At 45.7% G+C, this 57,671-nt stretch carries 65 protein-coding genes (2 of these 65 only partly in view); 12 read left to right on the plus strand and 53 right to left on the minus strand.

Features of this window, described 5'->3' with window-relative positions; all coding sequences use genetic code 11:
* Positions 1–700, plus strand: the 3' portion of a protein-coding gene (locus tag A8708_RS06545) for an ornithine--oxo-acid transaminase (RefSeq protein WP_068662700.1). The gene continues 500 nt to the left of window position 1, outside the view; the window shows 700 of its 1,200 coding nt (coding positions 501–1,200); the start codon falls outside the window, past its left edge; its stop codon occupies positions 698–700.
* A gap of 792 nt (positions 701–1,492) precedes the next feature.
* Here A8708_RS06545 and A8708_RS06550 read toward each other — a convergent pair.
* From A8708_RS06550 to A8708_RS06565, 4 genes are all read right to left on the minus strand, one after another.
* Positions 1,493–2,098, minus strand: a complete 606-nt coding sequence (locus A8708_RS06550; RefSeq protein WP_204787478.1) for a carbohydrate-binding family 9-like protein — start codon at positions 2,096–2,098, stop codon at positions 1,493–1,495.
* Between the two features lie 292 nt (positions 2,099–2,390).
* Complete coding sequence (locus A8708_RS06555) at positions 2,391–2,756, minus strand: hypothetical protein (RefSeq protein WP_068662701.1); 366 nt, start codon at positions 2,754–2,756, stop codon at positions 2,391–2,393.
* A gap of 141 nt (positions 2,757–2,897) precedes the next feature.
* Complete coding sequence (locus A8708_RS06560; protein ID WP_068662702.1) at positions 2,898–3,632, minus strand: DUF1906 domain-containing protein; 735 nt, start codon at positions 3,630–3,632, stop codon at positions 2,898–2,900.
* Positions 3,629–4,027, minus strand: a complete 399-nt coding sequence (locus A8708_RS06565) for a phage holin family protein (RefSeq protein WP_068662703.1) — start codon at positions 4,025–4,027, stop codon at positions 3,629–3,631. The genes A8708_RS06560 and A8708_RS06565 overlap by 4 nt, the downstream gene beginning before the upstream one ends.
* An 86-nt stretch (positions 4,028–4,113) precedes the next feature.
* Between A8708_RS06565 and A8708_RS06570 the strand changes: the two genes are divergently transcribed.
* Positions 4,114–4,653 carry a stalk domain-containing protein gene (locus A8708_RS06570; RefSeq protein WP_068662704.1) on the plus strand — a complete coding sequence of 180 codons (540 nt, stop codon included), beginning with the start codon at positions 4,114–4,116 and terminating at the stop codon, positions 4,651–4,653.
* Here the strand turns inward: A8708_RS06570 and A8708_RS06575 are convergent, their stop codons facing one another.
* The 47 genes from A8708_RS06575 to A8708_RS06785 form a co-directional block, all read right to left on the minus strand.
* On the minus strand, positions 4,654–4,893 hold the full coding sequence (locus tag A8708_RS06575) for a hypothetical protein (RefSeq protein ID WP_157264565.1): 240 nt from the start codon (positions 4,891–4,893) through the stop codon (positions 4,654–4,656).
* Positions 4,893–6,635 carry a phage tail protein gene (locus tag A8708_RS06580; RefSeq protein ID WP_068662706.1) on the minus strand — a complete coding sequence of 581 codons (1,743 nt, stop codon included), beginning with the start codon at positions 6,633–6,635 and terminating at the stop codon, positions 4,893–4,895. Before A8708_RS06580 ends, A8708_RS06575 begins: the two co-directional genes overlap by 1 nt.
* A 23-nt stretch (positions 6,636–6,658) precedes the next feature.
* The gene (locus tag A8708_RS06585; RefSeq protein WP_068662707.1) at positions 6,659–8,041 is read right to left on the minus strand and encodes a hypothetical protein; all 1,383 of its coding nucleotides are present in this window, start codon (positions 8,039–8,041) and stop codon (positions 6,659–6,661) included.
* A gap of 17 nt (positions 8,042–8,058) precedes the next feature.
* Positions 8,059–8,838 carry a hypothetical protein gene (locus A8708_RS06590; RefSeq protein ID WP_068662708.1) on the minus strand — a complete coding sequence of 260 codons (780 nt, stop codon included), beginning with the start codon at positions 8,836–8,838 and terminating at the stop codon, positions 8,059–8,061.
* Positions 8,839–8,849: 11 nt separating this feature from the next.
* Positions 8,850–9,743, minus strand: a complete 894-nt coding sequence (locus A8708_RS06595) for a distal tail protein Dit (RefSeq protein WP_068662709.1) — start codon at positions 9,741–9,743, stop codon at positions 8,850–8,852.
* Positions 9,740–11,980: a phage tail tape measure protein gene (locus A8708_RS06600; protein WP_068662710.1), complete on the minus strand. Its 2,241-nt coding sequence runs from the start codon at positions 11,978–11,980 to the stop codon at positions 9,740–9,742. The genes A8708_RS06595 and A8708_RS06600 overlap by 4 nt, the downstream gene beginning before the upstream one ends.
* A 171-nt stretch (positions 11,981–12,151) precedes the next feature.
* Positions 12,152–12,466 (minus strand): phage tail assembly chaperone G, encoded by a 315-nt coding sequence (gene gpG / locus A8708_RS06605; RefSeq protein WP_068662711.1) that lies wholly within the window; start codon positions 12,464–12,466, stop codon positions 12,152–12,154.
* A 57-nt stretch (positions 12,467–12,523) separates the two neighbouring features.
* Positions 12,524–13,405, minus strand: a complete 882-nt coding sequence (locus tag A8708_RS06610) for a major tail protein (RefSeq protein WP_068662712.1) — start codon at positions 13,403–13,405, stop codon at positions 12,524–12,526.
* A gap of 3 nt (positions 13,406–13,408) precedes the next feature.
* Positions 13,409–13,774 carry a tail completion protein gp17 gene (gene gp17 / locus A8708_RS06615; RefSeq protein ID WP_068662713.1) on the minus strand — a complete coding sequence of 122 codons (366 nt, stop codon included), beginning with the start codon at positions 13,772–13,774 and terminating at the stop codon, positions 13,409–13,411.
* Positions 13,771–14,166: an HK97-gp10 family putative phage morphogenesis protein gene (locus A8708_RS06620; RefSeq protein WP_068662714.1), complete on the minus strand. Its 396-nt coding sequence runs from the start codon at positions 14,164–14,166 to the stop codon at positions 13,771–13,773. Before A8708_RS06620 ends, gp17 begins: the two co-directional genes overlap by 4 nt.
* Entirely contained in the window at positions 14,156–14,524 is a 369-nt protein-coding gene (locus A8708_RS06625) for a phage head closure protein (protein WP_068662715.1), read from the minus strand. The genes A8708_RS06620 and A8708_RS06625 overlap by 11 nt, the downstream gene beginning before the upstream one ends.
* On the minus strand, positions 14,521–15,102 hold the full coding sequence (locus A8708_RS06630; RefSeq protein WP_068662716.1) for a head-tail connector protein: 582 nt from the start codon (positions 15,100–15,102) through the stop codon (positions 14,521–14,523). Before A8708_RS06630 ends, A8708_RS06625 begins: the two co-directional genes overlap by 4 nt.
* Complete coding sequence (locus tag A8708_RS06635; RefSeq protein ID WP_068662717.1) at positions 15,083–15,295, minus strand: hypothetical protein; 213 nt, start codon at positions 15,293–15,295, stop codon at positions 15,083–15,085. Before A8708_RS06635 ends, A8708_RS06630 begins: the two co-directional genes overlap by 20 nt.
* The gene (locus A8708_RS06640; protein ID WP_068662718.1) at positions 15,279–15,995 is read right to left on the minus strand and encodes a glycosyltransferase family 2 protein; all 717 of its coding nucleotides are present in this window, start codon (positions 15,993–15,995) and stop codon (positions 15,279–15,281) included. The genes A8708_RS06635 and A8708_RS06640 overlap by 17 nt, the downstream gene beginning before the upstream one ends.
* Positions 15,992–16,633: a glycosyltransferase family 2 protein gene (locus A8708_RS06645; RefSeq protein ID WP_068662719.1), complete on the minus strand. Its 642-nt coding sequence runs from the start codon at positions 16,631–16,633 to the stop codon at positions 15,992–15,994. Before A8708_RS06645 ends, A8708_RS06640 begins: the two co-directional genes overlap by 4 nt.
* Positions 16,634–16,731: 98 nt before the next feature.
* A complete protein-coding gene (locus A8708_RS06650) occupies positions 16,732–17,136 on the minus strand; it encodes a hypothetical protein (RefSeq protein WP_068662720.1) in 405 nt (134 codons plus the stop codon).
* A gap of 49 nt (positions 17,137–17,185) precedes the next feature.
* Positions 17,186–18,403: a phage major capsid protein gene (locus tag A8708_RS06655; protein ID WP_068662721.1), complete on the minus strand. Its 1,218-nt coding sequence runs from the start codon at positions 18,401–18,403 to the stop codon at positions 17,186–17,188.
* A gap of 15 nt (positions 18,404–18,418) precedes the next feature.
* Positions 18,419–19,024 (minus strand): HK97 family phage prohead protease, encoded by a 606-nt coding sequence (locus tag A8708_RS06660; protein WP_167355852.1) that lies wholly within the window; start codon positions 19,022–19,024, stop codon positions 18,419–18,421.
* Positions 19,014–20,261 (minus strand): phage portal protein, encoded by a 1,248-nt coding sequence (locus A8708_RS06665; RefSeq protein WP_068662723.1) that lies wholly within the window; start codon positions 20,259–20,261, stop codon positions 19,014–19,016. Before A8708_RS06665 ends, A8708_RS06660 begins: the two co-directional genes overlap by 11 nt.
* A gap of 16 nt (positions 20,262–20,277) precedes the next feature.
* Positions 20,278–21,831 (minus strand): terminase large subunit, encoded by a 1,554-nt coding sequence (locus A8708_RS06670; protein ID WP_068662724.1) that lies wholly within the window; start codon positions 21,829–21,831, stop codon positions 20,278–20,280.
* Complete coding sequence (locus A8708_RS06675) at positions 21,821–22,435, minus strand: terminase (protein WP_068662725.1); 615 nt, start codon at positions 22,433–22,435, stop codon at positions 21,821–21,823. The genes A8708_RS06670 and A8708_RS06675 overlap by 11 nt, the downstream gene beginning before the upstream one ends.
* Before the next feature lie 197 nt (positions 22,436–22,632).
* Entirely contained in the window at positions 22,633–23,019 is a 387-nt protein-coding gene (locus tag A8708_RS36045) for a hypothetical protein (protein WP_204787479.1), read from the minus strand.
* Positions 23,003–23,302: a hypothetical protein gene (locus tag A8708_RS06685; protein WP_068662727.1), complete on the minus strand. Its 300-nt coding sequence runs from the start codon at positions 23,300–23,302 to the stop codon at positions 23,003–23,005. The genes A8708_RS36045 and A8708_RS06685 overlap by 17 nt, the downstream gene beginning before the upstream one ends.
* A 104-nt stretch (positions 23,303–23,406) precedes the next feature.
* Positions 23,407–23,883: a sigma factor-like helix-turn-helix DNA-binding protein gene (locus A8708_RS06690; RefSeq protein ID WP_068662728.1), complete on the minus strand. Its 477-nt coding sequence runs from the start codon at positions 23,881–23,883 to the stop codon at positions 23,407–23,409.
* 27 nt (positions 23,884–23,910) lie between these two features.
* Positions 23,911–24,072: a hypothetical protein gene (locus tag A8708_RS35270; protein WP_157264569.1), complete on the minus strand. Its 162-nt coding sequence runs from the start codon at positions 24,070–24,072 to the stop codon at positions 23,911–23,913.
* Positions 24,069–24,296: a hypothetical protein gene (locus A8708_RS06695; protein WP_068662729.1), complete on the minus strand. Its 228-nt coding sequence runs from the start codon at positions 24,294–24,296 to the stop codon at positions 24,069–24,071. Before A8708_RS06695 ends, A8708_RS35270 begins: the two co-directional genes overlap by 4 nt.
* Before the next feature lie 3 nt (positions 24,297–24,299).
* Positions 24,300–24,701 carry a RusA family crossover junction endodeoxyribonuclease gene (locus tag A8708_RS06700; protein WP_068662730.1) on the minus strand — a complete coding sequence of 134 codons (402 nt, stop codon included), beginning with the start codon at positions 24,699–24,701 and terminating at the stop codon, positions 24,300–24,302.
* A gap of 268 nt (positions 24,702–24,969) precedes the next feature.
* Entirely contained in the window at positions 24,970–27,234 is a 2,265-nt protein-coding gene (locus A8708_RS06705) for an AAA family ATPase (protein WP_068662731.1), read from the minus strand.
* Positions 27,235–27,302: 68 nt separating this feature from the next.
* Positions 27,303–27,569, minus strand: coding sequence for a hypothetical protein (locus A8708_RS06710; protein ID WP_068662732.1), 267 nt, complete (start codon positions 27,567–27,569; stop codon positions 27,303–27,305).
* Positions 27,570–27,668: 99 nt separating this feature from the next.
* The gene (locus tag A8708_RS06715; RefSeq protein WP_068662733.1) at positions 27,669–27,929 is read right to left on the minus strand and encodes an AbrB/MazE/SpoVT family DNA-binding domain-containing protein; all 261 of its coding nucleotides are present in this window, start codon (positions 27,927–27,929) and stop codon (positions 27,669–27,671) included.
* A gap of 26 nt (positions 27,930–27,955) precedes the next feature.
* Positions 27,956–29,383 carry a hypothetical protein gene (locus A8708_RS06720; RefSeq protein WP_068662734.1) on the minus strand — a complete coding sequence of 476 codons (1,428 nt, stop codon included), beginning with the start codon at positions 29,381–29,383 and terminating at the stop codon, positions 27,956–27,958.
* Between the two features lie 3 nt (positions 29,384–29,386).
* Positions 29,387–29,776 carry a hypothetical protein gene (locus A8708_RS06725; RefSeq protein ID WP_068662735.1) on the minus strand — a complete coding sequence of 130 codons (390 nt, stop codon included), beginning with the start codon at positions 29,774–29,776 and terminating at the stop codon, positions 29,387–29,389.
* Between the two features lie 20 nt (positions 29,777–29,796).
* On the minus strand, positions 29,797–30,531 hold the full coding sequence (locus tag A8708_RS06730) for a DNA-methyltransferase (RefSeq protein ID WP_239696571.1): 735 nt from the start codon (positions 30,529–30,531) through the stop codon (positions 29,797–29,799).
* 116 nt (positions 30,532–30,647) lie between these two features.
* Complete coding sequence (locus tag A8708_RS06735; RefSeq protein ID WP_068662737.1) at positions 30,648–31,109, minus strand: class I SAM-dependent methyltransferase; 462 nt, start codon at positions 31,107–31,109, stop codon at positions 30,648–30,650.
* Between the two features lie 12 nt (positions 31,110–31,121).
* On the minus strand, positions 31,122–31,664 hold the full coding sequence (locus A8708_RS06740) for a site-specific integrase (RefSeq protein WP_141692665.1): 543 nt from the start codon (positions 31,662–31,664) through the stop codon (positions 31,122–31,124).
* A 23-nt stretch (positions 31,665–31,687) separates the two neighbouring features.
* A complete protein-coding gene (locus tag A8708_RS34715) occupies positions 31,688–32,020 on the minus strand; it encodes a hypothetical protein (RefSeq protein WP_082927304.1) in 333 nt (110 codons plus the stop codon).
* Complete coding sequence (locus tag A8708_RS35275; protein ID WP_157264573.1) at positions 32,017–32,166, minus strand: hypothetical protein; 150 nt, start codon at positions 32,164–32,166, stop codon at positions 32,017–32,019. The genes A8708_RS34715 and A8708_RS35275 overlap by 4 nt, the downstream gene beginning before the upstream one ends.
* Positions 32,167–32,545: 379 nt before the next feature.
* Entirely contained in the window at positions 32,546–34,126 is a 1,581-nt protein-coding gene (locus A8708_RS06750) for a DEAD/DEAH box helicase (protein WP_068662738.1), read from the minus strand.
* 9 nt (positions 34,127–34,135) lie between these two features.
* A complete protein-coding gene (locus A8708_RS06755) occupies positions 34,136–34,708 on the minus strand; it encodes a hypothetical protein (protein WP_068662739.1) in 573 nt (190 codons plus the stop codon).
* A 23-nt stretch (positions 34,709–34,731) separates the two neighbouring features.
* Positions 34,732–35,790 (minus strand): ATP-binding protein, encoded by a 1,059-nt coding sequence (locus A8708_RS06760; RefSeq protein ID WP_068662740.1) that lies wholly within the window; start codon positions 35,788–35,790, stop codon positions 34,732–34,734.
* A complete protein-coding gene (locus tag A8708_RS06765) occupies positions 35,791–37,140 on the minus strand; it encodes an AAA family ATPase (RefSeq protein WP_082927305.1) in 1,350 nt (449 codons plus the stop codon).
* 19 nt (positions 37,141–37,159) lie between these two features.
* Positions 37,160–37,312, minus strand: coding sequence for a hypothetical protein (locus A8708_RS35765; RefSeq protein WP_167355853.1), 153 nt, complete (start codon positions 37,310–37,312; stop codon positions 37,160–37,162).
* Positions 37,302–38,243 carry a DUF3310 domain-containing protein gene (locus tag A8708_RS36360; RefSeq protein ID WP_239696572.1) on the minus strand — a complete coding sequence of 314 codons (942 nt, stop codon included), beginning with the start codon at positions 38,241–38,243 and terminating at the stop codon, positions 37,302–37,304. The genes A8708_RS35765 and A8708_RS36360 overlap by 11 nt, the downstream gene beginning before the upstream one ends.
* Entirely contained in the window at positions 38,240–38,740 is a 501-nt protein-coding gene (locus tag A8708_RS06775) for a nucleoside triphosphate pyrophosphohydrolase family protein (protein ID WP_239696573.1), read from the minus strand. The genes A8708_RS36360 and A8708_RS06775 overlap by 4 nt, the downstream gene beginning before the upstream one ends.
* 401 nt (positions 38,741–39,141) lie before the next feature.
* On the minus strand, positions 39,142–39,366 hold the full coding sequence (locus tag A8708_RS06780) for a DUF7667 family protein (RefSeq protein WP_068662741.1): 225 nt from the start codon (positions 39,364–39,366) through the stop codon (positions 39,142–39,144).
* The gene (locus A8708_RS35285; protein WP_157264575.1) at positions 39,366–39,515 is read right to left on the minus strand and encodes a hypothetical protein; all 150 of its coding nucleotides are present in this window, start codon (positions 39,513–39,515) and stop codon (positions 39,366–39,368) included. Before A8708_RS35285 ends, A8708_RS06780 begins: the two co-directional genes overlap by 1 nt.
* 234 nt (positions 39,516–39,749) lie before the next feature.
* Complete coding sequence (locus tag A8708_RS06785; RefSeq protein ID WP_068662742.1) at positions 39,750–39,977, minus strand: helix-turn-helix domain-containing protein; 228 nt, start codon at positions 39,975–39,977, stop codon at positions 39,750–39,752.
* Positions 39,978–40,123: 146 nt separating this feature from the next.
* On the opposite strand from A8708_RS06785, the gene A8708_RS06790 reads away from it, so the two are divergent.
* The 3 genes from A8708_RS06790 to A8708_RS06800 all read left to right on the plus strand — a co-directional run bounded on the left by A8708_RS06790 (position 40,124) and on the right by A8708_RS06800 (position 42,254).
* Positions 40,124–40,501: a helix-turn-helix domain-containing protein gene (locus A8708_RS06790; RefSeq protein WP_068662743.1), complete on the plus strand. Its 378-nt coding sequence runs from the start codon at positions 40,124–40,126 to the stop codon at positions 40,499–40,501.
* Between the two features lie 207 nt (positions 40,502–40,708).
* Positions 40,709–40,933, plus strand: a complete 225-nt coding sequence (locus A8708_RS06795; protein WP_068662744.1) for a helix-turn-helix domain-containing protein — start codon at positions 40,709–40,711, stop codon at positions 40,931–40,933.
* Positions 40,934–41,069: 136 nt separating this feature from the next.
* Positions 41,070–42,254 carry a tyrosine-type recombinase/integrase gene (locus tag A8708_RS06800; RefSeq protein ID WP_082927306.1) on the plus strand — a complete coding sequence of 395 codons (1,185 nt, stop codon included), beginning with the start codon at positions 41,070–41,072 and terminating at the stop codon, positions 42,252–42,254.
* A 122-nt stretch (positions 42,255–42,376) separates the two neighbouring features.
* On the opposite strand, the gene A8708_RS06805 is transcribed toward A8708_RS06800, so the two are convergent.
* Positions 42,377–42,820, minus strand: coding sequence for a DUF2663 family protein (locus tag A8708_RS06805; protein ID WP_068662745.1), 444 nt, complete (start codon positions 42,818–42,820; stop codon positions 42,377–42,379).
* A 144-nt stretch (positions 42,821–42,964) separates the two neighbouring features.
* Positions 42,965–43,198, minus strand: coding sequence for a cold-inducible protein YdjO-related protein (locus A8708_RS06810; RefSeq protein ID WP_056616791.1), 234 nt, complete (start codon positions 43,196–43,198; stop codon positions 42,965–42,967).
* A gap of 157 nt (positions 43,199–43,355) precedes the next feature.
* Between A8708_RS06810 and A8708_RS06815 the strand changes: the two genes are divergently transcribed.
* The 7 genes from A8708_RS06815 to A8708_RS06845 all read left to right on the plus strand — a co-directional run.
* Positions 43,356–44,621 (plus strand): MFS transporter, encoded by a 1,266-nt coding sequence (locus A8708_RS06815; RefSeq protein WP_068662746.1) that lies wholly within the window; start codon positions 43,356–43,358, stop codon positions 44,619–44,621.
* A 128-nt stretch (positions 44,622–44,749) separates the two neighbouring features.
* Entirely contained in the window at positions 44,750–47,119 is a 2,370-nt protein-coding gene (locus A8708_RS06820) for a helix-turn-helix domain-containing protein (protein WP_068662747.1), read from the plus strand.
* Positions 47,120–47,479: 360 nt separating this feature from the next.
* Positions 47,480–49,144: a type 2 periplasmic-binding domain-containing protein gene (locus A8708_RS06825; RefSeq protein WP_068662748.1), complete on the plus strand. Its 1,665-nt coding sequence runs from the start codon at positions 47,480–47,482 to the stop codon at positions 49,142–49,144.
* Between the two features lie 74 nt (positions 49,145–49,218).
* Positions 49,219–50,148, plus strand: a complete 930-nt coding sequence (locus A8708_RS06830) for an ABC transporter permease (RefSeq protein ID WP_068662749.1) — start codon at positions 49,219–49,221, stop codon at positions 50,146–50,148.
* A 16-nt stretch (positions 50,149–50,164) separates the two neighbouring features.
* Entirely contained in the window at positions 50,165–51,040 is an 876-nt protein-coding gene (locus A8708_RS06835) for a carbohydrate ABC transporter permease (RefSeq protein WP_068662750.1), read from the plus strand.
* 169 nt (positions 51,041–51,209) lie between these two features.
* Positions 51,210–51,989, plus strand: coding sequence for a class I SAM-dependent methyltransferase (locus A8708_RS06840; protein WP_068662751.1), 780 nt, complete (start codon positions 51,210–51,212; stop codon positions 51,987–51,989).
* Positions 51,990–52,115: 126 nt separating this feature from the next.
* A protein-coding gene (locus A8708_RS06845) for a DUF11 domain-containing protein (protein WP_082927307.1) crosses the window boundary here: on the plus strand, positions 52,116–57,671 show its 5' portion. The gene runs 1,164 nt beyond the window's last position; only the first 5,556 of its 6,720 coding nucleotides appear in the window; its start codon is at positions 52,116–52,118; its stop codon lies beyond the right edge, outside the window.

The following is a 57,671-nucleotide window of genomic DNA, read 5'->3' on the forward strand; positions in this document are numbered from 1 at the left end:
AGGATTCCGAATGATTCCATACGGCGATGTCGATGCTTTACGTGAAGCCATCGGGCCGAACACGGCTGGCTTTATGGTTGAGCCTATACAAGGCGAAGCTGGTATTGTCATTCCGCAGGAGGGCTTCCTGCGGGAAAGCTATGAGCTCTGCAAGGCGAATCAGGTGTTGTTCGTCGCGGACGAAATCCAAACGGGATTCGGCCGCACGGGCCGCCGCTTTGCCAGCGACTGGGAAGGCGTCACGCCGAACCTGTATGTGCTGGGCAAAGCACTTGGCGGCGGTGTTTTTCCGATCTCGGCCATAGCCGGAGATCGTGAGGTTCTTGAGCTGTTCGAGCCGGGCTCGCACGGCTCGACGTTTGGGGGCAATCCACTCGGCTGCGCCGTCGGGATTGCTGCACTTGAAGTGCTCGAGCAGGAACAGCTCGCAGAGCGTTCCGATGCACTGGGGGCTTATTTCCTGAAGCGGCTTCAGGAAATCGAGAACCCGCTCATTCAGGAGATTCGCGGCCGCGGCTTATTCATCGGAATCGATTTGACGGTCCCGGCCCGGCCATTCTGCGAAGCATTGAAGGACAAAGGCTTGCTGTGCAAAGAAACACACGAGCACATCATTCGCTTGGCGCCTCCGCTAATCATTACGAAGGATGAGTTGGATTGGGCTTGGCAGCAGCTTCACGAAGTCTTGCGAGTGGAGTGAGCCGGGTCGGCGCTGGCGGTCCGAGATAGTCGATTATTTCGACTATCTCGGGGGTAGTGCGGCCTGGCGGGCAGCAGATAGTCGATTATTTCGACTATCTCGGGGGTCGCGCGGCCTGGCGGGCAGCAGATAGTCGATTATTTCGACTATCCATGTATTGACAACTTGTTACACTAGGTGCCTCTTTCATCGCTATAAACTAACTTGTTGCACCTAGCTGTCACATTAGTAGCTATAGACTAACTTCTTCCAGTATGTGCCTCTTTTAGTAGCCAAATCGTAACTTGTTGCAGTAGGTGGCTCTTCTAGTAGCTATATTGTAACTTGTTGCAGTAGGTGGCTCTTTTAGTGGCTATATTGTAACTTGTTACAGTAGTTGGCTCTTTAAGTAGCTATATTGTAACTTGTTGAAGTAGCCTCAGGTGATCACTATGGTAAGTATACGCAGCATATGGAGCTCCCCCCCTCATTCCAGTAGAAGATTTAGTCCGATTTCCCCGAACTAATTCGAGAGTTTCTCGCTACGAACAGCAAATAGTCCGATTATGCCCACTTATTTCACCGTTTTCCCTATGTGAGGGTTGATTCGGGTGATTTAGATGGGTTATTTCGGACTAAATGTGTTTTGCAGGGGCGAATCGTTAGATTAAGTGGGCAAATTCGGACTAATTCAACTTACACGAGCCACTCGGACTATTAGTGAGTTGTTCTGCAATCGTTCTGCAGTATTTCTACTACAGTTCCGCAGTTACCCTGCAAATTCCCTACAGCAGCCCACTGCAACCCCCTTCTTCACCCCTTACTAAACACAAGTTCCCTAAACTGCTGAGGAACATGGAAATTGACTTTCCCCGTAGGCGACCAAGCGGAATAGTGCCGAACACCGTCGCGATCATCGTCGATACGGAAAACATTCCAATGCCAGACTGTACCGGATTGCGGCACCCCTGCGTCATCTAAATCCGCGAAGGGAATCCGAACTTCATACACCCGCGATCCATCAGGTCTTTCTGCTACCGTTGCTTGGAACCCTTCAGCAATCCACGAGGTATCGACTTCCATGTTCCCATCTAGCTTGTTATGGATCAACGCATCAAACAACACGCCACGCGGGCTCACTTCGAACTCGAAGTACGTCGTACCGCCGCCGAATGGGTCGAGAAACACCTCTACGACGTCTTCCTCATACAAAGGTTCGTCTCGCTGAGTCATGTTCGCAACCACATGGCCATCCTCACATTCGTATTGAATATGTAGACTATCCGCAGTCCAGCATGCGCGAAAACGTGTTTCTAGCGTCGGAACATCCGCTGACACCACATCACGTAAATAGCCGACTTCCATCTCTTCCCATTTTACAAGATTAATTTCATCTACATATCGACAAGTGTATCTCATCTGCATCTGCATCCGTTTCCCCTTACTCTACCAAATTAATTCTTATAGACTATATTAATATCATATTATAGCACTTCTTTTCGCACGAAAAGTTTTTAGTTTGGAATCGAATAAACCCTTTCTCGTAAAGGGTTTATAATTACCCCGATTCAACAGAACGCGCCACTACAGCATTATTAATTTTAATAAAGTGTGGGTAAAAGTGTGGGTACGTTTAACAACAAAAAGCCTCGTAGTGGTAAGCCCCTGCGAGACATTTTATAAGTGCGTATTTATGGCTCAAGCATCGTTACTAATAATTTTTAAACTTACTCCAGTCCAGCCTAGCGACATACTTGCCCAGGGATTGCGACATTATAGATTTAATGTGCCCCTTCATAAAACCAACGTTTTCCACTCCGCCGCGAACGTAAATTGTGTAATCCAGCGATGGACTAAACTTTTCCTTTTTCACCATTTTCACATTGGTAGCTCTCAACCGTTGTTTAACTTCAACGTGGTCTATCGTAATCATATCACGTAGATCCTGAAACTGGCTTTCGTGCAAATGCTTCAATGGCGTTGCGAGAGGGAAGTACTCCCATTTGTCGACCAAATCTATCAGCAATGGCAAAACGATACATTTAATGATGTCATCCATTTCTTCTTCTGTGGTCATTAACACACCTCATCCAAGAACATTTGTTCCTATTATATTCGAAAATGAGGATATTATACAACACAAAAAGCCCCGTGGGATGCTTTCCCAACGAGGCTTCTTCGACGTATGCTTTACGATTTATACATATAATACCATTTATTATAGAGTCTGTCCAGAAACTTTTCTCAATTCATTTGCCAGACGGTGAAATTCTGCTCTTGCTTCTTCACTATCCGTAGCCGCGTAAGCAGCAGATAGGAAGGCAATCACTTTGTTTGCATCTTCAACTTTCATCATATGCTCCTCTTCCTCCTTCACTAACGTCCACGCACCAGCATCCGTAAACACCGAATTAAAGTCAATGCCGATCCCGTTTACTTGAACATCATTCTTATATTGGTAGATGTCGAGCAGATCAGCACGACGGCCACCGCTCCATGCATAGGTCTGCCAGAAGCGCGAACACACCGCGGCATTCCTCACTGCTACGATCACGTCATACGAGCCGTACACGCCAGTGGTATGGTTGGGAGTGGCTTCACTTGCACCGCGGATATAATCGATCACTGTAGCCATCTGAGCGCTCGTAGCGTCAAAGTCCACTGCGAAGTAGATACAACTACCATCAGGCTGTCCCACCTGAGCTGCCACCTGAACCGCTATAGCTCCATCTCTCTTGCCTGCCTCGTATCCACCTAGTGCACGATCAGCAGTAGTCTCGAACACGGATATGATCCCTAAGCCAGCATCACCAATCGTCTTAACCTCAGCAGCCGTGAGCGCCTTCCAACCACCTGGTACGAGATAGCGTCCAACGAAGTCATATCCGCCAGTTTTGAATCGCTTTGCGAGATCCGCAGTGAGTGGAGTTGCACAATCAAATCCCATTTTCATTGTTTGTCACCTCTGTCCTTTAGTGCCTGTACAGCTTTCGTTAATAGTGGAGGGATCGGCGCCCCTAGTCTGCCGGCATTCTCAATCAGGCTTAACAACTCGTTAGCCAAGTAGAAGAATATAGCGGCATCACGGAACATATGGGAATCACCAAGCGCTGTATCGACAAGATGCGCTACAGCTACAATAGCAAAAATCATAACTTTCTTTGCAATGCCCCAACGGCCCACACTGCTATTTAGTTTTCCTTCCTTACCTGCTGCAGCTACGCCAGATGCGTAGTCTAAAATTACGAATGTTAGTAGGATCGATAGCAGTTGAGTCCAGCCCCCAAATAAGAATGATGCGGCTGAGCCGCTTACCGCGATTAGGAATTTAATAGTAGATGAGTCCATTTTTACCCTCCCGAGTTTTAATAGTGAAACTTTTGGCGATATTACTAGTATTAATTGGTATAATCAATTAAAAGGACGGTGCTAATATGCGACAATATAAGATGCTATTCGTGGGATTAATAACTGGTGCTATTCTAGCTACTGCAGGTACGTCATTCGCTGAATCAGCTATAACAGAAGTAAAAGCGTTCCTTCGCCCGGACTTCACTGTTCAAGTGGACGGCAATAAAGCAGAGCTCGAAAACACTCCGCTTATTTATGAAGGGTCAAGCTATTTACCTGTGCGTGAGCTAGCTGGATTGCTAGGGAAAGAAGTAGATTTCAACAATGGCACGATCGTACTCCGTGAAAAAACAGTTAATAGCGCGGACTGGATATCATTACGAGATTACGCTGCAATGAATAATTTGAAAGTTAGTACGGTACCCGACACGAACAACACTGTATTTTCTGCAAGCATTAACAGTGTCACACTATTCACTTTTGAGGGCTCGAAGGCCACAAACGGTAATTCATTTACTGCCACAACACCTAAAGGTGATGTAATTAAAATGACCAATGTTAATGGCGATTCTTTATTAAATATCAGCGATCTCACAAAGCTTGATATTCTCTACGTTAAATAGTTAATCTGACATTAAAGTAATCTTATTATTGCGATTCAATAAGCTAAGGCAGAAGGAATAGTCCGTTGGGGACCAGCCTTCTGCCTTTAAATATTTCAGCAATTCAGTTTGATCCCAACTCGGCTGTGATCTTATAACCGTCAGTAGTTGATTGGACATTCCAACAATATCAAAATCTGACTCTTCACACTCTTCACAAATACCCTGTGCCACCATTTTGTCTCTGCATATGACTCTCACTAGAAATCTCCTCCCCCTCTCGACTGCACGAACAACTGAACAATAACAGTTGCAACAATGCGGCCAAGACTATTGGGCGTAATTTGTATTTCATGAAACTGACCACGAAGTACTTTACCATCACCATCTACCGCAAGATATGGAATTAGGTCTACATTGGATTCACTGACACCCATACCCGGTACTGAGTTCCCGTCTACCTTGACTGTTACTGATGACGGGGTTGGTCCCTCAAAAATACCATATTCGATCCCGTGTGTATGGTTGGGAAGTGTAATATTGTGCATATGATTCGGCAATGTTACATCATGTGTGTGATCGGCTGTAAGGGAGTGATAGTGACCCCCATCATCAGAAACCTCTCCGCCATGGTCATGGTCAGGGAAAAAACTTACTGCTTGAGGAATACTAATCGCAAACAAATTCCAATCATCCGATGTCGTAGAAGTTTGCGTCGTTCCACCACCGGCTGCTGTACTCGTTGCGATAGCTCCTCCACCCTCAATTGCCTTGCTATAAGCTCGGAAACCCTCAGAATCATAAGACAATTGCACCTTATTTATCCTTATCGCCTCTGAAGGCACCCAAAACCTCAACACCGCGGGATGAGTCGGATCACAGTTATCCGCGAAATCATGCGAATCAATGTTAGTTGCACCTTGAGCATACACCTCACTAATCCGCTGCCTGTCCGCTAGATCAGCTATGCTGCTGGCAATGTCGGCAGGCTTATTGGCGATCTGGATCTGCACGTCACCAGGCGCACCAGTGATATCCGATTTACTCACGTTCACTACTCTGGCAATCACATCAATCGAGAGCTCCTCGTCGATGATCCGTACCTGCGTACCCGTAATAAAGCGATCAAGTGGATCGTCAGTCAGAGCATAAAGCTCAGAAGCATCAACACTGTACGTGATTCGCGGTGTCTTGAGCTCATTGAGAATGGTCTGTGCTCGGCCAAGCAGCGACTCCGCAGAGTTGAATCGACGATCCACAAAGATGCGGCTTATCGTACCATACGTACCGATCGTGTCAGAGTCGATGTAAGGTAAGCCGCCGTTCACCTCTCTGATGGTGAGCTGATTCACCCCTTCTCCATAACCAAGTGGGAAAATCCTTGTGCATAGCTCTGTAGGGTCTGTCACCTTCGTCACGCCCTGCATGTTCACGCCATAGCGGATATACGCCTGCACACCGCTTGCTGGTGTGATGAGGTTAAGCGTCCACGGATAGGAAGATGTGTCCCACGTCCACTGGAATTCCTCATCAAATGGTTTTGGTACCGCAAACAGTGCACCAAGCAAGTTCTCATTCTCATAGTTGTACTCAAACTGGCGAGTGAAATACACGTTACCCGTCTGCCAGCGTGTTACTGTCTGAGCATCGAGGATATAGTCGATTACATCTTCCGTGTAAAATCCGAGATTACCCACTGTGTGATATTGGAATAGGACATCATCAAACAACGTAGCCAGAACATGCTCACACTCATAGGAGATCGTCTCCCCGCTGCTGGAGCGTGTCGCTGTGTTAGGCACGATCCGAAAGAGATCGACACGGGTATCCCCTTCGAAGATCTCAACGAACATGAGTGGCAGGCATTCCGCGTTCTTCTCGTCATTTGCTGGCAATGAAAAAGACGCCGTCCAAAGTGAATTCAGAGGCGTCTCATATCCAATTGCATAGGCGTTTTCGAGGATGGCGGTGAGCTGGAGCGATTGGTTATAGATTTTGATCATTGGATACACTCCTGTAATAATATTTAGTTGAATTCGTCCAATAATGTTAACTCATAGTTTTCCCCTGTTATCTGGATATAACTGTGGGCAATACTGCCATTAGCTAATGAATTGGTTTCAACACGAAATGTAACCTCTAGACCCGAAACACCATATGAGTGTGTGACTACTCCTGCACCTATTTTATTTTCTGTGAATTTCGTCGCGGATGCTGGGCTTGAGTTATTGTTAGTTGCTAAAAAGTTAGTCGAAGTTGTTGCCGAACCTATCCCATCTACATACGCATTAGAAATAATCGTTACCGAAACGCCACTGAAAAATCCTGCCGGTAACTTAACTTTGAAGATGGCTCGCTGTTGCGTAGTTAGGATATTGGAGCTGTTTACATAGTATTCTGCTCTTCGAGATCCGTGGTTCCTTACTGAATACGAATTGCAATTTGTAAGGAGATTGTTCTGAGTACCGATACAACCGAGAATATTAAATCCATTCATGTTAATGAGCTCATATCCCTTGACGATATTAGCGTCAAATTGACAATTCGAAATGTTAATATTTGAGGTGTAAGCTGTTAAAGATCCATTAAGCTTAATACCTCGATTAGCGAGAGCGAACTGCGAGTTACAAATAATGATATCCCCAACATTTTGAGGTCCAGATCCCGACCCTATGCTAATTCCATTGCCAGTGCATATCAGTGCGAGATCTGTAAAGATATTACCTGTTCCAGATCCGTACAAGAAGTTAATCCCATTTACAGTCTGTGTAGCTCCTGCATTTGTGCAGTGAAGACCTGTATATAAACCGAAATTTATTAAATTTTCCCCTGAACTATTCGCGCTTTTTTCAGAGCGGATCATGTCATAAGATCCTGCAGAATATATGCTGGAGAATCTAGCGTAGTTAAAGTAAAAGTTATTTCCCCCATCAATAATCCTAATAGCTGCACTTAATGAGGATGGTGATGCACCAAGATTTTCAAACCCTATATCTCTTACAGAAGGATAGTATATATCATTTGCGCTACAGTCATAGGTGATGAATACATGGTCATTATCTGTTGTTACGAGGAGCGATTTCCCACGACCATCACCGTACACATTAATGTTGCTATTTAATATAATCGAACCAGTGATTGATACCCTGCACCTACCCGTTGGAAAATACAAAGGTAACCCTGTACTCGACGCTAAGTTAACACAAGCTATAACCGTTGCATCATCGATGACAACACCATTATATACAGGTGCTACAATAGGTGCAGGTGGGAATCTCACATTAATGCCCATACTATTTACTTGTTGACCTGTGCTCGATTGTGCCGCTATGTCCGCATTTAACGCTGCAAAGTTATCATTAAGAGGCTGACTTTCTATTTTCGGCCCAATGGGGCTGATTTCTGCCATTCGTCATCACTCCTCTCTTACTTGCCCGCAATAGTCGCTGTGATGGTGGCTGCGGCGCTTGTTTTCAATCTCGCGTATCTTGCCCCTGTCGCTACCGTCAAATGAAAATTCCCTGCCCCGGCTAACACTTGAGTCACAGGCGTGTCATAAAAATTTGTATTGTCTTGAGATACTTGAAGTGTTATCGTAGTTGCTGCACTGGCATTTCCAAAAGCGCTTATTTGTGGTTGATACTGGGTATCGACAGCAGTTGACGTTGCACCTACGCCAGCTGCTACTGCACTCCATGCATTTGCTTGCGTCCCTACTACAGGTGTCGCTAAGATTGTACTCCGAACTCTAAGCGCATTATTTGGGTCGTCCCATGCATCAGTTAAAATAGTACGTAATTGCTTGAGGATGGCGATCAAACTACCGTCGCCTGTTGCAGCTGCATCAGTTATCGCCCCAGTACTTGTAGCGAGTGTTTTAAGTCTATCATTTACTGTATTAGCAGTTGGGGACGCCCCAACAAGCCCTAAAATGCTTTGGAGTCCTTTAAGTAGCGCAATAACACTACCGTTCCCTGCTGTAGATACAGAAGCATCAGCCTTGGCACCAAGTGCAGCATCCGACCCATCTGCTACTGTTATCGAGGAAGTACCACCAGTAATTGCGACACCACCTTGAATAACAACACTCATCGCCCCTGCTGCGCCTTGGACTTTCTCATAACTAGTTCCGTTCCAGTACTGCGGAACAGGACAAAGCGGTGTGCTCTGAAAAGGTAAAGCCTCTCTAATTAATTGATCTGCCATGTAGAATCCCCCTAGATGAATTTATGTCGCCATTGATATGTGATACTGGCATTTGGATTCGTACCAGTGAACAAGAATTGATTCTCTCCCGGTGCAAGTCCTAAGATGTCACCAGTCACGTATTCAAGGGCATTTACACCGTCAATCTTCACAGTGTATTTAGTACAATCGATGACTAGTGTCTGATTGGTAATCGTTGTTGCTATCGTCATCGATTGGCCGTTGACGACATTGGTAATTGTCGGATTCGTTACGGTACCAGAGATCCGCATTATCATCGGAGTAAACATGGCACTGTAATTCATTAATGTGCTGTATTGCTCCGGATAAGCCCAGACAAAGCCAGACCACTTACGCTCCTCGCCAACTATCACCACCATTCCAGGTGAAACAAATGAATAGTCTTGCACCATTCGTGAATTTGGATAATAGAGTCCACTATCGTAGTCCAAATCAGTATCGTATAAATACTCTTCGTCCATGAAATCGAGATCTGCATATGCGTATAGGTCGAAGGCTACTAGTGGCAACGTGAACTGCCCCCGGCCTACTACTCGATCAATCGCCAAAGAACCCGAATATCGCACATAATAAGTACGATCGGGTTGATTATCGAACACCAATTCAAGTGTTCTCGGTTTGGCGTATTGGTCAAGAAGGAATGCTGCCAACGTACTTACTTGCTGCTGGAGTGTAGTGCTATTCGTACGCAGTATCACACATTCTAAATTAAACTGTCTCGCATTGAGATCTGCGCCAAAATCCCATAATCCATTGCGACCAGGTATGCCAAGAGTGCGATCCACCGTATCAGGTAAGACTGGACGTTGAGAAGTACGGAGCATGCGTATGCCAAGTTGTCTGGCTGTTTGCCCGCCAAGTGTAAAGCCTCCGTTTATGCTCATGAAACTCCCATCCCCCTTCTCTGCGTCCGCGTGAGATCATTCAGAGGACCTGCAACGGCTGTCGCTATCTGCTTACTATTTAGATACACATTTGCCACCATAGTTTGTGGTTGCGAGGATACTGCATTCGGCCCTATCAGTGGTTGTACCTGAGCTCCTTTAGGTAGCTTTAACAACTCGGGACCAGCTTCACCAACAAGCGCCATACCTGCCTCAGCAATATTCCCACCATTTGCTAGCATCGGAATCGTGGGAATATTAATGCCGAAACTCTTCCCGCCTAAGCCTGGAACCCAGTCAGGAAAATCGAATTTCAACTTGTTAAGCCCTCGGATAAGTGCATTAAGAGACGTAATCCACGTATTTACATACCCCTTGAACCCTGTCGCTAATCCTCCGAACACTTCACCAAAGAACGTCTTAATCTTGCCGCCGATATCTTTCATGTAATCCCATAGCTGTCCGAGTTTTTCTGTGACTGTGTCCCAGTTCTTATAGAGAAGCACGCCTGCCGTCACCACTGCCCCGATAGCGAGTGCTACGAGTCCGAGAGGGTTAGCGTTCAATGCTAAATTCAGAAGCCATTGTGCCGTTGTCTGTGCTGTTGTGGCGACCTGCCAAGCTTTATAGAGCTTCACCAATCCATCGATAACGGTCTGCGCTACGATGGCTGCTGTCACCCCAGCGATAACCGGTAATAGGATATCCATGCTGTCTATTAGGAATTTCACAGCTACCGTTAATTTATCAAAAAGCTTGATGCCGACATCGAGTGCTGCTGAAATGTTAGCTTGAATCTCAGGCATGTGAACTTTAATGTAGTCCGTAAACTCCTGCAACTTAGGCAACACCTTATCAGCGAGAGGTAAGAGGATACCTGTCTGGAGATTACGGCCAATACCTTGAATGGCTTCCCCAACAGAGTCATATTTCGTGTTGTTGATTTGTTGAAGCGTATCCGCTGTTTGATTCGCAACTGACTCAACGTTTCCAAGGTTTACCGTTGCTGATAATCCGATATCTTCAAACTGCGTCCCGAACAACTCAATCGCAATACGATTTTGTTCAACTGGATCTTTAAGCTCGGATAACTTCGTGATCAAAGCGTTAAATGCTGCTACTGACTTCTCTCCACCTGCTGCAAATGTCTGTGCCATCTTATCGGCATCGTAGCCAAGTGATTTGAAGCCATCCGCAGTTGTTTTTGAGCCATCTTTTGCACGGATATTAAACTCTTTTACTGCATCCCCAACTTTATCAATGGAGAATGTGCCGTTTTCTGCACCAGCGATTAGAACATCCGTAAACTGATTGGCTGAGAACCCGAGAGCTTTAAATTGAGGTGCATATTCATTCAAAGTATCTAGTAAGTCACCGTTTTTATCAGCCCCGTTTTGGGCTCCCTGTGCGATTAGAGTAAAAGCTTGATTAGCAGATATGCCAAAATTAGTCATCAGCGTTTTAGCTGTTCTGGTGCTCTCATTTATATCGTACTCGAACACGTCACTAAGCAAAAACGCACTCTTTGTCATCCGTTCAAGTTCTACACCAGTCGCACCCGTTACCTGACCTACAGTCGTTATGGCTTTTCCTATATCTGCAAAGTCTTCCCCGAAACCCTGATTAAAGAGATCCACCATGACTTCTTTGAGCTCATAATTTTCAGCTTCAAAGTTCCCTGTTGCTGACTTAGCTTTGTTGAGTGCCTTCGTCAGATCGTCAGAGAAGCTCACGGCTTTCGCGACCACACCAGCAAATGCTAAACCAGCGGCGGCAATACCAGCGGCGGCAGCTTTACCGAATGCGGCAACATCAATCTCTGCTCGCTTAAACGATTGTCCTGTTTCCTCAACTTGCGTGGATTGTGCCGCCAATTCAGTATTGACTCGTTGAAGCTGATTTTCCAATCTGTTATACGATGTCTGCGCCTGATTGAGTTGGATCGCTAATTGTTGTGTGGCTGCTGCATCAAGCCCTTTCTCACGGGCTGATTCTTGAAACTGCTGATTTAATAGATTTATACGTTGCTGTTGCAGTGACATTTGTTGTGTTAGAGATGTCGACCTTGCCTGCAAACGCTCCTCAGCACTACCGTAATTTTGGAGTGAGGACGACGCTCTATCAAACTCCGATTGGACAAGTCTAATCTGCCTATTAATTGCAGCCATTGAACTATTCAGTCCAGTATCGTCGAAGCTTATCCTTGCGACGAGATCGCCAACTTCAATATCAGCCAATTCCCCTCACTCCTTATAAGAACCCGACTTGATCGACGGGAGTAATCTTCGCTTCTTGTGTAAACTGCAATAATTCAAAATAAAAAAGGATGTCCATGCCGTCAATTTCAGGCAGTGTCCAACCTCCTTTGAGTAAATCAATATACGTTTTCTTTAAAAAGTCCAGAGGGTCTAAGTCCCCTGGATCTGTCCGTTTGGGTCAGGATCTTTGGCACCTACTGCTTTCGTCGTACGTTGCATGACTTCCGCGATAGAGGAAGTGATAGTGTCGAATACCTCACTTGTATCAATCCCGTTGTAAAAATCATCTCTTGTGAACTGTTTACCATACAAATCGACTACATAGTCGACTGCTTCATCGAGTGATTCCTCGTTCAAAGCAGCCATTTTCTTTTGCATACCGAATGTTCTACGAAGCATCATGCCTGAAACAAAACCAACTGTGAACGATCTTTCTTTGCCATCTAATATCAGCGTAATTTGCATATGTTTTCCCTCCTGATAGGAAAAAGGAGCAGCCCCTGAGCCGCTCCCGTTTATTTATTAGGTCGTTCTGAATGTTGTAACGCTTGCTGTTTGGAAGTTGTTACCTGCCATGTCCTCAACCGCAGTCGAGATGATAACAGAGTAGGTTGTCGTTGCAGTAAGGTTTGAAACTGGATTGATCGTAACGATCTCAAGTGTCGGATCCAAGGTAACGACTGCCGGCACTGGAGTCACGCCAGAGATAAGCAAGAAGTTACTACCATTTACCGTGGACGCTCTCAATTCTTCTGAGAATGTCGCTACGATATTCGCAGTTGCTGAAGCAGTCGTCCACCCATTCGCTGGTACGATTGACAATAGCGTCGGTGGCGTTACATCTGGTGTTTCTTCATAGACCGAAGTAAACCAGTTTGTGATCGTAGTCGGGGATACACCAGAATCATCCTCGTCCACACGTACGCGCCATGCGCTATCGATATTACGTGGAATGAAAAGCCCTGTAATCGTTGGCGTTTGGAATGTTGGTGTATCTTCTTTCGTTTGGAATTCTTCTTCATTCGGCTGGAATTTACCCTTGTAGTACCAGAAATAGCGGTATTTCCCATTAGATTTGCGACTTCTCCATCCAATCGCCACGTAAGGTGCAACATCCGTCGATGCCTGAACAATTACCCCATTCGAATCCACTGTCGCGCCAAGAATGTCCGCTAAAATGTCACGTGGCAGGTCCTTGGGATTAATATCGATAGAGATATCACCCAAGCTTGTCGCTACCTCATCTGCTTTGTCATCCGCATAGAATGTCTCACTGTTTGTTGTCGGTGTTACGGTTGCAGTTACCGCTCCTGGTATGCGCACAGGAGTTCCGTAAGTTTCGTTTTCTTCATCAACCATTTTTGCATAATAAAGCATATCCATACCGATTCTAATTCCACCCATGAATCATACCTCCTCAAATTGCGCTCTAAATCTCATTGCTTTATGAAAGACCAGTGTGTCAGTCTCGTAAAAGTCTGACGCCCCGGTACGGGAAAACCCTAATGTTTTCATCGTCTTGTCTACTTCTCCAGATACTGCCGATGTACTACCTTTACTCCAAACATCTACTTGCACGGGTACGTCAGAAGCAATTGCAGTGTCATCTGCAAATGCCGCATCAGAGTTGTCGATCTCAAAAAATGTTATCCGTGGATACTCGTCAGCTTTCGGTGCCGCAAGTTGATAAATACGTTGTCCTCCAAGTAGTGTAACGAGTGCTGAGTTAGCGAGTAGAGCCGTTCTGATTTCTGTTTTAACGTCGATCTTCACGACTGCTGCAACCCCTCTCTCAATTTATCTGCTAGCACTTGCAGAGCCTCTATTTTTTTACTGTTGAACGCTGGGTAAATAAACGGCTCGGCTCTCTGATTGGAAGTACCAAACTCAGTGAAATGAGCACGCCAGCTAACCTTGCGATTCGGCCCAATCGTGACAAATTTAACTCCGTCTTTTTTCTTAACTTTGCTGACGGCGATGTTATCCTCTATGTGATACTTACGATTAATCTTAGACCGCACAGCGCGTTCAACCATATCCGCCGCCAACACTTCTCCCGCTGCTTGTAGTGCTTCTTTCTCAACTTTAGCAACTGCACTCTCGGCCCGTGTACGTAATTCTGCCAACAGTGCATCAATGCCGTCCAAATCTATGCTATTGGCCATCTTCCAGCACCTCACACATCAAATGCGTCTGCGTTCGATCACCGTAATAGTCATCCAGCACTGCCCGAATGTTGTAGATCCGACCATCTAGGGCATCAGTTAACCGCATATTCGGTAGTAATCCTTTTCGGTACCGCACTCTATACTTGACTGTCTTTTCAGCATTGATTGCGGCTGCCTCGAAGAACTCTCGACCACTCAGCGGGTTGCGTGCAGCCCGAAGCACAGCAAATGTTGCCCACGACTCAACGAAAACACCCTCTGCGTCGACTGTGTTCGTTACTTCCTCGATCGTGATCTTCCGATTCAGCTCACTAGGCTTTAATACATTCGAATCGGTGCAGCATCCTTTTGTCATATCGGGATGATCCTGTTCAAATCAAGCATCGATTTTACGGCGTCTGGTGGCTCGCAGAAGCCATTGTTAAACCAGTGCATACAAAGTACGGTGATAGCCTGACGGATGAGAGAGGGGACGTCCACTGGATCGTCACCATATCCTGCAACGTATTCGACGATCACACCGTTTGCAGGCCGTAACGCTCCAGCAGGCCACGCAGAATAAGCGACTAAGAAGCCCGGCTCCGAGAAGTTATCCACGAAGTAGGTACTCGCACTCGCTGTTGTGGCTGTCCCTGTGCTGTCCATGTATGCCATTGCTGTAACCGATTGAAGGGGTGGACGCGGGAGCCTGATCTCGTCCCGATACGGCCAGTAATCCTTTGCGAGCTCGATTGTCTGCGTGATGTATGCTCGGTTTTGATACCCTTCGCACCATTCTCTAGCAGCAGGGATCCAAGGACTGATTTGGTCATCGTATATGGTATCCGTCAATTCAATTCCAAGTGCGGTCTTCACATCATCAAGCGTCACAGGCTCCTGCGCTGGCGGGACGGTTATCTTAAACTTGAGTGCATCACGTCCGTTTATTACCACGGTTACTCACCGCCTTTTCAACCTTAGGGGCTGTTGCTGTTTTAACTTCTGGCCCCTCAGCAATAGGCTCAAGTCGAACGCCAAGCGCTTGGATAGTATTCACTCTCTCGGCGCTCAGCTCGATTTCTTCTCCGACGTGCACGCGTTGTCCAAGCGTGCGGTCGACGTATTCTGTATTAACTCGGAATTTCACTATTTAGCACCTCCTGTATATCAGATTCCCTGTATAAATGCTTAGCTGGATAGGTTGTATCCATATAAATTTGAAATCCTGCGCAAGCGGCACGGATACAGAATGCTCTATCCTCCCATAGGGAGTGTGAGACATTATAAATAGGTGAGTAATTCACGCCTGCTAATATAACCTCACGCTTAATTAGGATGCAAGCACCACTCATACCAACGGGGTAAATACCCGGTTCTCTCCAGCGTTCAAGCTCCCCTGGTAAGAACGAATAATGATCGTAGTTCCAAGCATTTGGCATTTCTGCTTCATCTGGCTGCCATTTCGTCCAAAACACGTTTGAGACGATGGGTTTATCAGCTTTAACTAGCTGCTGCAGTGTTTCTGGATGCAGGATGATATCTGAGTCGACAAGGAAAAAGGCATCAAATGCAGACGCCTCGAATAACAGCCTATTTTTCATATAAGTAACAGCTGCTAAATTCTCATTTGTCCAATGATGCGTGATATCATCGCGTTTATATTCCGACCCTGGCGTTACGCCAAGATACTGGTGTGGCTCGAGATATTTTATTAAATGCTCTGATCCGTGTAGTAGGAATAAAAACTCCACTTCCAGACCCTCAGTGTTCAACGCCTTGAGGGAATCCAAATACAACTTGAATGTCATCTCGTCCTGTCTGACTGGAGCGCCTATGAGGATTCTCATCTGGATTCCTCCAGTGGCTGCCCCGTAGCTTTGGCTGCATCTCGGTGTGCTTGGAAATGTTCTTCGAATACCTCGAACGAGGTGATATGTCCACAGGTGACGGTCGTGTCTGCGTACATCAAGACCCCTGCTTCTTGAAGCTTGAGGCAAAATGCCAAATCCTCGCCCATATTCGGCAGCGGGAAGAAATACGGTGATTCTAATTGCTCAAACACATCGCGACGGATCAGCGCACAAGCTAAGCCCGCGCCCTCGATCGGCAGCAGCCCTGCACCATATTCGATCGGCACTTGCAGATCAGGCTGTCCGTTTTCGTAGCGTGCCCGTGTGTAGAAGCATGGCATGAACGGAGCTACGCGCTTGAACGCCTTCGCCGTAACGAATTGTAAGTTGTGGCGTACCAACAGATCGACTGTTTGCGGATGAAACGTCATGTCTGAATCAAGGAAGAAGAGGAACTCGCATTCTGACTCAAGGAACAACTGCGTGATCTTCTCACGCGCATCGTATACAAGTGAATTACTTACAAGTGCGAAAACGTATTCGTTCGGTCCTCGTAAGTTTGCTAATTGTAAAAGGGATTGAACGGCTTGATAGTCCATCGTCCGTCCAAAGGGGATACCGATCATAATTTTCATATGTGTTTACCTCCTGATGTGGTAATCGCCTGGTAGGTCGTGGAGGCAAGCGCCCAGGTCGCGCCTTTCGATCGGCCAATCTAGCCTCCACAAATTAATTACATATTGCCGAAACGAGCTCCGCCACGGATGATTGTTGCTGCAATTGCCGAAGCTGTATCTCCAGCTTTAGCAACGTAGATGCCAACATATGGCTTGTTAAGTACGTCTGCGTCGATTTCCACTTGTACGAACCCTGATCCAGCTGTTGCAACGGATGTAGTCGTGCGTGATGCCGTCACCTCAGTCGCTACAGCAGAAGCCCATACAGATGAAGTAGATTCCCACACTGATACAACAAGGCTGGTCGCTGTTGTTAGTGGTCCAGTCTGTACGTTGGCAAGAAATTTAGTATGAAGCGCCATGCTGTGAAGAGTCGAGCTAGAAACACCAGCGGAAGCAGTAGGATTAATACCAGCTGTGAACTTCAATTCCTCTTTGATTAGTTTGCTATTAACAAACATGCGTTTTCACGCTCCTTATTTAGAATGAGAGAGGCACAAGGCCTCTCTATTAACCTGCAACAACGTCGAGTGCGACGAACGGAGACACTTGGTACCCGCCTTCTTGGGTGATCGGTCCAGTCAACCAAGGCTGCCCATCGACTAAGAAGAATGCCTTGAGAACTGTTTTGTTCTCACGGAAGTAAACGTGCTCAGATGCGCTGATCGCGAGTGGCGACCCATCTTGAATCAGGTAGTAGGACAGATCAGCTAGCACGAGATCGCCTTTGGCACCGAGTTGAGGAGAACGTTCGTTCCAGCCGAGTGGAGCACCGAAAATACGTTCAGGTGCATCGTCACGAGCGTTCGGCTGCCAAATGAGGTTATTCCCGCCGTCTTTGATCTGCATCAGTTGTGGGATGATAGACTCAGAACCGATCCAGTCAAGTTTTCCGCCCTTCTTCACTTTTGCGTACATGTTGACCGCGTCGACATAGCCAATTTGTGAAGCAGTTGCACGATTCACGCCGAGTGTAGCCGCCGCTTTAAGAATACCCAGCGGTTTGCCAACTCCATCTCCGTTAAGGAAAGCATCGTCCTCAGCTGCTGCAATTGCTTTACCAAGCAAGGAACGAAGCAAAGTGCCTGCTGCATTAGAGTTACGTAGCAACTTGTCAGTGACAACGATGGATCCCGCAACTTCTTTAGGGAGCATATTCACATCAGTAAACTTTGCAGAAGTATCTGGTTTAGTCACGCCTTCTGCAATCCAATCAACTTGAACACCGCCATACATCCCATAGCCGACTTGGTTAAGAGCTGGCATTGTCACACCTGCATCCGGGAACTGAGAATCAGCAGGGATTACAGTCGCACGCGGACGGATAATTGCGCTTTGTTGAGAAACTTGTAAAATTTGTTCACGGAACGTAGTTGGTACGAGTACGCCGCCTTCAGATCCAACGCCCATCGATTGTTGACGGGATTCAGCCTCAACAAAGCGATCGTCGTTCGGTTTGAAGCGAAGCGTTTGGATGAAGTCACCAAAAGAAGCGAATCCCATGGAACGTTGGTCAACTTCTTTTTGAGTGTCATCCTGCTTTTGCTTCATGAGAATACGCTGCGCGCGCTCCTCAGTGTCGATTTCTTTTGCGCGGTTCTCGATCTCTGTCAACAAGGACTCCAGACGACTCGTGTCCTCTGAGCTGCGTTGTTCATTAGTTAAAAGCCCGCGCGCTTCATCTTTCTTAGCTGCTAGATAGCGTTTAAGTTGTTCAATATCTTTCAAGGTAGTTCGACCTCCTTAGGTTAATAACAAGCGTGCTCTCATATTTAGCTCCGCCTCTTTTTGCTTGTTTTCATCTTCGTTCGTTCCCGAATGGCTGCTGCGGTACTCCGAAAGCACATCCTCAGTACTTCGCGCGGATGCGCTTGAGCTCGGATATGCTGGGAAAGCTGTTGGACTGACTTCGAATAAGTCCACGTCATCGAGCGTTCGGATAAGTTCCTTGCCATTTTCTTCCCATGTGTCGTTCCGAACAGAGAATCCGAAGCTCATTCCCTCTACATCGCCGCGCCGAATAGACTCAAGCGCTGTGTCGCCCCACGGTGAAGCAGGTGCATCGAAGTCGAAGCGTAAGCCCTTGTCATCTTCCCAAAGTCTGAGTGTTCCAGCTTTGGTACTCCCGAGCACAATGTCACGGTTATGATTCCATAGGGCCCTAATGTTCTCGGTTTTAAGACTGCGAGCGAAAGCTCCACGGCTGATTTTCTCGCGAAAGCCCCCAAGATTAACCGAGAGTTTATCGAATCTAGCGGCGTATCCGGTGATGGTGCGACTCTCGCCACCTTCTTCTTTCGCTCTGATCTCAACCTCTTCCATATCGAAGTGTCTCATCTCACGTTTCACTACCATCACCCCCTTCCCCGTTGTTCGCTGATGGTGTCGTATCTGCGCCGAGCGGTACCATGTTCAAAGGTTTTAGGTATTCGTCGCCGTCTTCAACTTTGTTCAAGTTCTCAAGGAATCGAATATCATTAACTGATAGCCAACCCCACTGTCGACCGATCGAGTACGATTTGTAACGGCTTGCGACATCGCCTCTTAGCAGCCCCTCGACATTATGCTCCGCGTAGTACACATGTTGCAGTTCTTCTGGGATGCAGGTATTGTGTACCGCTTGCTCCCACCGTCTGAGATACGGCAGAATGGTATGCTTCACAAAGAAGAGATCCTGCTGCTCGATATTGCTAAATGTCGCCCGCTCCAAGTCACCGACCATGTGAGGCGGGACGCGAAAAATCCGAGCAATGTCAGTTAGCTGAAACTTTCTTGTTTCAAGAAACTGTGCATCATTCGGCGGAATTGTATTCTTTTCAAACTTCAAACCCTCTTCGAGCAGCATGAGACGATGCGATTTGCCAAGCCCTTCGTATTTATCTCGAAGATCAGTCCGCAAACGATCAAAAGCTTTATCCGTCAGCGCTTTATCCGTGGAGACAACAGCGCCAACATTCGTCCCATTTGCAAAAAAGTCATACCCGAAGCTTTCAGCAGCTTGTGAAAGGTTAAGCGCCCTACGCGCCATTGCGAGAGGCGAGAGTCCCTTATCCCCTTCCATCGCAAAGCCCGGTATACGGAGTATGCGGTATGGAGGCATTTGGAATTGTTGGCCTGTTTGCGGGATCGTGACCTGGTAATAGAGCTCGCCACGTACGCCAGTCGTCGTTCTTACAGGATCTACGCACCAAGTAGGTAACGGCCACAACGCAACAGGCTGACCATTATCATCAAACTCGATCTCTGCATATCCGTCACCGTGTACAAGAAGATTAGCTGTGACCATCTCGCGAAACTGAATTGCAATTTGTTCAGGATTTGGTTTATCGTTTAATAATTTATACAGCGGAAAATCGAATGCTCTCGTCTTCCCATCGGGTGTTAATTTTAAAACTGGAAAAGGTAACGCCCCTACAGTTTCAGCTATAAGCTTGACGCAGGCATAGAAAGCGGATGTTTGCATGGCCTGCATAGCGGATACTGCTTTCTCCACTTGACCAGAACCACCGAATATCTTGCGCCAGAACGGCTCGGAACCAGTGACATCTTGTTTCTCGCTACGTCTAAAGAAATTGAATACCCCCAACGGCCATCATCCTTTCCTAGATAGTCCTGACGCCACGCTCTTCATAAACCGAACTATCTACATTCTCATAAAGCATCGCCGTTGCCATGGCGTTGATCAGAGCAACTGTTAAGTCGATCCGTTCGATCGATTTGTTTTTCATCGGTTTAATATTCTCATTCCCATCTACTGCGATGATCGTATTCCCCCAGCACCAACGCGCCACGGGGTTAACCTCATGCGTCATCATTCCAGACTTCATCAACCGCTCGATCGTCTTCATAGCCGGTGACATCTGAGCCATGTTCTGAGCAACCTCAATCACGTTCATGCCCTCGCGCATCAAGCGCTGGGTCAGCATGCGGCTGTTCCATGGATCCGTGCCGAGTGCCGCAACCTGATACTGCCGGTTAGCTGCAAGCAGCTTGGCTTCGACGAAATCATAGTCGACGACGTTGCCTGGCGTGGAGTGAATGTATCGCTCGTTAACCCAGCGATCGTACGGAACATGATCACGCTTCACCCGTTCTTTCATGCTGTCTTCGGGAATCCATGCGTCATGGATGAAACGCCAATCGTCCAATCCCTCTTGTGGTGGGAAGAGGTATACGGCGCCGGTGATGTCAGTCGTACTCGATAGGTCTAAGCCGGGATAGCATTTCTTCCCGACCAACTCTGACAGCGACCACTTGCCTGCCGTTTTATCCCATAGTGTGAGTGGCTGCCACCCAACACGCTTGAGCGCTATCCACTGGTTCAGCCGAAGCCACCTAAAAAGACGTTCGGAAGCTTCGCTGTTGCGAGCTGCTAGCGCCTCTTGCCTGACTGACTCAATGCTGATGGTGTGTCCGAGTGACGGGTTAACTTTGAACCAAAGGGCTTCGTCGAATATATCCGCGTCCTCGGGAGCCCCATATATCTTAACGTACCAGTAAGGATCGATTTGCTCGCCCCAAGAAATCTTACGAGCCTTCTCATGTATCTCCCACCCGATCGAATTCCGATCCGGGTCGTCCCCTGCTGTTGTGATGACCCACCATAGCGGCTCTTTACGAGCTGCGCCTGATCCGAATGTCATGACATCCCACAGGTCCCGCTTGGGCTGAGCATGTAGTTCATCGAAGATAACAACCGTTGGGTTGATACCGTGCTTCGTGAACGCTTCTGCCGAAAGTACTTTAAGCGTTGTGCCAGTGAGCTTGTTCTTGATCTCTTTGCGGCTGTCCGTTATTTTCAGGATCGCTTCAAGCTCTGGCTCCTGTTCAATCATGGCGACAGCTGCGTTATATACGAGCTCAGCCTGCTTGCGATCTGCTGCGCAACAGTAAATCTGTCCACCTGGTCCGTCACACGCCAAGTGGTAAAGGCTAAGCCCCGCGATGAGTGACGTTTTACCGTTCTTCTTCGGCACCTCAAGGTAAGCATATCGGTACTGCCGGTACCCTTGTTCGTTTACGGTCCCGTATACATCCCAAAGTAAATCGTGTTGCCAGTTTAAAAGCTTGAATGGTTGTCCATAAAAGTCATCGACAGCATGAAGCATCTGGATAAAATCGATTGGCTCAAGCGCTCTTTGATTGTCATGTGCCATGGCCGCCAGCTCTTCTGTTCATGAATTGCGCCATCGCCGATTCCTTCTTCTCTTTGCCTGCTGGCTTCGGTACATTCTTCACCTTGGCGAGCGGATTGAGGAAGAGTCGGTCCTGCATTTTCAGGAGCATATCCATTTTTTTGTTGATTGCCGTCTCGATCTTGAGCACACCTTCAAGGGAAGCGAGCTGCGATAAATAGCGGAGCGCTTTATAGTTAACTTCGCTGACTTCTTCAGCTCGGCTGATATACTCATCCAGAATATGCTCGTCGATCACGATGTTCTCAATCCTCTGATACTGGACAAGCAGCTTTTCGTACTCACTGAAAGTTTTGCAGTATAGCGCGAGCACACCAATGTCGGAACTAGTCAGCAGCTCGACGCCCTGATCCGCTGCCGACTTGTACTCCTTCACCAGATCGTTCCAGATCTTGCTTGCCGCTTTGTCTTTCGACACGAAGCCAGGCTTTTTAAGTTTGGCGAGCTCATGCTTTCCGAGCTTCACTTCGGCTGCCTGCCGGTCCTCGATCTGCTGCTTGGTCAAGTTGTTCGGGTTGCCCTCAGCGAGATGCAATCCGATTGGTTTTGCGTGTCGTCCTCCCATGAGGGCCACCTCCTAAACTCTAAAAAGTTTCAAAAAACGAAAAAAGTTTGCACGAAGGGCGGCGCTGGTCTTCTAAACTTAGCTCCACAGCTTTTTTGGCCCCCTACCCCCTACACTTGAATGCCTCTTTGGCCTCCGGGATCTGTATTGAACTAATCAAGTATCTATAAAAATACTTGAATCTCATGCGCTCCACCTCATTCCATCTTCACGCCGCCAGTACCCACGATCGTCTTCTTACCCTTCGATGTGTTGCACCTGATGCATGCTGCTTGGTGGTTGCTTCTATCCCAGAACCTTGGATCATTCGGCCCTGTCACTGCTTGTATGTGGTCCACACAATTGGCTAAGCGATCACAGCCTGGTAACTCCAGCTTGCACAGTGCGTTCTCTGCTCTACGCAGAAACGCTTTACTGTACCTTGACCATGTGCTGGTATATCCACGTTGACTAGCTGTACCACGCTGCCTATCAAGTGCTTGGCTTTCTGTCTTAACGCATTTCTCACAGTACCTACCTGTTGTTAGCTCTCTACACCCTGTCTTGCTACATGGCCTCATTGGCTTACTAGGCATTGTACTCACCTAGTCGGATTCGATCACCATGTCGCTTCGCCCATTCTAAGGCTTTCGGCATATCGAATGTGCTACGTCCATAACAGGTCAATAATCTCAACTCTTCGCCGTCAATCAAGAATACCCACCAAACACCATCAAGTTTTATGAATTCACCCTTAATGCGTCTTTGGTCGATAAGCAGTTCTTTGATCTTAGCGTGAAGCTCATTTCGTTCTAATTTTTCTACTCGTTCTCGGTATTGCTCAAATGCATGGTTCGTAATAACCAACGTCAAATCTGCAAGTGCCATATCTCCTCTCACTCCTCGTGGTAAACAAAAAAGCCATCCGAAGATGACTCGTAAAATGTCCCTCTACCTATAGGTGGTTTTCGTACGACAATCGTACGACAAGATTAGGCAATAAACTTTTGAATTTTAGCTTTTGCCCGATCGATAAACGTTTGAACGGTTCTCTTCGTAAGCCCAAGATCTACACTTATTTCGGCCATTGATCGCCCATAAGCCAAGTGTAAAATATAACATTGCCGTTCTCGTTCAGATAATTGCAAAAGAATTTCAAGAATCCGTTTTTTTTGAGGATCTGTCAGGCTGCTCTCTGATATTTCTAGATCCAAAGAAGGAAATTCATCCATGTCCATAAAGTCATGTCGCAGATAAACTTGGCTATTCTCGATTCCTCTGCGACTTCCTGGTCGCCTACCTTTTCTCATCCACTCAAGCGCATACTGCATATCAGAGATCATTCCGCCAACAACAGTTACCTCAAATTTTCCTTGCGGGTCTTTTCGATCAATCTGTTTGCGATATGCTTCCAGTTCACTTTTGCCTTTTGTGTATTGTGCTGTTAATGTATCAACCCAAGTTAGCATGATGTTCACCTCGTGTTGTGGGTTTTATTAAGATTTACGTTGCGATCCTTCTCTCCTCCACCACTTCGCATTACTCCCGTGCCTTCGTTCATATTCTTCGGCAGCACCTTGAATAAGTGATAATGGAACTGCCTTCTCGTGATAAATGATCTGGATCAGTTGAGCGTCGGTGGCTTGTTTGAAATTCAAGGTCCACCGCCTGTCCTACCCTTATCAACTTCCTCAAGCCATTCGATCAGCATCATCATTTGCTTAATCGCCAATTTATTCTGATCGTATTTTTTGCATAACTCACCTGCGGAATCCGCGACCCATGTCCAAAATGCTTGCGTTCCCATACCATACTGCATGGCCGCTTGGTTGGCTTTCTGGATCCACTCATGCACGTCTGCAAAGAATGCTTGATAGTCCATCGGCTACAACTCCTCTATCTTGATGTAGATGCCAGGAAGTGAAGCCCAGAACTTCTCAATGATCTCGCTAGCTACAATCGCATCATCTCTCCAAAAACCTAAATCAGTCATAATATCAAATGGCAACTTGTTTAGGTTATGTGTGTCGGGCTTCGTAATTTTCCACTCACCGTCATAATGCTTGCTACCTTCCTTGATCGGGAATAGCCACTTCACTGTAACTCGAAGAGCTCCCGTATATTTACGATTAGGAACATGCTTTCCGAGGTGTGCCGTCAACTTAGCTCGCGCTGCCTTCACGTCATCAGGCTCATAGAACACCGGTTTACCACTCACACAAGAAACCTGCTTTTCCTGGTGCGTCGCTGTCGGCGGTTTCATCGGCATGAAAAATTCAGTCGACATTTCATCACCTTCCACTTTCAACTTTTCGCTCGCGCTTTTAAAATGTGTAGGAGAAGGGGGAAGGGCGTTTACGTCCCGCCCTTCCCTATTCCTTATATATTTTAATATATAGGTCCCCGCCACAATGTTGCGGTGACTATGACGTACTCAATCCCCGCAACATTTCCACAACATTGCGGCTACTATGATTTAACAGTCACCGCAATGTTGTGCCAACTATGAATTTATGTTTTCCCCGCAACATTGCGGGGATTTATATTGCGGGGATTTAATGGTCGTCGCCGTCATTTTTCTTGACAACAACGCTTCCGTTATTCTTATCAACCATGAATCCGTGCTTCGTGACCCAATCACGAATCGTTCTCTCAGCAACTGGCTTACCAGTCGATGAGAACCACTCAGCCAAGTCTTTTAACGTCGGCGGCTCACCCATATTGCAGTTGTTTACCGCATCCTCAAACTCCTCGGCCTTGCTTCGTCGGTCCTCTTTTGCTTTGTCTTTTCGCTTTCCTATAGCTTTCTGCCAAGGTGGTTTATTCCCCTCACCTTCCGGATCTATGTCTTTCAAGCTGCCTACATCATCCACACGATGGACTGGATATTGGAACCACATGTTAACTGGTGCGAACTTGGCATATTCCCTCAGCGTGCCCTCGACGCGCCATGCTGAGCGGCCACGAACAGCAGCAAGCACGCGATTTATTTCCTCATGAGCTGATGCTAGTTCCGTGTTGTAAATAGCAAGCTTAGCGTGATTTTCCATGGCTTTAGCACTTAACAAATCGTCCTGTGACACATGATCTAGCAAGTATTTAGGATTGTACTCAGTAAAGTACCGCTGGTATACGGCACAGGTCGATTTGTTCTCTTCTTGCTTGAGTAATGCTTCCGTTACCTCAAGTTCCACTAAATCGATTAATGCATCGGGGTCTCGAGCGAATACGCCGCTTCCGCTGGCCCGGTCCATGGACTTCTTGCCACCCTGTGAGCCCTTTGAGTGATGGTGACAGTAAATGACACTGGCCCCTAATTCCGTGGCTATCTTATCAAACTGATTCGTGAAATGGGCCATCTGGTCAGCGCTATTCTCATCGCCAGTAAGAACCTTGTAAATTGGATCGATGATAATTGCGATATACCCCTTCTTAGCTGCCCGTCGAATAAGCTTAGGTGCCAATTTGTCCATAGGTACCGATTTGCCACGTAAATTCCAGATATCGATGTTGGCGAGGTTAGTTGGTGGAAGTCCCACTGCTTGGTATACGTCTTTGAATCGATGCAAGCAGCTTGCACGGTCAAGTTCCAAATTTGCATATAGAACCTTACCTTTTGTGCATTGCCATCCCATCCACTTATCACCTTCTGCTATAGCTATACTCAGCTCAATAAGTGCAAAGCTCTTGCCAGCCTTCGACGGCCCCGCCATAAGCATTTTATGTCCCTGCCTGAGCACGCCATGAATAAGAGGGGGTGCCAGCTTTGGCATGTCATTCCAATAATCAGTGAGATTCTCGGGATCCGGAAGATCATCATTCACACCTTCGATCCATTCATTCCACTCAGTCCAACTGTTCTTTCCGATGTTCGTATCGACGATGAATTGCTTTTTACCGTTCCGTTCAACACCTGGCATACGAGACAATCTAGAAGGATTTCGATTCTGCTTATCGATGTTCAGGCCGTTTTTTTTACAGATTTCATACAAATAATCGACACGCTTACGATACTCGTCATAGTTGGCCGCATCGACCTTTACAATGGCGTGAAGGCTCTTACCTCCGCTATATACCATGACGGCTATCGGCAGCTCTAACTCACGCATGATGGCATTCTGCTTCTCAATGTCCATAGTGTCAGATTCAACTAACGCATAGCGGAATTCGGTGACATTATCATTTTTTACACCTTTACCATCAAGAGGATTGAATCGGATCCACGCGCCAGCCTCAGGTTTGCAATCACCCAATACGGAACCAATGTCGCCATCACATTGATTAAGCGCTTGAATTAACTCGCCTGCTGTACGATCGTACGCACCTTTTGTAGGCAAGTATTTACCTTCATCATCCTGCCAAGTGTCCGTGACATATCCGACATTCTCGGATGCTTCGAATAACGTCGACAGATACGTGGTCATCTGTTGCACAGGATTCCAAACGGATGGTTCGTGAACCTCTTTGCCTTCGATCCAGTTCTTATCAACAACCACATAATCTCCGCCGGCAATCTCATCGTCCCAACCTAATTCGTGTTCTTCACGACTTGACGAACGAGGTAGCCAACCATTATCTTTCGCCATTTTTGTAATCGTGGCGCCAGTGACTGGTGATCCAGTTCCCTCAAAAGAAGTCCATTTTTTGAAGCATTCACCAGGACGATAGCGCACACCATCACGGCTGCTCCAACTTTCCCAATCGCTTGCTGTGTACCCTTCATATTTAAGCGCCATTCCTACGTTGACCCATTCGGTATAGCTCAGATAGGCCGGGTCAACGTAGGCCAGCAAAGCAATAAGATCTAGCTTATTCTCCATTTAGACCTCCTGATTTCACTCAACATTATTTCCTTCTATAATTCGAAAATTAGAAGATATCACCGATGTTATCGTGTCCGTATATCAAAAATCTCGTTCTCTGTTTCATCAGTTGTAACAGTCATCATGCCGTCCCATTCCTCGCGGATCTGTATAGCCTTGGCTACTACAGCTTCCTTTTGCTTCTTGGTGAGGACAATGTCCATCGCCTCACCATAATGCCGTTCAGCTGCTGCATAGGCGCGGGTATGATAGATGTTCATGACGGACCAGAACTTCTCATGTGTTAATTGCTTAATCTTTTGAAAAAATCTGCGTTTTTGATTGTCATCCACGACGCTCACCACCACTTAACAATGATATAAATAATTGCAATTACGATAACCTCTATTGCTAGTGCGCACATAATACCACGGAAAGCACCAAGCCCGTCGTCATGTTCTTTCATTGAATCCATAACCAGCAATTCGTTTCGCGCAAGATGTGCAAATCCTTCTATCCCAAATGTTGTTCAGGTTCTCAGTTGATTGGCAGAACACACAACCGGGTGCATACTTTTGAATAACGATACGATCGCCATCAACGAATACTTCAAGTGGATCTAAGTCCGCGATACCAAGAGTATTACGTAGTTCCTTTGGTAAACAGATACGTCCTAATACGTCGATTTTGCGTACGATTCCTGTTGATTTCATATGAATTCCTCCTAGAAATTTAGAATTTAGCTTTTTACAATTGTTACTTTCCCTGTCATCACAGTTGATACGTTCCCCGCTGCATCGATGACTTTTGCCTTATGCGAGTACGTCCCGTTCAGGTTCTCCGTGTCCTCTGGTGAGAGTAAAACTGTGAACACACCAGCCGCTTCGTCAGTGATCGTGACACCACTTACCGTGTCTTTCTCTAAGATGTTAGTGGCAGCGTTAACTCGTTTCATACTCCATTGAACGGTAGCGCCACTTAGATTCACCGGTGATCTATTATCCGTAAAGGTTACCGGAATGTTTTCCGTATCTCCTGCGAACATGGTGAAATTCTGATTTTTCTCGGTCACGGATAGTCCTCCTTTTAACATGAGCTGTGTCGATCTAGAAGCAAGAAGTCTAATGTTTGATCTCGAAGCAATAAGTGGGATAGATAATACCCGAGATGCTTTAAGTGGGGTACGCCCCACGATGCGTAGTGCAGAGTCGAATATTATTTGTTTTAGAGGATATATCACCTCACCGATCGTGAAGATCGATTGCTTCGTTTTGTGAGAAGAAGATGAGGCACCATAAATGACTTGCTTTGACTTGAATGGCACGTTACCAGGTACGCCATCATCCGTGATTGCTTGTAGTGATGCATAGGAAACTGAGCCTGTATGATAGATAACCTGTTTAATCGATTGAGGATCAGCACCAATATGCCTAATTATTTGCTTTGATGCTACTTGCAATGTGCTGATAGCGCCAATCATCTGCTTTGTTGCCAGACTACTAACACTTGTAAAGGATATTGCCTGTCTCGTTGCTTGAGCTGATAATCCACTCTGATAAATGCATTGTTTAGAAGCATATGCCGCTGAGCTGGAGCGACTAACAATTTGCTTAGTTGATAGCAGCGAGCTAGAAGTTGTGTAAACCCGCTGCTTTGTTGCATAAGCTACCGATCCAGAACTACCCGAGCTGCTGTCAACGACCCAAGTGCCTCCTGTTAAAGTGGCATGTCTGCCGTTCCCACTTATGTCGTTTACGTTACCCGCCGTAAAGTCATATGAAGCTATCAGGGTAGAACCCAAATAGAATTGGGCACCGTACAAATTACCTTTGAGAAAACCACCAGAAATATAGTTGCGGAAGATAAATGTTGGGTATGCAGTTGTAATACTACGAATTGCTTCAACTGTTGAACGAACGCTATCAGGAATAAAGTCTGTTGTGTTCGTAACCGTAACACCGTTAAGCTTGACTGAGCTTATTCCTGCTGAACTGTAGGAGTCTGTTCCTGAGCTGTTGTGTTGTACGTAGTCGCTGTTGACTGCAAACAACTTAGAAAAATTAGCAGGTCGACCGTTTGTCATGAAATCAATGACAATTTTGTCATAAGAGAAGGTAGGAGTAACTACATAATCGTCCACACCGTCCAGCGAGAGATAGTAGACCATAAGCTACACCGCGTATTCTGTATAGCCTACTGTTAACTTGATATCTGATTTGTTCTGAACCGACTGACCAGAAGGAGAAGTACATTTGTACCAAAACGGCTTAGCTACGTTACTATCCGTAATGTTGGACATCGAGAGAGCCGCACCTGTTGAACCGTACGTGCCTGCCGATCCTGCGCTATCTGGCGCCAATTGCACCCACGTGGACTCGTCTGTGCTCACTGCGTCCGTTGGGTCGATCGTAATACTTTGGTACGTTTTCGTGGAATCGTCATTGAACAACCACAGTTGAACCGATTGTGCACTCCCCGTAGTCGGGTGAGTTGTCGTGATAGGATTTGCGTCAGAAACGATATCAGTTAAGCCCACATTCTTGGAAATTTTAAGTGCCATGATTGGTTAGCCTCCTTGGGTTATACGATCATTTGTTGTTCCATTCGTTTAAGCCGGTCACGAGCAATTTGAACATAATTGGCATCTAACTCAATACCTGTAAAATTGCGATTAAGAGAAGCAGCAGCCAGTGCTGTTGTCCCACTTCCGAGGCAATTGTCTAAAACCAAATCGCCTTCATTGGTGTATGTCTTGATGAGATATTCAAATAGTGCAACTGGCTTCTGCGTGGGGTGATAACGGTCCTTATCCCTCGGGAAGTAGAGGACATCGACGGGGTATCGGTCCGTCTGGCCGCCACCTTCGAAGCCCATCAGTGCATCATTGTAGTTGCTGCCGTCCGTGGAATGCTTCTTGAAACGGTTGACCGGCTTATGTCCAAGTGTTTTTTGAGGGTTGTATTGCGGAAGATTCTTATAAAATATTAGGATGTTCTCATGGGTCTTCATTGGCATTTTCTTAGCGTTGAAAAATCCAGTCGGTCTGTTCTTGACCCAGATCCACTCATACCGAAGCATTTGCAAATTACTGTTACCGAGTACTTTATCGAAAGGGGTCTGCGCTGTTAAGACGATAACCCCTCTGTCTTTGATCAATCTTTCATACTGCTGCCATAGTTGATCCAAGGGGATCGGAGAGTCCCATTGATTCTGAGTTGACCCATAAGGCAGATCACACAGAATCATATCAAAACTCTTATCCGGCAAGTCTTTCATGATGTCTAAGCAATCCCCTTGGAATATCTCGTTGATCAAATCAGTAAATCCTCCTAAGTTCATCAATAATTCGACTTATTACAACTTATTTACAACTTACATATGACTTAATTTTAAAACTGTAAAGTCACTCAATATTCAGCGAATGTTCATCGCTATTTCATAAAAACTACCCAATGCGTCTTGCTTCGACGGTTCCCAAAAAGCGGCTTTTGGTCGATTGCTTTGAGAACTTCGGTAATAGTGATTTGATCCTCGTTCCATTTGAAGATAAGCGTTCCGTTCGGTTTTAGGACACGCATGCACTCATTAAATCCTTGCTTTATATCTTCTTTCCACTCAGGCCCGAGTCTTCCGTACTTTTTGGCCAACCACGAATCAGAACCAGCTTTAAGTAAATGCGGCGGATCGAACACCACCATGTAGAAGGAATTATCTTCGAACGGCATGTTCCTGAAATCGGCGATAACATCCGGATTAACGGTTAGTGTCCGTCCGTCACACAAAGTATCTTGCAGCTGGCGATTGTCCATGTACACAACGTCGTCATTTTGCTTGTCGAACCAAAACATTCGACTGCCGCAGCAAGCATCTAAAACTCTTGCTTCTTCTTGCATGCTAATCACCTCTCATAAATGGAAGCCGCCTACGGCCTCGTCTATAATGTCTTGATTGATTCCGATATACCTAAGTGTGATGCTCGGCGCGCTGTGGTTAAATATCTGCTGTAGTAGCGCCACATCTTTGTATCTCTTATAGAAGTGATAACCGAACGTCTTGCGCAGCGTATGCGTACCGATCTCCGACAGCCCGACTTCCGCCGCCGCAATGTTAAGGATGCGATATGCCTGGACTCGTTTGATATTCAGCTTTGTTCGATAGCTTGGGAACAACGGATCGCTGTCCTTCTTCCCTTTGATGTATGCGTTGATGATCTCTCGTAACTCCGCATTGATCGGGAACCGCCGCATCTTACCCGTCTTGCGTTCCTTGTGCGTAAGATGTGACTTGTTCCGCACATCACGGACATTCAGCTGAAGTAGATCGCCAATGCGAAGTCCTACGTTAATCCCCATTACTAACAAAAACCAATCCCGATTCGAGCGTTTCAGTAAAACCCGTTTCATCTCATCCAGCTTCTCGACACTTCGTATTGGCTGTACAAACTGTATGGCTCTCCACTCCTTTTATCTCTTTAAGATTCTATTTGTTCGTCTGAAAAGAAACCCGCCTTTTTCTTATGTTTATCACATGCTTTAACTGGAATAGATTTATCGGATTCTGAACTTCCTAATTCGTGTCCGAATATATGCCCGTATGTGGTCGCTTCTCTAGTGCATCCTTTGTAATCGCATTTCAGTTCATTTACCTCAATGATTTTCGTACATTCTTCACAAACATCGACCTTCTGACCAACGTCTGTTCTTCCGATATTTTCGGCGTTCGTAAAATACATAAATTCTTCATGCTTGGTTAACTCGCAAACGACGCATGTTTTCATCATTTCCAATGCACGCTCCCTATTCATTGAGTGACTTTACCTTCAACCTCTCGCTCATACATTTCAACGAGCATAGATTCTGTTAATCCCATAAATCCAATTAATGAGGAGTCAGCTTCCGTGGCATTCTCAAACCATTTTTTCGCTTTTATCAATTTTTCTTTATCCAACATCTACGGTCACCTCTATTCATTTTGATTTGTGTTTCGGACATTCAGTTATTCCGATTCCCTTTACGACAGTGACAACTTTTATTGATTTAACTGGGCATTTAAAACCATTGAACCCATCATATTTACATGTTTCACAAACACTCATTCATGTACACCGCCTATTCATTTTGATACTTTTAAATCATAAACACCTGTCTCAATTTCTCTTAGAATATGACCATAAGGTGATCTCCCCGGCTTTGTAAGATTCAACAAGCACACGCAACTTGTTCTTAGCTATTGTTTCTCTAGCTAATGCCTGCAAGCGTTTAATCTCATAGGAATGTAGCTCAATCTCTGGATTCACCTTCACCGAATTACCTCCAAACCGGATATGCATCTACTCACCACGGTACTCTTTAGGATTAATACCATCTGGAATACGCCATCCATTTGCTGCAACCCGATCAATTAATCTCTTTGCAGTATCAAACGTCCATGTGCCAACGTGTTCAAAGCCTCGTTGCTCTAAGAATCGAATTTGTTTCGGTGTGGTCAGACCTTCAGTCCGTCGCTTGTCGAGACGTTCGAGCAGGAGGCTAGCTTTGCCAGCGTTGTCGACTTCGTCAGGCATAATACCAAGTTTCTCAAGCGTTTTGACTTGAGCCTCGCTTGGAGGTGCCATTTCCCATCCGAATGACGGCACATAGCTGGACAAGTCTTCTGCTTGGATGCTCATTTCAAACTGAAGCGGATCAACCAAAGCGCGCTTACGTCTTTTCATCTCCTCTAGCTTTTTCGCTAAAGCTTCTTCACGTTGTGCAATGACATCTTCGGCAGCTTTCTTTTCAACCGTCTCCAGATCCATCGGCATTCCTGCCTGCTCAATCTGCTTGGTCATTGCCTGCGCGATTTCTTCATTCTCCGCGATTAGATGCGCTGGATGACACAGTTCATGCCGTTCTGTGTTCCACAAGAAATCGAGCAACAATAATTCTGTTTTACCGGGATGGAGCCGGGTACCTCGCCCGACCATCTGGCTGTATAAGCTGCGTACCTTCGTTGGCCGTAAGACGACTACACAATCTACGCTAGGGCAGTCCCATCCTTCGGTAAGGAGCATTGAATTACACAGGACATTGTATTTACCATTATCGAAGTCTTCTAAAATCTCAGCCCTGTCCTGAGATTCACCATTAACCTCGGCAGCCTTAAAACCTATAGAATTCAGAATATTCGTAAATTTCTGGCTAGTCTTGACCAATGGAAGGAAGACAACGATCTTCCTATCCTTTGCAATTTTCCACATTTCAGCAGCAATTGATTCTAGGTACGGATCCAAAGCTGTGCCCAGGTCTTGTGTTTTAAAATCACCAGCCTGCTGGCCAACAGCGCTCAGATTTATTTGCAGTGGGATCGTCATGGCTTTTATCGGACTAAGGTATCCTGCTTTAATTGCTTTGGGCAGCGTGTATTCGTAAGCCAAGCTTTCGAAGTAAGTACCAAGGTTCCGCATATCTCCGCGGTCAGGCGTAGCTGTAACACCGAGCACGTTAGCCGAACTGAAATACTGCAGCACACTTTGATATCCGTCTGATATGCAATGATGGGCTTCGTCGATGATGATGGTGTCGAAATGATCCGGAGCGAATTGTTCCATTCTCTTGGGCCGCTGCAATGTCTGTACACTACCTACGACAACCCGAAACCAACTACCGACGGATGTCTGTTCTGCCTTTTCCCTTGCGCAACCAAGACCCGTTGATTTCGCCAACTTGTCAGCAGCCTGATCGAGTAACTCCCCGCGATGGGCCAGAACGAGCAAACGCTCGCCCAGCCTTACACGATCTTCAATGACTTTGGAAAATACAATCGTCTTGCCGCATCCTGTCGGTAAGACCAGAAGCGTTTTTTTAACACCGTTTCTCCATTCTTTTTGAATAGATTCGCGTGCCTCTTGTTGGTAAGGTCTAAGTTCCATGGCAGCCTCCTAAAACTGGCCTTGCTGCCAGCCTCCTTGCTGTTGACCTGCACCAGGAAATGGTTGCTGATGTTGTTGTGACGTTGGCTGTTGATATACTTGCTGTGGAGTCTGTTGGTATTGTTGCTGTGATTGTGGTTGTTGATTACCGTACGAAGGAGCCTCGTATTCGTAAAAGGTCTTTACTTGATTCATAGACCGATCTTCGCCATTTGACTTATAGTTGCGAATCTCTAGCTTCATTCTCCCTCTAGCTCCTACGACGGTATTCCAGTTCATTCTCAGAGGCTCACCCTTTTTCTTCTGGCCAATCCCTGCAAAGAAATTGGATAGTAGACCCTCTGTCTTCGTGTGCAGGAATAAGTTATGAAATACTGTTACGTCACCATCACTTGGAGAGTGAACCGTCAGTTCCAATTTTGCTTGATTGCATGCTGGCATCTTATCACTACCCGCATATCTACTACGCTCGAACTTCGCAACAGTAAAGTTATAATCCCCAGGAGGGAGAAGCACGAAGCCGCCTCCACCATCCTTCTCAATTGTGTCATCCCAACCAAATTCACGTTCTGTTTGATTCATCTGTGTATCCTCCTAAGTTGTAATTAAAATGGTAGACTTGCTTTAAAATCCTTAATCATTTGATGAACCTGCGGCCACGCGCCTACCAACACACCGTTTATGAAATCTGTAGCATAATTGGTAATAGGTGTGTCTTGAGGATAGTATCCCTTTTTACCTACCACGATCTGTATGTCAGCCTCAGTTACCTTGTGCTGTACCATTAAGTCGCGCAATGATTGAGGTATGTTCGGATTAAGCTCACTCACCGTTGCCTGTGCTGGTTCAGCATGTTGTTGCTGTTGCTGAGGTGGTTGGCTCACAGGCACTTGGGTCGTCTGTGCCGATGCACTGGAAGGATTCACTGGCTGAGTTGACCCCGAGAAGATATGAGAGATATATCCGTAATCAAGCGGGAACTCGTCAGGAAGTCCGTGACGGTTCTTAGCATCCCAAGCTGGGTGATGTGTGGCGTATACCGTCCGCAACCCGCCTTGAGCCTTGTGTTTACTGCCCTTATCATCTGCTGCAACTGAAAAAGTCTTGTAATTGATGAACAAAAGCATATCTACCCATTCTTTTACCAAAGCTGCTGTGCGTGATCCTGTCTTTTGACCAAGCTTGAGAGAGTATCGATCATAGGCCCCCATCTCATCTGGTTGCTCGAATTTTGTAATTTGTGAATGAGCCGTAAGCACAACATGGATACCAGATTCAACAACATCACTGAGGAGGTTTAAGAAGCGACCAAATTCTTCAGCTACGAAAATGTAACCCTTTCCGTATCCAAAATCCTCCACACCTTTTTTGTTATGGGTGGCACACACGCTCTCGACACATAGCATTTCCGCCCAGTCGATAGTATCAATGATTAGTGTACCGAACCTGCTACCCTGCTGCTTAACCCACTGGACTTGCTGCTTGAGCATTTCCCAGCTTGAAGGCTTTGGCAGGCGATTTACATCGAGCTCCGTTGTAGATCCTTCTGTATCAATGAAGACTGGTCGCGGGAACTGAGAAGCCATGGAAGACTTACCAATTCCTTCAGGACCGTACAATGCTGCTTTCTTGGCTTTTGCCACTTTCCCGCTTATGACTTCCATTTAAAACTCGCCTGCCTTCCATGGATTCGTGGATGTCGGTGCTGCTGTCTGGTCTGTCCAACCTACACCCGGATCAATCTCCCTTGGTGGTGGTTGTAGTTGCACGTCTTCTTGACCGACAACATATCCATCTTCTATTAAGATGCTGCATTCATCCCCTGTACTGACTCGAGTGGCAATTGCCTGCAAACCCTCTTGCTCCAGCCATGATCCGAACTCTTTAATCGTCTTCATATCCATCTGCTCGAGTTTGTCTAACAAAATGAACCCGCAGTTTGGTTTGAGCTTTCGTACAATCGCTGTCGACACCTTCAACTGATCGGATCCACTCATATTGTCCCAGCGCTGTCCATTGTAGAGGAGTTCACCGTCTGAAACAGATAAGCCAGGAAGCGGAAGGTTTGCATTTTCTAATAGTTCCGATTTCTGTTGACGAATAGTGGTTATCTCAGTGGACAATACTTCGTATTGCTGGCGATACTCGCTTGAGTCCGCCTCAGCCTTATCCTTGTCGAGGTTCGCACGCACCTTGCGGTTAATTTCATCGATCTGCTGGATATTTGCCTCCAGCTCGTTAGTCGACTCGTCGTGAAGGTCAAGTATATCCCTTTGTGAAGTCTCTAGGTCAGACGTGAGTAAGTCCAATTTATTCTTGGCTTCAAACAACATGGAATTAATCCGATCCACTTCTTGGGTCTGAGACGCATGCGCTGTTTTTATCTGCAAGGCACGTTGCCGCATCCGCTGCTTCTCTCCATTGCGCCCAAGGATGTCCTGCTGCTGCCGAATGAGTTCCGACGCGGAAATCGGCTCTTTCGGTGCGTCCGCGAAGTACGGTTGTTCCTTGGCAAACTTGGCCTTCTGATCCGCGATCTGACCGATTGTATGACGTCGGTTATACACTTCCTGCTCTTTTTGCTCAAACTCACTAAGTTGCTGTCCGACTCCGATGATGCGCAATAAGATGTTCGCCTTTTCCTTGTTGGTGGAATTCATGAACTTTGGCAAGTCAATCGCCAATTCTTCCACAAAACTGTCTAGCAGTTGCTGACCGCCCTTTTGTCCATTAGGGTCGATAACCTTCAAATCACTATTTTTACCCTTTCGCTCAACAATCAAGCCGTTGGATAGGACGATGTGGAGATAAGGAGGAACTGCGGACCCCGTACGCTCCGCCTGCGAAGGTCGGTACTTATTACCACCAAGACCCCAAGCAATCGCGTCAAGCACGCTCGTTTTACCTTGGTTGTTGTTACCGCCAACAATCGTAAGACCAGAAGCAGAAGGTTCAACTTTCACTGCCTTTACCCTTTTTACATTTTCAATCTCTAATTTGTTAATTTTGATCATTTGCATTTTTTCTCCTCTCTTAATCTAAGCAGTAATAACCTTTGCCAATTCGCTCAACGTCCGTATATGTTGCTAGACTAACAACGAAAGCTTTATCATTGATGTGAATTACTTCTTCTTCGCCTTCTTTTAATGCCATTATTCGTTCTACGAAGGGAAGATTACAGTCCAACTGTTCCCACCTCATCTAACAATCGATCCACGTACCACTTTACCTTCCGTATATCTTCTATTCCGCCTTTATGATTAGCTCTCGAAGCGTATTTGAGGATGTTACCTTTGCAGAATCCTGCAAATTCTTCTCCGGTCAGTTTATCGATGATAAAGTCAATTACCTCGATTCCGCCTGCCATATAATGAGCTGGATGATTGACTGTCTCCACGAACACACTTTCCGCAGTAGTTTCAGTTGCCGTTGCCTCGATCGTCTGTAGAAGTAACAGCTTCTCAGCTTCCAATGATTCGATTGTATCCAGCGCGCGCAAATGATCTTCATTCAATTCGTTGAAAGCTTGTCGTGCATCATCTCGTTCAGAGACTAGTTGTGCTATCCGTGCTAATCTTTCGTTATCCAAAGCCATAACACGAGATAGCTCTAACTGTAGTTCTTCGATAACTTTATCCGGATCAATCTTCCCAGCTACTGGCGCATCATTCATCTTGATCACCTCTTCCAATGGCTCTCCGCTTAGGATGGCTCTCGCCTTACCTGGCGTGATTCCTACCCATTCCCACTTCCGAAGCCAGTAATGCAATCCATTTGCCTTCATGCCTAGCTCGCGTTCGACAGCAGATATAGATTTACCGTCAGCGATCCGTCTTAGAACAAAATCCTTTTCTGGTCCTTCTTTTACAATGTGCCCCACGTTTGGCCCTCCCGGCTGCTCAGTATTTTTTGCAACGAGTTTCGGTTTTGATCGGAGATCCATACCGAGTTTTTCAGCCTTACCACTACTATTCATAGGTACCACATAAGCATTTTTAGCGCGGTAGTCCTCTAACTCCTCGGGGCTCATCTTCCATGATTTCACCGCGCTTGATCCTGTAGAAGCTTGCTCACGCTTCGTATCACGAATTGGGAAGCTACTACGTTCTCCTCTCATAGCACCTTACCGCCATGCCGTTCTGGACGTGTAGCGTTATATGCCATCTTCTGTTCAATAGCAGCCTGAAGATCAATGCCGTAGTAGCCGCAAGCATCGAAGATCCGAATGACCGTATCAGCTAGCTCAGTAGGAATGCCGCATGGCTTATCGCCTTCAAAGTAAGTCTCATTCACACCAAATCCGTGACGGTAGTCTTCCAATGCCTCGGATAACTCGGAATGCATAAGTGCAATGACATCACCGAAACTACGAGGCTCTAAATGCCATCCCTTTTCAATAGCATTGTCATGTGCACTCTTTACAAGTTCTGAAATTATTTTAGGCTCGTAAGAAATAACAGGTACTGCCGAAATTGATGAGATAACAATGCCAATGTAAGGTCCATCTTCAACAACTTGATATTTACCAAAAATTAAATAATTCAATTCCCTTACCCGAACAATCTCACCTTTTTGAGGGCCGCCTTCAATGGATCGCAACATTTTTATTTGCATATAATGGAAACCTCCTAATTAGATATCACGTGACAATTCGTTGATGCATTTTGTACAGACTTGCTTTTCGTTCCAAGTCTTTATGAAGCGCAGACTAGAGGACTGACCGCAAACCTCGCAAGCTGGCTCCGTACGGACAATGCGGAGAGTTGTTACAGCATTGCGTACTGGCTTTTTTTGTTGAGCTACAGGCATGCTTCACTGCTCCCATTCACAAAATTTAAAATTAGTGGTATGATAACGGTAATTAAATTTGTTTTGCACTCAATCAGTTACCCTGGCCGGTAGCTGATTTTCTTTTTGCGTTGTTCCACGCTGCGAACTTCAAGCACTCGTAGCGCTCATCCTTCGTAAGCTCCAGCCAAACTGCTACGCTAACATTCATCTCTTGTCACCTCCCTTCAATCATCGAGATCGGCGCATATCGCATGCTGCCAATCAAAGTCGTCTGTCATGGAAGCCATTAAGCTGAAATTTTTAAGCAGCGCCTGCTTGTAGAGGAAATTGACTAGCCAATCCAGACATAAATCCAATTCGTTCTGCTGCACCTGGTCCAGCTTCTGACTCTTCTGCTCAATACGTAGAGCCGCAATGCGCTGGATAATCGGTGAGTCCGATAAAGCCATCAGATCCACCCCCAGTAGTTAAGTAAAAAGGCGACGATCTCAAAGCCGGTGATCATTACAGCCCATCCTTGGGCGTCGCTGTACTCGCTTTTAACAGTAGTTGCTTTGAACACTTCTTCAATCGGCTTACCATTGATTGTTACTTTCACATAGATCATCCTCTCGTTTTACCGAGGAGTGCGTCTAAGGTGCGTGTTCGGTTTAATTTGCTTTAGTGCAAAACAATTCTTCCGTAGACGTCCATTCTTGTGACTCTTCAAATCTCCAGTGCTGATGCGGCGATCAATTGTCGCTTTTGCTTAAGCCCAAATAAGCAGCCACATCAAGCACTGTAAAAGTTGGAGGCAGTTCGCTATTTTCATGCCGCACCTCGTTTGGATAGCTCATGCCATCTTTTGTCGTTCGGTAAAAACGGATTCTTTGCCGAAAAAAATATGATGTTTAGGAATCCGGTAAATACGGATCAAGTCTTCCATGACATCTCTTGGTATTTTAGACGAATCGCGTTCGTATTTACCAAGAGTTTCTGCGCATTTCCCAGTTAAATCCGCCACCTGTTTAAGCGTAAGATCGCAATTGGTTCGTGCTGCACGAAGGGTAATTAGGAGCATCCGATGTCCTCCTTTCGTTGGTGTACACTTAGATTAATCCGTTTTTATCGGATTGTCAATACGTTAAAATCGAATTATTTTACTTGCAAGTGGAATAAAATTAGTTTATAACGGATATATGCATATTTAAATAAGGAGTGTTAACCGTGGCTAGAAGGAAGTTTACTGAAGTTGAAAGAGGATTAATGAGAGACATAGCATCGAATATTAGGATTCTCTTAGCATCAAGAAACTGGACACAAAAAGAACTAGCTGATCGAGTAGGCCTCTCTACTAGTGTTATGTCAGACTACTTGACTGAAAAAACTTTACCCACCCCGGGGAGTGTACAAGCTATAGCAGACGCTTTTGGCGTACCAAAGGGGAGGGTTGACCCTACTTTTGAAACGGATGGCGCTGGTTTAGAAGCTAAAATTCAATTTTTTGAGGAGTTGGAACGCGAGCTCGGCATTGATCTAACGGACCCTGATGTTCAAAAAATGCTCAAGAGAGCGGCTAAAGTCATCTTCATTGATGAAGATTAGTCTTAATTGATCCAAATGGGCTACAACATTAGACACACGATCATCTGCAACTATTTCGCTTACAATTTGTTCGACTTCCATTTCCTCAAACTTGTCTACCCAAACCATTAGCTCACACCTCCGCAGCATCGTTGTTCTTGTCTTACATAATAATGCGAACACGCGTTCTCTGTCAATATCTTACACGAAACGGAAGGAGGATACATATTGTCGCTCTCCCGAGGGAGATGTCGACTAGAAACCCTACTACGAAGAAAACGTTGGTCCCAGGCTGAATTAGCCGTCCGTACCGGTTACGCCCCGCGAATGATTTCACATTACGTCAATGATACAAGAGCCATGTCTGTAGATGTAATGAAGAACATCGCTAATGCACTAGGATGCCTGATGGAAGACTTATACGATTGGGTTGAGGTTGACGACACAGATTAATTTCTGTGCTCTCCTCGAATTTTCGGAACGTATAGGTTCTGATGTCGAAATAATCTAGTAATTAAATAATAGGAAAAATATAACTTTATTACTAGAGGTAATATCTCCCATTTTATGTGAGAAAGGAGTGCATAATATGTCGAAAAAAAAACTTCCTAAAAATGTCCGTGAGAGAGATGGAAAGTACTACTATAGATACAGCATCAAGGACCCAGTAACAGGTAAACGCAAGCAGAAAGAATCTACGGGATTTACAAGCGCAAAAGCAGCTGAAAAGGAAGGTATACGCATACAGGCGTCTTTAATGGAAGGCCTTTACGTGGAAAAGGTGAAGGTCACAGTAGGCCAATGGTGTGATGACTGGCTAGTTTGGTACACATCAACAGGAAGAGTCAAACAAAGCACGATAGATAGTCGTTCAACATCAATAGGCATGTTGAAGGCAGAAATCGGAGGGCTTTATCTACAGGAGTTAACAGATGAAATTTATCAAAATACCTTGTTGAAAATGGTAAAAAAGTATAAGCCTAACACTCTTACACTATTCCATGGTGTAGCTGGTATGATTTTTAAAAGAGCAGTTCAAAAAGAAAAGCTTAAAGTCAATCCCGCTCAATACGCATACATCCCAAAGAAAGTCCAATCTCTAGAAGAAAGGGAAGCGTCTAAAACTCTGCCGCGATTCCTTGAAAAGAACGAACTGAAACTGTTCTTAGATGCAGTCGAGGGTGTTCAATTCAGAAGAGTATTTGAATTGCTTGCATATTCAGGATTGAGAATCGGAGAATTGTCAGCTCTGTTCGTTACTGATTTTTCTAAAGATGAGGGCACCATTGAAATATCAAAAACAAGATACAGTAACGGTAATATCACAGAATACGAACTATTAAGCCCCAAAACTAAATCCTCTGATCGCACTGTTCACCTCAGTAAAAAAGCAATTTCCGCAATTAATAGCCAAATTAATTGGAGGAAATCCTTTGCCTTCTCAAAAGGGACTAGGTTTTATCAACTAAGGACATTTCTGTTCGTTATGGAAAAAAGGGTGCCTGGATACCCTTTGACTAACACAATTATTAGTGCAAACATGTATCGGGCTCTAAAAAAAGCCGGTCTACCTTTAAGTTTAACCCCCCACAGCTTGAGGCATACATACACTAGCTTAATGGCTGAGGCAGGTGCGGAACTAGACACTATACAAGCTCAGCTCGGACATAAAAAAGGCAGCGACATTACCCGGGCTATTTATTTGCACGTTACGAAAGCACGGGAGAAAAGAGATGTACAGCGCTTAGATGCTTTCCTTGATTCTAATGATTAAATAATAAAACTCCACTAGACTCGTGACGTCGATGTGGAGTTTTATTATTTGTGGGGGAACTGTGGGTAATCACCTAGTGATCAAACCGAAAAACCCTTTACACATAAGGTTTTTTAGCCAAATTAATTCTTATAGACTATATTAATATCATGCTCCTTGGAAAGAAAGCTCGAAATTTGATCCCTTGCCTCGGACTTCACATCTTTCAACCAGGAAGCTTCTAATCGTTCTATCGTTTCGATACGTAAATCTTCATATTTACTCTTCGCTTTCTCCATTTCGCGCGACCGATTAGACGCATATAGAAACAATGAAATACATGCGAGCAGCAAGCCGCAAAGCAATTTATTCGAAATGAGTAAATCCAATATCAGGATGGCATTTCCGCCCGAACGAACGATGACTTGCTGGTATAACAAATAGACAACAAGCAATAAGACCGCTCCAGTCGCGATCGATAGCATGGGTTGCCTCTTTTTCATATAGTCCCACTTCATCTTTCTTTCTTGCAACTCTTTCAGTACGACTTCTGTATCATCACTGACATTTATCTTAGGCCCAATCACAGCATCTCCCCCTCGTTACCATGCTATGCTTGTCTATTGCTATTCTTTCCAAAAAAAAGACCAAGAGCATCACTCTTCACGCCTCGCTGAAGATGCCCTTGATCTAGAATTTATTTAGTAGAAGAGGTTTTTCAATAATTCCGATTAAAACCGTTTCTTTCCTACAAGGAACTTTTTGTTTCCTTTTTTAGCTGCTACCGGCACATGCTTGTAGCTTCGTACCATTTGTGTTTTACAAAGCGGGCAAGTTGGTAATGCTTCTGTCACGAATTCTTTGCGAACCCAAGCTTTACATTCTGTTGCTTTACATTTCCAAATCTCAATCTGTTCAACTTCCGGTTTCTGTTCTTCCGTTACAATACTCGTTGTTGTAGACATTTCAATTATGTGCTCCCTGCTTCGTAGATTAGACTACTTATTATTATACAGATCGGCCAAGATATCAAGTCTTTCCCGTGTTCAAAAGTATTTACCAGTGGTAGAATAGACAAAGCGATTGCAATTTAGACACAAAATACAAAGGCAGGAATATCGCATGGTCAATTTACTACGTGAATGGAAGCTTCAACTCGCAGGTTATAGCCGAAATATCAAGCTATTTTTCTGGTTTAATTTTGTTTGGAACTTAGGCATTAGTATGTTCGGACTTGTGTACAACCTCTATGTAAGAAGTTTGGGTTATGAGCAAACAATGGTAGGCAGCATCGTAGGGATGACCGCTTTGGCCGCGGCCATTATTCTCATCCCGGCAGGCATCATGAACGATCGCTTCGGTCCCAAACGCGTCATTTCTTTCGGTCTCCTTTTTACCATTGCCGCATTAACCGCACGATCACTTATTCAAGTACACGAAGGAATGCTGATCTCCGCTTTCTTAGGTGGTATGGCGCTAGCTGTCGTCTCTGCGACAATTCTTCCCTTCATGGCCAATAACTCAACGCCTGGGCAGCGGGTCCATCTCTTCTCCCTCAATATGGCTTTGGTTATGCTGGCCAATGTCATTGGTATCGCAATTGGAGGCGTGCTTTGTGATTTCTTCCAATTCTTTATTGGTCTCGACGAAATTCATAGCTTACGTTATACCTTGCTCATTGGTGTGGCCATTGCAGCACTCGGTGTCATTCCCATGTCCCTTTTTGAAAGGAGCGATATCGAGAAGGAAGACGATGCTCCGCACCGCCAATCTGTCAGCTGGAGAACCACGTGGCGCGAGCACAAAACGTCGATTCAGGTCATCGCCATCTTCTGTTTACTCGGATTACTCTCCTCACTTGGTGGCGGGATGATCGTTCCCTATCTCAACGTCTATTTTGAGGATCGCTTTGAGGCATCCAAATCGGCAATCGGCATCATTGTCGCTTTAGGACAAGCGGCTACAGGCGTAGCCTTTCTAATCGGACCCATGATTGCCAAGCGGTATGGCGAAGTGAAATCGGTCGTGTATTTGCAACTGAGTTCGATTCCTTTTCTGCTCATCACAGCTTTTTCAGCCAACCTTTATTTATCGTCCGGTGGTTATCTGTTCCGCCAGGCACTCATGAACGCAGCCAATCCTTTTTACAATTCGATCAAAATGAGTTACGTCCATCGCTCGCTTCGCGGGCTTGCCTCAAGCTCTGGTGAAGCCGTGTTCAACCTCGGTTGGTTTATTGCTTCTCCGATTAGTACAGGCCTTGTCTTCCGATACGGCAGTTATTTTGGATATGCCTACGCCTTTTGCATCACAGCCGTTGTGTACTCCGTTATTTCATTTTTATTTTATTTTTTCTTTGGTAAACAGCGTTTCAAAACCTTAGAATAACCTATCGAAAAAAAGCGCCTTTCCTCGTTGACGTAGACGAAGGAAAGGAAATACAATAGAATGAGAGCGCATTCATAACTACTTCTCAGTGCTCAATTGAAAAGTAGAATGCTAAGGGGGCCTAACCTATGCGGAAAAAGCTCATTTTTAATGGACAAAGTATCGTCTTAACATGGTCAATTTCCTATATTGTCATCCTCCTGCTTCCTGTAGTGATCGGTCTATTAGTTTATGTCGAGTCCAACCGTACATTAAAGGAAGAAATCCAACAAGCGAATGATTCCTTGCTTAAGCAAGTCCGCGAAGTCATGGACAACCAATTCAAAGCCATGGAACAGCTCAACTTTGAAATTACATGGAATGTAAATGTACAAGAGTTACTCTATTCCAATAAATATGAAACTTATCCGAAAGATCTTCCTTATGATACCTACCAGATTGCGAAGAGCTTCTCTATGTACAAAACCTCTTATCCGTTGATCGACTCTTTTTATGTGTACTTGAACAAGAATCAATCCGTCATTCTCCCAACGACCGTTCGTTCCAAAGATTTTGCCTATGAGACACTGCATCAAAGCGATGAATTCTCCTTCTCCTCTTGGCAAATGATTATGAAACGCAGTAATTTCAAAGGCTTCATCCCGATGTACCGAATTGGCGATGATAACAAACTCAGGAAAACCGTTGCGTACATTAGCACATACCCTTTTGAACACGACCAACCACTTGCTACGAATGTTATCATGATCGATCAATCACGCATTCTCGGTGCCATTCAGAATATGGAAATCTTCAATAAAGGTCATGTCCTTATTCTTAATGAACAAAATCAAGTATTAGCTTCCAGTGCGGAGGGCACGATGCCCGCCGATTTCCCATATGCCAACTTGGATCTTGCAACGAATTTTTATTTTAAAAGTAACGATGGTGAGAAATATGAAGTATTCAATATTCAATCGCCTCGTTCCAAGCTCAAATACGTCTCGATCATGCCCAGCACGACTTATTGGCAGAAGGCCTCACACATACGCAACCTGACTTACCTTAGTATGCTGATTAGCTTGCTAGGTGGCGGTATACTGACCTTCTTCTTCCTTCGAAGAAATTACAATCCTGTTCGGCGCTTGGTACACGCTTTTTCGAAGAAACAGGTTCTCGAATCCGGCAAAACCTACAATGAATTTCATTTCATTCAGGAAGCCGTGGACAGCACGTTAATTGAGATGGCTGATTTCAAAAGTAAAGTCGAGCAGCATCGGCATATTGTGCGATCTCATTTTGTAGAGAAACTCTTGAAAGGGAAATTGGATGGTAAAATACCTATCGCCGAAGCTTTAACAACGTTTGATATGAAGCTGGATCGGAAAGAATTTGCCGTCATGCTCTTCGTCACTGATAAAAGCGAAACGTTCTTCGATAGAATTACGAACACGTCTGATGAGGAGAAGTGGAAGCTGCTTCAATTCATCGTAAGTAATGTGGTTGAAGAATTAGTCTCCCAACAGCATCGCGGCTATGTGGCAGAAATCGATGATACATTGGCGTGCTTAGTGAATCTGTCCATGGAAGATGGCCGCAGTGCCAAAGAGGAATTACTGCGTATCGCAGGTGAGGCCCAATCGTTCCTCGCTTCTACCTATGATATCCATCTGACGATCGCAATCAGTAACGTGAATGCTCATATTTCAAGTGTTCCGCAGGCTTTCTTGGAAGCATTGGATGCGATGACCTACAAGCTAGTCATGGGGGGGCACGAAATTCTCGCCTACCATGATCTCAAACCTCATACACACTGTGATAATCCTTCAGGTTATTATTATCCAATGGCCGTAGAGCAACAATTCCTCAACGCCTTGAAGTTTGGAGAACTGGCCGATGCTCGACAAATTCTTCGTGAAGTTATGGAGAAAAATTATGAAGGCACAGGCATTTCCGTTTCGCTAACCAAATGTTTAATGATGGGCTTAGTCTCGACGATCATGAAAAGCCTTAATGACACAGGCGGGATGCAAGAAAGTTTCTTTATTCGCAATCCGAAACAGCTCGATCGTCTCATGAATGCGAAGACCGTCCAAGATATGGAGCTCCAACTAGATGATATGCTTGCGCAAGTCTGTGCATATACCGCTGCGAAGCGGCAACATGCGAATTCGATTACGAAACAGAAAGCGCTTCAACAGCTTGTGGAGCAAGTCAATACGTATATTGAACACAACTATACCGATGTGAATTTGAATGTAACGATGATTGGCAGCCACTTTGATCGCAAAGCTACGTATTTATCCAAACTCTTCAAAGATTACGTGGGTGAAGGTTTGCTTGATCGGATCAATAAAGTGCGGATTGAGAAATCCAAGCAACTGCTGAGAGGAAAAGAACAATCTGTTGGTGATGCTGCATATGGGGTCGGTTTTAACGATATTAATGCATTTATTCGTGTATTCAAAAAGGTCGAAGGAATTACGCCAGGTAAATATAAGGAAATGATTGAGAAATAATTATGAAATAATGGAAGAAATGAAGCGGGACAGATAGAGATTAGAGCGGGCAACCGCTCTTTTTTCATGTAAAATGGACCTATTCACATGGAAATTGGCCTTTTTCACGAAGGAATTGGATATTTTGTAGATTCTTTCGATATTTATCTAGATGCTATTGGATATATTCGAGATTTCATTTATGTAAGCGTTATCATATAGTTAAGGCATAGCACAGGCAACAACCATTCAAGACTTCCGAAGCCTGTTTTACTGGTTAAATGCTTTGAGAGTCAGCTCGTCTGCCAGCTAGATTGGCGAATCACCAGTCACGCTTATGTGGCCAGTAGGTTTGGCACAAAACTTTGAGGAGGTCCACACATGAAAAGAAACAGAAAAAAAATGTTCACCATGTTGGTTACCACATCTTTAATGGGAAGCTTAGTTGTTGCCTGTTCCTCCAATTCTTCTTCGACAAGTACGCCTAGTCCAGCAGCATCCGCAGATGCGACTAAAGCATCAACAGCACCAGCCGCAGGTGCAGCTGTTACGTACCCGCTGAAATCGGACAAAACTTTGTCCTACTGGGGAGAGGTTACTGGAAACTTAACAGGTGTTAAAGGTACACATGCAGATACACCATTTTTTCAAAATTGGCAAAAAGTTACTGGTGTTACGATGAAGTTTACCGCGCCGCCGACTAACCAAGCGGATCAAGCTATCAACGTCATGTTAGCCACCGGTGATTTACCAGATATGATTGAATATGATTTCCAAGGTAAATTCCCAGGCGGACCTGAAAAAGCGATCAAAGATGGTTATATCCTTAAATTGAATGATACGATAGATAAATATGCACCGAACCTGAAGAAATATCTGAAAGAACATCCGGATATTGATAAACAAGTAAAAACAGACAATGGTAGTTATTATGTATTCCCATTCATCCGTGGCGACGATTTGCTGCGCGTATTCCAAGGACCTATCGTACGTAAGGACTGGTTGGATGAGTTAGGACTCCCTGTTCCTGAAACGATTGACGATTGGTATACCACGCTCAAAGCTTTCAAAGAGAAGAAAGGTGCCACAGCTTCTTTCTCTGTCGTAAGTGTACCTAGACCTTTCAACGAACTAGCGAACGGCGCTTTCGCAAGTGCTTTCGGTGTCACGCGTGATTTCTATATGGATGATAAAGGCGCGATCAAGTTCGGTCCTGCTGAAAAAGGCTACAAAGACTTCCTTGCGACTTTCCACAAATGGTATGCAGAAGGTTTGATCGATAAGAACTTTGCAACAGCAGACAGCAAATCCTTAGATGCGAACATCGCGTCAGGTGCTACTGGGGTAACCGTAGGAAATGCAGGTGGCGGAATTGGTAAATGGCAGCCGCTTATTTCAGCTAAAGATCCTAAAGGCGTACTAATCGCAGCTCCATATCCTGTTCTCAAAAAAGGCGACATCGCGATGTACAGCCAAAAAGACCCTGCGAATGCACCAGGGGGATCTGTCGCGATTACAGCTACTTCCAAGAACATTGAAACGACCGCGAAACTTCTTGATTATGGTTATTCAACTGAAGGCGCTCTATTCTTTAACTTCGGAACGCCTGGCGTTTCCTACAACATGGAGAACAACTATCCGAAATACACGGATTTGCTTATGAAAAATCCGGATAAATTAGCTCCTGCACAAGCGATGTCCATGTACATCCGTGGTAACTACAACGGTCCTTTCATTCAGGATAAACGCTATATCGAACAATATTTAGCTTTGCAAACACAACGTGATGCACTTACAACATGGTCGAAAACCGATGTAGACAAGCACAAATTGCCGCCAATTACAGCAACGCCAGAAGAAAGTACGGAGCTTGCCAAAATCATGACAGATCTGAACACGATTGTGGATGAAATGACTCTGAAAATCATCTTGGGTACTGAGCCAGTTGAAAGCTTCGACAAGTATATGGAGAAATTCAACTCCGTGAAATTGAACCGTGCGATCGAAATCAAGAAAGCATCCTTAGATCGTTATAACAAACGTTAACATCTATCATGGGGATGAGGAGCACGAGCTCCTCATCCATACATTTCCATGTCCTCGACGAAAGGAGAGATACCATGCGTAAAACAGCGGAACCTACCTTTTCTGTACGCTTTAAGCGCGATTTCCTGTTGAATAAATATTTATACCTGATGATGGTTCCCGTACTGGCTTACTACTTTATCTTCCACTACGCGCCGATGTATGGAGCCATCATTGCTTTCAAGGAATATACGCCAATTAAAGGGATACTCGGTAGCCCATGGATTGGATTCCAAAACTTTCATGATTTCTTCACCAGTTATTATTTCTGGCGTATTCTCAAAAATACCGTTCTAATTTCACTCTATACATTGTGTTTTGAATTTCCTGCCCCGATTATTTTAGCTATTCTCATTAATGAGCTTGCGAATAAAAGATTCCAACGTTTTGTGCAAACGGTTACTTATATGCCTTACTTTATCTCGCTAGTCGTCATTGCCGGCATGATCAAGGATTTTACGAATAACGGCGGTGTAGTGAACACGTTACTGACTTATTTTGGCGCGAATGATACAGCGATGCTGCAGAAGCCTGAGCTGTTTCGAACCATATATGTGTTATCAGAGATTTGGCAAAAAATTGGTTGGGAATCCATCATTTATTTAGCAGCACTCATGGGCATTGATCAAGAACAATATGAAGCAGCGAAAATGGATGGAGCCTCACGAATCAAATCCATTTGGCACATTACATTACCTGGTATTCTACCAACCATATCCATCATGTTCATTCTTCGAATGGGAAATTTGCTCAACGTAGGCTTTGAGAAAATTATCTTACTTTATAACCCAAGCACCTACGATACGGCTGATGTCATCTCTTCCTTCGTTTATCGCAAAGGCTTGCTCGAATTTGGATGGAGTTATAGTGCCGCGGTTGGTCTCTTCAATTCCGTCATCAATTTAGCATTGCTCATTACCGCCAATAAGATTAGTAAACGAGTTAGTGAAAATAGCTTATGGTAGTGAAGGAGGGTCTTAGATGAAAACTAGCTATTCAGATCGCGTATTTTACGCTGTGAACCATGTGCTATTAATTTTGTTAGTCATTGTTACACTCTATCCGCTCATCTATGTCACTTTCGCTTCCATCAGCGACGGTGCGCAGCTTATCACCCACAAAGGCTTGCTTTATCGCCCTTTGGGCTTCAGTCTGGAAGCTTACCAAAATGTATTTAAAAATCCGTCAATATTGCAAGGCTACCGTAACACGTTATTTATTCTTGTCTTCGGCGTAACGACGAACTTACTAGTGACAGCTTTAGGTGCTTACGTGCTCTCGCGTAAAAATGTAATGTGGAACAAAGTCTTCATTTTCATCGTCATTCTTACCATGTTCTTCAGCGGCGGTCTTGTTCCGATGTACCTTGTCGTGAAAGGTGTCGGACTCATCGACTCCTTATGGGCAACCATTTTACCATTCGCCGTTAACACGTTTAACTTAATTATTATGCGTACCGCCTTCATGGCCGTTCCCGAAAGTTTGGAAGAGTCAGCCAAAATGGACGGAGCCAACCACTTCGTTATCCTATTTAAAATCATTATCCCGCTTTCCATGCCTGTCATCGCGGTTATGATCTTATATTATGCCGTCGAGAAATGGAATGGATGGTTCTGGGCTTCGATCTTCCTGAAGGATCGTGAATTGTACCCGCTTCAGCTCACCCTTCGGGAAATATTAATCGCCAATAACACGGATATGATGTCTTCCGGCGCCAATGCCGCCGATCAGTTCCAGATCGGGGAAACGATTAAGTATGCGACGATCATGGTTGCCTCTGTACCGATTCTCATCCTTTATCCGTTCGTTCAAAAGTATTTCGTGAAAGGCGTCATGATCGGCGCTGTCAAAGGGTAACATCAATGAAGTCGTCCACTCCAACTTTGGAGGGATGGCTTTTTTTTCGTTAGGCAGAATTCTCAATATTTGACTTGGTTAGGCACTCGCAGAGTCTGCGTTGGAAATTGGACATACATTATAGGGCAGATGACTTTTATACTTGTATACTTGATTAGGAGGAAACGCTATGCATATCGATCTTGGCTGCGGTCACCACAAGCATCTGAACTTCTACGGCATTGATCGCGCCCAGTTACCAGGCGTTGATTTGGTATGTGACATCAACGCGGGCATTCCATTGCCCGACAATTCCGTCGAATTTGTCATGGCTAGTCGCAGTCTTCCCTATGTAACTGATTTGTTCGCTGTCATGTCTGAGCTTTATCGGATTTGTACGCACAAAGCGATTGTGTGCATACTCTCCCCTTATGCTCATCATTTCCGTCATATATCGAATCCCTATTTGAAGCACAAATTTGATGAATATACGCCTCGTTATTTGACGAATACCTTTCTTCAACCCGCAGGCAGTCCGATTTGCCCCCCTGTGCCTGAGTATCTTGAGCATATCGTGCCATTCGATTTCCGCCTCATCCGCATGGAGTTCTTCTATGAGCCTCCTTTTTCAACTACGTTATATGAGCAGGACGAATTAGATATGTTGCAATACGTGCAACCCAATCTAATAAGCGAAATTATGTATCATTTCGTCGTCGTTAAGAATGACATGCGAATTGATGATTGGCATCGCATCTGCCAGAAAAAGTATGATGAACCGGATTGGGTCCCTTCCTTACGTCGTCAAAAATCACCTGACATGGAAGAGACCGTCCAAGAGCTCGATATCATCCCCATCCCTCAGTCAAAAAGGGAAACACCTGCGCACCCGATTTCTAACCATGCGTCAATTAAACCCTCAAAAAAACCAACCCAACCGCCTAAAAAGAAAGCATCTTCACGCAAGTAAGATTTTTCATTCACAGTAATCATTTTTTCGTTTCTGACTCATATCTTAAAACCATCGGCCTATTTTTCTTTCCATCACCACACCGTTTACTCAATTCTGAGTAATGAACGGTTCAAATACTAGGGGGTGACGATCATAGCTCTCGTCGTCAGGGCCACACTCAACGCAACTGGCGCGATTACGTTCACCGGAAATACACTTGGCCTAAGCCGTTCGAATACGGATGGTGTACCGGGAACTCAAGACAGCATCGGTGCTTTTACCACGACCAACACAGCCCTCAAATATGGAACTTATCCATCAGGAACAACGAGTCTATATACACTCAACAATTCTTCTGCGATTCTAACCCTTCCTGCTGGAAGTACCATTTTGTATGCTGAGTTGATCTGGGGCGGTTCTTATGTGAATGGCACGGTTAATTTAACCGCATTTATTAACAATGCCGTCACGTTTACCACACCGGCAGGAACCAGCTCTATTACGCCAGACAATGCAACAAAGAATGAATTTGACTTAGGCGGCGGAGCTCTCGGTTATGTCAGATCCGCGAATGTCACGACGCTCGTTCAACAAGGGATGGCTGGCACTTATACAACAGGAAATGTCGTTGGAACGATCGTAATTCCTGGTGATTCCACCGCCAACCATGCGGGTTGGACACTCGCTGTCATTTACCAGAACACCAGTTTGCCATTTCGGAATATGTCGCTTCGGGTTGGTGCCGTCCTTGTCCAATCGACATCACCGCCAGTCAATACCACGATTACCGGATTCGCCACACCAGTAACGGGTGCTCTAGGCGGGCGAACCTTATTCAGCGCCCAGGAAGGAGATGCCAATCGAACCGGGGACCAAGCTTTATTCGGCCCCACAACCGGTTCATTAGTCGCATTGTCTGGACCCAATAACTTTGCCAATAACTTCTTTGCCTCCCAAATTAATAATGACACAGGAAACCTGAATACCACAGGTACTTTCGGAAGTTCTAACCAAATAAATGGGACGCCTGGCACGAATATTAGTGCTGGACGACAAGGTTGGGACATCACGAATATTGATGTTTCGGCACGGCTCATTAACAATCAATCATCGGCTGTACTGCAATTAACGACCTCAGGGGACGCCTATGTCGTGAATGGTAATGGGATTCAGGTGGACATTAATGCACCCAAAATTAATGTCACCAAAAGCGCGAATGTTGCCGGAACCGTCGTAGGAGATACGATTACCTATACTGTTACTACAAGCAATACGGGAACAGCTAGTGCTGCTAGTATCGTCCTCTCGGATTTACTGCCGACAGGTTCTACCTTCGTACCTGGAAGTGTCACCGTAGCTGGTATACCAAGACCCAACTTCGATATTACGACAGGTGCTCCGCTCGGTTCACTAGCTTTTGGCTCCTCCATTGTCGTCTCGTATAAAGCAACGATTACCAGTATTCCAACGCCATCGCAGATTGGGAATATGGCGAATGCAGCCTTTACTTTCCAAAGTGTGGCCGGCGGTAACGTCATCACTGGCGTAATTCCGTCTAATACCGTAACAACGCCCATATATGCCCCAAAAATTGGCATCGTAAAATCTGCCAGTACCGCCAATGGCTCTGTCGGTAGTACGGTTACGTATACGTTGCAAGTCGCCAATACGGGAAATATCGGCGCTAATGTCACCATTACCGATAATATTCCCGCTGGTACTTCCTTCGTACCGAATAGCTTTCAAGTAAACGGTGTAACCGTCCCGGGCGCCAATCCCGTTACTGGTGTCAACATTGGAACCGTAGCCGCTGGCGGCACCACGACTGTCACATTTGCTGTCTTAATCAATACACTGCCTTCACCGCCACAGCTAGTGAACAAAGCCAATAGTACATACACGTTTCAACCTCCAGACGGCAGAACCATTCCAGGTACTGCGGAATCGAATACCGTCACCATCCCTGTCCGACTGCCTAGCGTCGGAGCTGTCAAAAGCACGCTAGTCGTGGATGCTGTCGTAGGCGATACCTTTACCTACAGCACGGTCATCACGAACTCGGGTGTGGAGAGCGTCACGAATGTGAATATGACGGATATTGTTCCTGCTGGTGCTGTCTTTGTGACTGGCAGTGTATTCGTGGGCGGCGTTTCTAAGCCGACTGCAACCCCAGACGGCGGGATCGCCGTTGGCACCATTGGTGCTGGCAATTCAGTCACCGTCACTTTCCAAGTAACTGTCACTTCCTTGCCTGCCTCACAGCAGTTGGCGAATCAGGCAAGTATCTCCTATAGTTCAGGTACCTTTGCCGGAACCACGTTATCTAATACAACAATTACACCTGTTTACAAGGCGCAAGCTGCCATTAGCAAGTCCATTAATAGTACAAATGCTACCGTCGGTGATACGCTCACTTACACGCTCACCGTGAACAATCAAGGGAACATTGCCATTCAACCCACCGTGGTTGATCTCATATCACCCTCAACCTCGTTCGTGCCTGGCAGTGTTACGATTAACGGCGTCTCGAGTCCAGCTTCCAACCCTGCGACAGGGATTGCCACAGGATCGCTAGCTCCATCTGGAACAGCTACGGTTACATTCCAAGTTATCTTGCAAAGCTTGCCTTCTCCACCAAGACTTACGAATTCCGCTACCGTGAATTTCACCTATCAACCGCCTGATGGGCGCACTTTGTCCGGCAGTGCCACTTCCAATACGACTGACATCCCTGCCTCTGCTCCTAATGTAACCGTTAATAAGGCAGTGAACCTGTTATATGCGGCAGTTGGCGAAACGCTGATTTATACGCTTGATATTCTCAATAACAGTATTGTTTCCGTTAACAATGTGGTGGTCAATGATTCGCTGCCGACCGGCGTTACATTCCAAGCTGGCAGTGTAACCGTTAATGGGGTTCCCAGATCAACAGCGGATCCCAATGTTGGTTTCACGCTGGGCAGCATAAGTCCAGGCGCCTCGGCACAGGTTGTTTTCAACGCTACTGTCACATCGGTTCCTAGTCCGCCTCAAGCTGTCAACCATGCCAGTCTTAGCTTTACCTCCGGATCTTTCTCAGGGGCTGCCTTCTCTAACTCTGTCACTACACAAGTGGAACAGCCGATTCTATCTCTTCTCAAAAGTGCGAGCGAATCACTCGCCGTTATTGGTGATATTGTCACTTACACCATTGAAACTCGCAATACAGGCAGTGTTGCAGCGGATGTCACCATTTATGACAACATCCCCGCTGGTACTATGTTTATTGTGAACAGCTGTATCGTGGATAATGTTCCCCTGCCAGGTGTTGATCCAGTCAGCGGTATTCCTATAGGTACAATTCCAGTGGGCAGCGCGAAAATTGTTACCTTTGAGGTTGAAGTCGTATCTTTGCCAAGTCCACAGCAGCTCGTCGATCAGGCGACAACCAGCTACACGTTCATGCTCACAGATGGCCGTACATTATCTGGATCAGGGAGTTCCAATACGGTGATCATCCCCGTATCCGCTCCTAACGTCACAGTGATGACAACAAGCAACGTAAGTTCTGCCATCCAAGGCGACACGGTTAAATATACGATTGTCGTCACCAACCAAGGTGTTGCGAACGTCAACAATGTTGTCCTAACTAGCATTGCCGATGTAAGCACTTCATTCATTCCCGGAAGCGTCATCGTGAACGGTCTACCATCGCCGAACACGAATCCGTCCACCGGTATTCCAATCGGAACACTGGCTCCCAATACGCCGGTAACCGTGACATTTGAGGTGAAAATCACAATGCCAACGCCACAAATCATTAACCAATCTAGTGTCAGCTTTACATCGGGTACGTTCTCAGGCTCCTCCTCTTCCAATAATGTTGTCACACCTGTCACGCAAGCGAATTTGACCCTGCTGAAAACGGCCAACACATCGAATGCCACTGTTGGTGATACCGTCCTCTACAGCATTCTTGTGACGAATACAGGCAATCTTGAAGCGACTGTGATTGTGACCGATACAATTCCAGCAGGAACCTCTTTCGTTGAGAACAGTGCGATTGTTGACGGTACACCGCAGCCAGGTGTTGATCCGATTACAGGCATTAATGCCGGTACGATTGCTGCAGGCAGCTCCAAGACAGTCTCCTTCTCGGTGCTCATCACTACTTTGCCCAGCCCGCAAGTCATTAGCAATACCGGTACAGCTACATATACCTTCTTCCCGCCTGATGGCCGTACGATAATAAGAACAGCGACATCCAACACTGTATCGTTCCCAGTCTCTTCGCCTAACGTAGCTGTAAACAAAAGCACGCTATCTACAGCTCTCACTGTCGGAGATACCATTGTCTATAGCACCAGCATCATGAATAACGGGATTGCCCCCATTACGAATGTATCTTTCTCAGATCAGATTCCAGCAGGCGGAACCTTCGTTCCCGGAAGTGTTGTCATCGTTGGAGCGCCGACACCTGTCGTTCCACCTAATCCAGCGACTGGTGTCTCCCTTGGCACAATTGCAGTTGGAGCCACTGTTACCGTATCTTTCTCGGTACTTGTCACGTCAGTGCCAAGCCCTGCGGAATTTAATAATTTCGCGTCTGTCACCTTTACTTCAGGCGCATTATCAAGCACAACGAATTCCAATACGGTGAACACGCCTATTTACCAACCTGTCATTGGCGTGCTCAAAAGCGCGAACAGCACGAATGCAACTGTTGGCGACACCGTTGTCTATACGCTAAGTGTCTCCAATTCAGGAAATTACGCGGCTGCCGTTACTATTTCGGACACGATTCCAGCCAGTACGACGTTCCTAGCTAACAGTGTCTTTGTTGGCAACGTACCTTGGCCGGGAGCAGACCCGGCGACAGGCTTTTCCATTGGTACACTCGCTCCCAATACGACGGTGCCGGTTACTTTTTCTGTCATTATCGATTCGCTGCCTAACCCGCAGGTTTTAACGAACACAGCGACAGCAGACTATTCCTTTACGCTTCCTGATGGTCGTCCATTCAGTCGCAGCGTGAATTCAAACACAGTTACTATCTCCGTCTCATCGCCTGACGTTAGCATTGTCAAAAGTACAACAGTTACCGACGCGGTCGTGAACGATATCATTCCTTATAAATTCGTCATTATGAACAACGGAATTGCGCCTATTAATAATGTCGTATTCTCGGATCCACTGCCTTCCGGAGAAGCCTTCATCCCAGGCAGTGTCGTCATTGTCGGTGCTCCAACGCCACCCGTTCCGCCGAATCCTGTGTCAGGTATTGCCCTGGGTACAATTGCAGTTGGTGCAACCGTTACGATTACGTTCGATGTCAGAGTCACCTCCTTGCCAGACCCTGCCCAATTAAACAACTATGGGTCTGTCAGCTTTACTTCCGGTGCCTTCTCAGCGGTCACGTTCTCCAATACCATTACAACGCCGGTCTATCAACCGATTCTTACCGCAGTCAAGAGCTCCAATTCAACGAACGCAACCATTGGTGATTTAATTATTTATACGATTAACGTCAAGAACTCAGGGAACATTGCAGCCGCTGTAACGCTCCTCGACAACATCCCTAACGGTACAACTTTCCAAACGAACAGCGTTGTACTAAACGGAATTACCCAGCCTGGGGCCGATCCTTCTGTCGGCATACCGTTCACTTCCCAACCGGGAGCAACGGACGTTATAACCTTTGGCGTAGTGATTGTATCCCTG

The organism is Paenibacillus oryzisoli, from assembly GCF_001653565.1.
Classification (GTDB): domain Bacteria; phylum Bacillota; class Bacilli; order Paenibacillales; family NBRC-103111; genus Paenibacillus_E; species Paenibacillus_E oryzisoli.

Bases quoted from the DNA above. Each gene is read 5' to 3' on its own strand.
- A8708_RS06610 (WP_068662712.1), bottom strand. From the start codon at position 13,405: ATGGGTGGAATTAGAATCGGTATGGATATGCTTTATTATGCAAAAATG.
- A8708_RS06675 (WP_068662725.1), bottom strand. From the start codon at position 22,435: ATGGGAGGACGACACGCAAAACCAATCGGATTGCATCTCGCTGAGGGC.
- A8708_RS06830 (WP_068662749.1), top strand. From the start codon at position 49,219: ATGCGTAAAACAGCGGAACCTACCTTTTCTGTACGCTTTAAGCGCGAT.
- A8708_RS34715 (WP_082927304.1), bottom strand. From the start codon at position 32,020: ATGAATAGGGAGCGTGCATTGGAAATGATGAAAACATGCGTCGTTTGC.
- A8708_RS06750 (WP_068662738.1), bottom strand. From the start codon at position 34,126: ATGGAACTTAGACCTTACCAACAAGAGGCACGCGAATCTATTCAAAAA.
- A8708_RS06690 (WP_068662728.1), bottom strand. From the start codon at position 23,883: ATGCTAACTTGGGTTGATACATTAACAGCACAATACACAAAAGGCAAA.
- A8708_RS06720 (WP_068662734.1), bottom strand. From the start codon at position 29,383: ATGGTCTACTATCTCTCGCTGGACGGTGTGGACGATTATGTAGTTACT.
- A8708_RS06800 (WP_082927306.1), top strand. From the start codon at position 41,070: ATGTCGAAAAAAAAACTTCCTAAAAATGTCCGTGAGAGAGATGGAAAG.
- A8708_RS06735 (WP_068662737.1), bottom strand. From the start codon at position 31,109: ATGCAAGAAGAAGCAAGAGTTTTAGATGCTTGCTGCGGCAGTCGAATG.
- A8708_RS06640 (WP_068662718.1), bottom strand. From the start codon at position 15,995: ATGAGAATCCTCATAGGCGCTCCAGTCAGACAGGACGAGATGACATTC.
- A8708_RS06825 (WP_068662748.1), top strand. From the start codon at position 47,480: ATGAAAAGAAACAGAAAAAAAATGTTCACCATGTTGGTTACCACATCT.
- A8708_RS06645 (WP_068662719.1), bottom strand. From the start codon at position 16,633: ATGAAAATTATGATCGGTATCCCCTTTGGACGGACGATGGACTATCAA.
- A8708_RS06580 (WP_068662706.1), bottom strand. From the start codon at position 6,635: ATGATCAAAATCTATAACCAATCGCTCCAGCTCACCGCCATCCTCGAA.
- A8708_RS06670 (WP_068662724.1), bottom strand. From the start codon at position 21,831: ATGGCACATGACAATCAAAGAGCGCTTGAGCCAATCGATTTTATCCAG.
- A8708_RS06550 (WP_204787478.1), bottom strand. From the start codon at position 2,098: ATGAGATACACTTGTCGATATGTAGATGAAATTAATCTTGTAAAATGG.
- A8708_RS06755 (WP_068662739.1), bottom strand. From the start codon at position 34,708: ATGAATCAAACAGAACGTGAATTTGGTTGGGATGACACAATTGAGAAG.
- A8708_RS06810 (WP_056616791.1), bottom strand. From the start codon at position 43,198: ATGTCTACAACAACGAGTATTGTAACGGAAGAACAGAAACCGGAAGTT.
- A8708_RS06565 (WP_068662703.1), bottom strand. From the start codon at position 4,027: ATGGACTCATCTACTATTAAATTCCTAATCGCGGTAAGCGGCTCAGCC.
- A8708_RS06620 (WP_068662714.1), bottom strand. From the start codon at position 14,166: ATGGCCAATAGCATAGATTTGGACGGCATTGATGCACTGTTGGCAGAA.
- A8708_RS06595 (WP_068662709.1), bottom strand. From the start codon at position 9,743: ATGAGCATAAACGGAGGCTTTACACTTGGCGGGCAAACAGCCAGACAA.
- A8708_RS06820 (WP_068662747.1), top strand. From the start codon at position 44,750: ATGCGGAAAAAGCTCATTTTTAATGGACAAAGTATCGTCTTAACATGG.
- A8708_RS06775 (WP_239696573.1), bottom strand. From the start codon at position 38,740: ATGCAAATAAAAATGTTGCGATCCATTGAAGGCGGCCCTCAAAAAGGT.
- A8708_RS06685 (WP_068662727.1), bottom strand. From the start codon at position 23,302: ATGGCACTTGCAGATTTGACGTTGGTTATTACGAACCATGCATTTGAG.
- A8708_RS06650 (WP_068662720.1), bottom strand. From the start codon at position 17,136: ATGTTTGTTAATAGCAAACTAATCAAAGAGGAATTGAAGTTCACAGCT.
- A8708_RS06560 (WP_068662702.1), bottom strand. From the start codon at position 3,632: ATGAAAATGGGATTTGATTGTGCAACTCCACTCACTGCGGATCTCGCA.
- A8708_RS06715 (WP_068662733.1), bottom strand. From the start codon at position 27,929: ATGAAATCAACAGGAATCGTACGCAAAATCGACGTATTAGGACGTATC.
- A8708_RS06555 (WP_068662701.1), bottom strand. From the start codon at position 2,756: ATGACCACAGAAGAAGAAATGGATGACATCATTAAATGTATCGTTTTG.
- A8708_RS06625 (WP_068662715.1), bottom strand. From the start codon at position 14,524: ATGACAAAAGGATGCTGCACCGATTCGAATGTATTAAAGCCTAGTGAG.
- A8708_RS06815 (WP_068662746.1), top strand. From the start codon at position 43,356: ATGGTCAATTTACTACGTGAATGGAAGCTTCAACTCGCAGGTTATAGC.
- A8708_RS06765 (WP_082927305.1), bottom strand. From the start codon at position 37,140: ATGATCAAAATTAACAAATTAGAGATTGAAAATGTAAAAAGGGTAAAG.
- A8708_RS06840 (WP_068662751.1), top strand. From the start codon at position 51,210: ATGCATATCGATCTTGGCTGCGGTCACCACAAGCATCTGAACTTCTAC.
- A8708_RS35275 (WP_157264573.1), bottom strand. From the start codon at position 32,166: ATGTTGGATAAAGAAAAATTGATAAAAGCGAAAAAATGGTTTGAGAAT.
- A8708_RS06835 (WP_068662750.1), top strand. From the start codon at position 50,165: ATGAAAACTAGCTATTCAGATCGCGTATTTTACGCTGTGAACCATGTG.
- A8708_RS06700 (WP_068662730.1), bottom strand. From the start codon at position 24,701: ATGTCGACTGAATTTTTCATGCCGATGAAACCGCCGACAGCGACGCAC.
- A8708_RS06570 (WP_068662704.1), top strand. From the start codon at position 4,114: ATGCGACAATATAAGATGCTATTCGTGGGATTAATAACTGGTGCTATT.
- A8708_RS06780 (WP_068662741.1), bottom strand. From the start codon at position 39,366: ATGGCTTTATCGGACTCACCGATTATCCAGCGCATTGCGGCTCTACGT.
- gpG (WP_068662711.1), bottom strand. From the start codon at position 12,466: ATGCAAATTACGCTGATATTAGATGGCAAAGAAAGATCGTTCACAGTT.
- A8708_RS06590 (WP_068662708.1), bottom strand. From the start codon at position 8,838: ATGGCAGATCAATTAATTAGAGAGGCTTTACCTTTTCAGAGCACACCG.
- A8708_RS06695 (WP_068662729.1), bottom strand. From the start codon at position 24,296: ATGGACTATCAAGCATTCTTTGCAGACGTGCATGAGTGGATCCAGAAA.
- A8708_RS06725 (WP_068662735.1), bottom strand. From the start codon at position 29,776: ATGGCACTTAAAATTTCCAAGAATGTGGGCTTAACTGATATCGTTTCT.
- A8708_RS06585 (WP_068662707.1), bottom strand. From the start codon at position 8,041: ATGGCAGAAATCAGCCCCATTGGGCCGAAAATAGAAAGTCAGCCTCTT.
- A8708_RS06705 (WP_068662731.1), bottom strand. From the start codon at position 27,234: ATGGAGAATAAGCTAGATCTTATTGCTTTGCTGGCCTACGTTGACCCG.
- A8708_RS06760 (WP_068662740.1), bottom strand. From the start codon at position 35,790: ATGGAAGTCATAAGCGGGAAAGTGGCAAAAGCCAAGAAAGCAGCATTG.
- A8708_RS36360 (WP_239696572.1), bottom strand. From the start codon at position 38,243: ATGAGAGGAGAACGTAGTAGCTTCCCAATTCGTGATACGAAGCGTGAG.
- A8708_RS06785 (WP_068662742.1), bottom strand. From the start codon at position 39,977: ATGCTCCTAATTACCCTTCGTGCAGCACGAACCAATTGCGATCTTACG.